General features: G+C 55.3%; 47 protein-coding genes, 5 tRNA genes and 3 rRNA genes (1 of these 55 running past the window's edge). 13 read left to right on the top strand and 42 right to left on the bottom strand.

Annotated features, from left to right (window positions below; translation table 11 throughout):
* The 5 genes from tuf to KGP16_RS01525 form a co-directional block, all read right to left on the bottom strand.
* Positions 1-919, bottom strand: partial view of an elongation factor Tu gene (tuf, locus tag KGP16_RS01545; RefSeq protein WP_046808053.1) — the 5' portion only. The gene continues 266 nt to the left of window position 1, outside the view; 919 of the gene's 1185 nt are visible here — the first part of the coding sequence; the start codon lies at positions 917-919; the stop codon falls past the left edge of the window.
* A gap of 111 nt (positions 920-1030) precedes the next feature.
* Positions 1031-1106 (bottom strand) — tRNA-Thr (locus tag KGP16_RS01540).
* 6 nt (positions 1107-1112) lie between these two features.
* A tRNA-Gly gene (locus tag KGP16_RS01535) sits at positions 1113-1187 on the bottom strand.
* Positions 1188-1382: 195 nt separating this feature from the next.
* Positions 1383-1467: transfer RNA gene (locus KGP16_RS01530), tRNA-Tyr, on the bottom strand.
* A gap of 38 nt (positions 1468-1505) precedes the next feature.
* A tRNA-Thr gene (locus KGP16_RS01525) sits at positions 1506-1581 on the bottom strand.
* A 393-nt stretch (positions 1582-1974) separates the two neighbouring features.
* Between KGP16_RS01525 and KGP16_RS01520 the strand changes: the two genes are divergently transcribed.
* Together KGP16_RS01520 and coaA are read left to right on the top strand one after the other, a co-directional pair.
* Positions 1975-2523 (top strand): N-acetyltransferase, encoded by a 549-nt coding sequence (locus tag KGP16_RS01520; RefSeq protein ID WP_021182235.1) that lies wholly within the window; start codon positions 1975-1977, stop codon positions 2521-2523.
* A gap of 220 nt (positions 2524-2743) precedes the next feature.
* Positions 2744-3694 (top strand): type I pantothenate kinase, encoded by a 951-nt coding sequence (gene coaA, locus KGP16_RS01515; protein WP_021808140.1) that lies wholly within the window; start codon positions 2744-2746, stop codon positions 3692-3694.
* 41 nt (positions 3695-3735) lie between these two features.
* Here the strand turns inward: coaA and birA are convergent, their stop codons facing one another.
* The 10 genes from birA to pepQ all read right to left on the bottom strand — a co-directional run bounded on the left by birA (position 3736) and on the right by pepQ (position 15928).
* Entirely contained in the window at positions 3736-4698 is a 963-nt protein-coding gene (gene birA / locus KGP16_RS01510) for a bifunctional biotin--[acetyl-CoA-carboxylase] ligase/biotin operon repressor BirA (RefSeq protein ID WP_037376753.1), read from the bottom strand.
* Positions 4695-5732, bottom strand: a complete 1038-nt coding sequence (murB, locus tag KGP16_RS01505) for a UDP-N-acetylmuramate dehydrogenase (protein WP_094983248.1) — start codon at positions 5730-5732, stop codon at positions 4695-4697. The genes birA and murB overlap by 4 nt, the downstream gene beginning before the upstream one ends.
* Positions 5733-6372: 640 nt before the next feature.
* Positions 6373-6488, bottom strand: a 5S ribosomal RNA gene (gene rrf, locus KGP16_RS01500).
* 104 nt (positions 6489-6592) lie between these two features.
* A 23S ribosomal RNA gene (locus KGP16_RS01495) occupies positions 6593-9500 on the bottom strand.
* A gap of 243 nt (positions 9501-9743) precedes the next feature.
* A tRNA-Glu gene (locus KGP16_RS01490) sits at positions 9744-9819 on the bottom strand.
* A 145-nt stretch (positions 9820-9964) separates the two neighbouring features.
* Positions 9965-11505, bottom strand: a 16S ribosomal RNA gene (locus KGP16_RS01485).
* The 16S, 23S and 5S rRNA genes sit together here with 1 tRNA gene alongside, the layout of an rRNA operon.
* A 433-nt stretch (positions 11506-11938) precedes the next feature.
* Positions 11939-12472: a menaquinone-dependent protoporphyrinogen IX dehydrogenase gene (hemG, locus tag KGP16_RS01480; protein ID WP_021181453.1), complete on the bottom strand. Its 534-nt coding sequence runs from the start codon at positions 12470-12472 to the stop codon at positions 11939-11941.
* 23 nt (positions 12473-12495) lie between these two features.
* Positions 12496-13947, bottom strand: coding sequence for a Trk system potassium transporter TrkH (trkH, locus tag KGP16_RS01475; protein ID WP_021181454.1), 1452 nt, complete (start codon positions 13945-13947; stop codon positions 12496-12498).
* Between the two features lie 35 nt (positions 13948-13982).
* On the bottom strand, positions 13983-14597 hold the full coding sequence (locus KGP16_RS01470) for an IMPACT family protein (RefSeq protein ID WP_021807951.1): 615 nt from the start codon (positions 14595-14597) through the stop codon (positions 13983-13985).
* Positions 14597-15928 carry a Xaa-Pro dipeptidase gene (gene pepQ / locus KGP16_RS01465; protein WP_071681849.1) on the bottom strand — a complete coding sequence of 444 codons (1332 nt, stop codon included), beginning with the start codon at positions 15926-15928 and terminating at the stop codon, positions 14597-14599. The genes KGP16_RS01470 and pepQ overlap by 1 nt, the downstream gene beginning before the upstream one ends.
* Positions 15929-16248: 320 nt before the next feature.
* Between pepQ and fadB the strand changes: the two genes are divergently transcribed.
* Positions 16249-18441, top strand: coding sequence for a fatty acid oxidation complex subunit alpha FadB (gene fadB, locus KGP16_RS01460; protein ID WP_059199062.1), 2193 nt, complete (start codon positions 16249-16251; stop codon positions 18439-18441).
* Between the two features lie 10 nt (positions 18442-18451).
* On the top strand, positions 18452-19615 hold the full coding sequence (gene fadA / locus KGP16_RS01455; protein WP_021807954.1) for an acetyl-CoA C-acyltransferase FadA: 1164 nt from the start codon (positions 18452-18454) through the stop codon (positions 19613-19615).
* Between the two features lie 152 nt (positions 19616-19767).
* On the opposite strand, the gene fre is transcribed toward fadA, so the two are convergent.
* The 3 genes from fre to pepE all read right to left on the bottom strand — a co-directional run bounded on the left by fre (position 19768) and on the right by pepE (position 22955).
* On the bottom strand, positions 19768-20469 hold the full coding sequence (gene fre, locus KGP16_RS01450; protein WP_021807955.1) for an NAD(P)H-flavin reductase: 702 nt from the start codon (positions 20467-20469) through the stop codon (positions 19768-19770).
* Between the two features lie 51 nt (positions 20470-20520).
* Positions 20521-22017, bottom strand: coding sequence for a 4-hydroxy-3-polyprenylbenzoate decarboxylase (gene ubiD / locus KGP16_RS01445; protein WP_059199063.1), 1497 nt, complete (start codon positions 22015-22017; stop codon positions 20521-20523).
* A gap of 212 nt (positions 22018-22229) precedes the next feature.
* Positions 22230-22955: a dipeptidase PepE gene (gene pepE / locus KGP16_RS01440; RefSeq protein ID WP_021807957.1), complete on the bottom strand. Its 726-nt coding sequence runs from the start codon at positions 22953-22955 to the stop codon at positions 22230-22232.
* 242 nt (positions 22956-23197) lie between these two features.
* Here pepE and rfaH point away from each other — a divergent pair, with 242 nt between their 5' ends.
* Positions 23198-23686: a transcription/translation regulatory transformer protein RfaH gene (rfaH, locus tag KGP16_RS01435; protein ID WP_021181462.1), complete on the top strand. Its 489-nt coding sequence runs from the start codon at positions 23198-23200 to the stop codon at positions 23684-23686.
* 42 nt (positions 23687-23728) lie between these two features.
* Here rfaH and hemB read toward each other — a convergent pair whose 3' ends face one another.
* The 14 genes from hemB to udp form a co-directional block, all read right to left on the bottom strand.
* Entirely contained in the window at positions 23729-24751 is a 1023-nt protein-coding gene (hemB, locus tag KGP16_RS01430) for a porphobilinogen synthase (protein WP_021181463.1), read from the bottom strand.
* A gap of 14 nt (positions 24752-24765) precedes the next feature.
* Entirely contained in the window at positions 24766-25548 is a 783-nt protein-coding gene (gene tatD, locus KGP16_RS01425) for a 3'-5' ssDNA/RNA exonuclease TatD (RefSeq protein ID WP_059201910.1), read from the bottom strand.
* A gap of 52 nt (positions 25549-25600) precedes the next feature.
* Positions 25601-26371: a Sec-independent protein translocase subunit TatC gene (gene tatC, locus KGP16_RS01420; RefSeq protein WP_021181465.1), complete on the bottom strand. Its 771-nt coding sequence runs from the start codon at positions 26369-26371 to the stop codon at positions 25601-25603.
* Positions 26372-26374: 3 nt separating this feature from the next.
* Positions 26375-26947 (bottom strand): Sec-independent protein translocase protein TatB, encoded by a 573-nt coding sequence (tatB, locus tag KGP16_RS01415; protein WP_059199066.1) that lies wholly within the window; start codon positions 26945-26947, stop codon positions 26375-26377.
* A gap of 3 nt (positions 26948-26950) precedes the next feature.
* Complete coding sequence (tatA, locus tag KGP16_RS01410; protein WP_021181467.1) at positions 26951-27217, bottom strand: Sec-independent protein translocase subunit TatA; 267 nt, start codon at positions 27215-27217, stop codon at positions 26951-26953.
* A 140-nt stretch (positions 27218-27357) separates the two neighbouring features.
* Complete coding sequence (ubiB, locus tag KGP16_RS01405; RefSeq protein ID WP_021181468.1) at positions 27358-28989, bottom strand: ubiquinone biosynthesis regulatory protein kinase UbiB; 1632 nt, start codon at positions 28987-28989, stop codon at positions 27358-27360.
* Positions 28986-29594, bottom strand: a complete 609-nt coding sequence (locus KGP16_RS01400) for an SCP2 domain-containing protein (RefSeq protein WP_094983281.1) — start codon at positions 29592-29594, stop codon at positions 28986-28988. The genes ubiB and KGP16_RS01400 overlap by 4 nt, the downstream gene beginning before the upstream one ends.
* 13 nt (positions 29595-29607) lie before the next feature.
* On the bottom strand, positions 29608-30363 hold the full coding sequence (ubiE, locus tag KGP16_RS01395; protein ID WP_021181470.1) for a bifunctional demethylmenaquinone methyltransferase/2-methoxy-6-polyprenyl-1,4-benzoquinol methylase UbiE: 756 nt from the start codon (positions 30361-30363) through the stop codon (positions 29608-29610).
* A gap of 78 nt (positions 30364-30441) precedes the next feature.
* Positions 30442-31989 (bottom strand): DNA recombination protein RmuC, encoded by a 1548-nt coding sequence (gene rmuC / locus KGP16_RS01390; RefSeq protein WP_059199068.1) that lies wholly within the window; start codon positions 31987-31989, stop codon positions 30442-30444.
* A gap of 142 nt (positions 31990-32131) precedes the next feature.
* Positions 32132-33445, bottom strand: coding sequence for an OprD family outer membrane porin (locus KGP16_RS01385; protein WP_179251087.1), 1314 nt, complete (start codon positions 33443-33445; stop codon positions 32132-32134).
* A gap of 108 nt (positions 33446-33553) precedes the next feature.
* Positions 33554-34342, bottom strand: coding sequence for a histidine phosphatase family protein (locus KGP16_RS01380; RefSeq protein WP_371822655.1), 789 nt, complete (start codon positions 34340-34342; stop codon positions 33554-33556).
* Between the two features lie 285 nt (positions 34343-34627).
* Positions 34628-35158: a DedA family protein gene (locus KGP16_RS01375; protein ID WP_024485458.1), complete on the bottom strand. Its 531-nt coding sequence runs from the start codon at positions 35156-35158 to the stop codon at positions 34628-34630.
* An 86-nt stretch (positions 35159-35244) separates the two neighbouring features.
* The gene (locus KGP16_RS01370) at positions 35245-36027 is read right to left on the bottom strand and encodes a tyrosine-protein phosphatase (RefSeq protein ID WP_179251089.1); all 783 of its coding nucleotides are present in this window, start codon (positions 36025-36027) and stop codon (positions 35245-35247) included.
* A 152-nt stretch (positions 36028-36179) separates the two neighbouring features.
* Positions 36180-36941, bottom strand: a complete 762-nt coding sequence (gene udp, locus KGP16_RS01365) for a uridine phosphorylase (protein WP_021807966.1) — start codon at positions 36939-36941, stop codon at positions 36180-36182.
* A 302-nt stretch (positions 36942-37243) separates the two neighbouring features.
* Here udp and KGP16_RS01360 point away from each other — a divergent pair, with 302 nt between their 5' ends.
* On the top strand, positions 37244-38071 hold the full coding sequence (locus KGP16_RS01360) for a dienelactone hydrolase family protein (RefSeq protein WP_223500678.1): 828 nt from the start codon (positions 37244-37246) through the stop codon (positions 38069-38071).
* Positions 38072-38159: 88 nt separating this feature from the next.
* On the opposite strand, the gene fsa is transcribed toward KGP16_RS01360, so the two are convergent.
* Both fsa and ptsP read right to left on the bottom strand, forming a co-directional pair.
* Entirely contained in the window at positions 38160-38825 is a 666-nt protein-coding gene (gene fsa / locus KGP16_RS01355; RefSeq protein ID WP_021807968.1) for a fructose-6-phosphate aldolase, read from the bottom strand.
* A 51-nt stretch (positions 38826-38876) separates the two neighbouring features.
* Positions 38877-41378 (bottom strand): phosphoenolpyruvate--protein phosphotransferase, encoded by a 2502-nt coding sequence (gene ptsP / locus KGP16_RS01350; protein ID WP_223500677.1) that lies wholly within the window; start codon positions 41376-41378, stop codon positions 38877-38879.
* Between the two features lie 361 nt (positions 41379-41739).
* Between ptsP and KGP16_RS01345 the strand changes: the two genes are divergently transcribed.
* The 5 genes from KGP16_RS01345 to KGP16_RS01325 all read left to right on the top strand — a co-directional run bounded on the left by KGP16_RS01345 (position 41740) and on the right by KGP16_RS01325 (position 46787).
* Positions 41740-42816, top strand: coding sequence for a PTS fructose transporter subunit EIIC (locus KGP16_RS01345; protein WP_094983286.1), 1077 nt, complete (start codon positions 41740-41742; stop codon positions 42814-42816).
* Positions 42817-42874: 58 nt separating this feature from the next.
* Positions 42875-43195: a PTS fructose-like transporter subunit IIB gene (locus tag KGP16_RS01340; protein ID WP_021181481.1), complete on the top strand. Its 321-nt coding sequence runs from the start codon at positions 42875-42877 to the stop codon at positions 43193-43195.
* 66 nt (positions 43196-43261) lie between these two features.
* Positions 43262-45559: a formate C-acetyltransferase gene (locus tag KGP16_RS01335; protein WP_223500676.1), complete on the top strand. Its 2298-nt coding sequence runs from the start codon at positions 43262-43264 to the stop codon at positions 45557-45559.
* A complete protein-coding gene (locus tag KGP16_RS01330; protein WP_223500675.1) occupies positions 45525-46421 on the top strand; it encodes a [formate-C-acetyltransferase]-activating enzyme in 897 nt (298 codons plus the stop codon). Before KGP16_RS01335 ends, KGP16_RS01330 begins: the two co-directional genes overlap by 35 nt.
* A 21-nt stretch (positions 46422-46442) precedes the next feature.
* Complete coding sequence (locus KGP16_RS01325) at positions 46443-46787, top strand: PTS fructose-like transporter subunit IIB (RefSeq protein ID WP_021807973.1); 345 nt, start codon at positions 46443-46445, stop codon at positions 46785-46787.
* Positions 46788-47098: 311 nt separating this feature from the next.
* Here KGP16_RS01325 and KGP16_RS01320 read toward each other — a convergent pair whose 3' ends face one another.
* Positions 47099-47986 (bottom strand): AraC family transcriptional regulator, encoded by an 888-nt coding sequence (locus KGP16_RS01320; protein WP_223500674.1) that lies wholly within the window; start codon positions 47984-47986, stop codon positions 47099-47101.
* Between the two features lie 125 nt (positions 47987-48111).
* Entirely contained in the window at positions 48112-50388 is a 2277-nt protein-coding gene (metE, locus tag KGP16_RS01315; protein WP_223500673.1) for a 5-methyltetrahydropteroyltriglutamate--homocysteine S-methyltransferase, read from the bottom strand.
* Between the two features lie 105 nt (positions 50389-50493).
* On the opposite strand from metE, the gene metR reads away from it, so the two are divergent.
* A complete protein-coding gene (gene metR / locus KGP16_RS01310) occupies positions 50494-51444 on the top strand; it encodes an HTH-type transcriptional regulator MetR (protein WP_021807976.1) in 951 nt (316 codons plus the stop codon).
* Here metR and KGP16_RS01305 read toward each other — a convergent pair.
* Positions 51441-52304 carry a carboxylate/amino acid/amine transporter gene (locus tag KGP16_RS01305; protein WP_223500672.1) on the bottom strand — a complete coding sequence of 288 codons (864 nt, stop codon included), beginning with the start codon at positions 52302-52304 and terminating at the stop codon, positions 51441-51443. The genes metR and KGP16_RS01305 overlap by 4 nt on opposite strands.
* A 156-nt stretch (positions 52305-52460) precedes the next feature.
* Here KGP16_RS01305 and KGP16_RS01300 point away from each other — a divergent pair, with 156 nt between their 5' ends.
* Positions 52461-52814 (top strand): hypothetical protein, encoded by a 354-nt coding sequence (locus KGP16_RS01300; RefSeq protein WP_094983292.1) that lies wholly within the window; start codon positions 52461-52463, stop codon positions 52812-52814.
* Here the strand turns inward: KGP16_RS01300 and KGP16_RS01295 are convergent.
* The 5 genes from KGP16_RS01295 to ugpA form a co-directional block, all read right to left on the bottom strand.
* Positions 52795-53751, bottom strand: coding sequence for an AEC family transporter (locus KGP16_RS01295; RefSeq protein ID WP_223500670.1), 957 nt, complete (start codon positions 53749-53751; stop codon positions 52795-52797). The genes KGP16_RS01300 and KGP16_RS01295 overlap by 20 nt on opposite strands.
* A gap of 291 nt (positions 53752-54042) precedes the next feature.
* Positions 54043-54780, bottom strand: a complete 738-nt coding sequence (gene ugpQ / locus KGP16_RS01290) for a glycerophosphodiester phosphodiesterase (protein ID WP_218519985.1) — start codon at positions 54778-54780, stop codon at positions 54043-54045.
* On the bottom strand, positions 54780-55853 hold the full coding sequence (locus KGP16_RS01285; RefSeq protein WP_024484627.1) for a sn-glycerol-3-phosphate import ATP-binding protein UgpC: 1074 nt from the start codon (positions 55851-55853) through the stop codon (positions 54780-54782). Before KGP16_RS01285 ends, ugpQ begins: the two co-directional genes overlap by 1 nt.
* 5 nt (positions 55854-55858) lie before the next feature.
* Positions 55859-56704, bottom strand: a complete 846-nt coding sequence (gene ugpE / locus KGP16_RS01280; RefSeq protein ID WP_021181492.1) for a sn-glycerol-3-phosphate ABC transporter permease UgpE — start codon at positions 56702-56704, stop codon at positions 55859-55861.
* On the bottom strand, positions 56701-57588 hold the full coding sequence (ugpA, locus tag KGP16_RS01275) for a sn-glycerol-3-phosphate ABC transporter permease UgpA (protein WP_021181493.1): 888 nt from the start codon (positions 57586-57588) through the stop codon (positions 56701-56703). Before ugpA ends, ugpE begins: the two co-directional genes overlap by 4 nt.
* Positions 57589-57671: the final 83 nt, after the last annotated feature.

Genomic DNA, 57671 nt, shown 5'->3' with positions numbered 1-57671 from the left:
AATCGAACTGAGTGTGTGGCTTGATGGAACCTGGTTTAGCCAGTACCTGACCACGTTCGATGTCTTCACGCTTGATACCACGCAGCAGAACACCAACGTTCTCACCAGCACGGCCTTCGTCCAGCAGTTTGCGGAACATTTCAACGCCGGTACAGGTAGACTTAACGGTGTCTTTGATACCAACGATTTCAACTTCTTCGCCAACTTTAACGATACCGCGCTCAACACGACCGGTAACTACGGTACCACGACCGGAGATGGAGAAGACGTCTTCGATTGGCAGCAGGAACGGCTGGTCGATAGCACGCTCTGGTTCTGGGATGTAAGAATCCAGGTGACCGGCCAGCTCGATGATTTTAGCTTCCCACTCAGCTTCGCCTTCCAGTGCTTTCAGCGCTGAACCACGAACAACCGGCAGGTCATCACCAGGGAAGTCATAAGCAGACAGAAGTTCACGAACTTCCATTTCTACCAGTTCCAGCAGCTCTTCATCATCAACCATGTCGCATTTGTTCATGAATACGATGATGTAAGGAACGCCAACCTGACGACCCAGCAGGATGTGCTCACGAGTCTGAGGCATAGGGCCGTCAGTCGCAGCTACAACCAGGATAGCGCCGTCCATCTGAGCAGCACCGGTGATCATGTTTTTCACGTAGTCGGCGTGCCCTGGGCAGTCAACGTGCGCGTAGTGACGAGTCGGGGTGTCATATTCAACGTGAGAAGTGTTGATGGTGATACCACGAGCTTTTTCTTCAGGCGCGTTATCGATCTGGTCGAAAGCACGTGCAGAACCACCGTAGGTTTTAGCCAGAACGGTAGTGATTGCAGCAGTCAGGGTAGTTTTGCCGTGGTCAACGTGGCCGATAGTACCGACGTTAACGTGCGGTTTTGAACGTTCAAATTTTTCTTTAGACATCGATTGTCCCTCTAAGACACGGATAAATCGGTGGTATCACCACATCAACCAAGCATTTGCTTGTTGAATTCAGGAAACAGAAAGAAAATCAGGGGGCGAGAAATTAAGAAGTGGTGCTGATAGGCAGATTCGAACTGCCGACCTCACCCTTACCAAGGGTGCGCTCTACCAACTGAGCTATATCAGCACATCTTGGAGCGGGCAGTGGGAATCGAACCCACATCATCAGCTTGGAAGGCTGAGGTAATAGCCATTATACGATGCCCGCATCCTGGAACTCGGCTACCTGACTTTTCTGTAGACTTTAAAGGTGGAGAGAAGGATTGTTCGTCGCTTAACTCTTCACCCTTCGTGCCAGCAACTTCCGTTACGCGGCGCGAACTGTTTGAAGGTTTTCACCTTCCCCGCTCGGCGCTTGATTCAGCATTACCGCTCGGTGTGACCCAGTGCCTCGGGTCTAATATGGTGGTGGGGGAAGGATTCGAACCTTCGAAGTCTGTGACGGCAGATTTACAGTCTGCTCCCTTTGGCCGCTCGGGAACCCCACCAGATTTTAACTACTTTTACTGACCACTTCATACTTGAATGGTGCCGGCTACCGGAATCGAACTGGTGACCTACTGATTACAAGTCAGTTGCTCTACCTACTGAGCTAAGCCGGCATCAAGTGCAGCGCATTCTAGGTAGAGCTGACGGGCTATGCAACAAAAAAATTGCGATCTAAGCCCTATCGCTCATAAATCAGCCGATTTCTGCATCCGGCTCGCAGTTTTTCACCGTTGAGGCGCAAAATTTCATCAAATATGGGCATTAATCTAAACTATTTTAGACCTACCCTGCTGATGCTTTCCCTGCACTTTTGCATATCGCTCAATCAAAGATAGTCTATCGGTTTAAAGCCGCGATCGGGATGGTGCACCACAAAGAGGACGGTGCTCTCTGATGGTGCTGATATACCGCTTTCGTCCCTGGGTTGGCGGCTCCCCCACAGGTTAGCCGCGTTGGCGCGCTTATTGCTTATCATCATTATCCCTAATAGCCAGGAGGAATGACCGATGAAAATTGTCCTGATCAATGCGGCAACGCTTCCCATATACCGCGCCGAGCTGGCGCAGTTGCTCACCGATGCGGTCACTCACGGGGCTTCAGTAGGTTACGACACACAAATTCCCCACGAGGATGCTGAGAGCTACTTCCATAGCCTGCGCCCAGCGTTGGCCAAAGGAGAGTTGCTATTGTGGATTGCCAGAGACGAAAGCGGCGTCATTGGCACCGTCCAACTCGCCCTGTGTCAAAAGCCTAACGGCCGCAACCGGGCCGAAGTACAAAAACTGCTGGTGCACAGCCGCGCCCGTCGCAATGGCGTTGGACAGGCGTTGATGAAAACGCTGGAAAAAATGGCGCTTGAGATCCGCCGTGGGCTGCTTTATCTGGACACCCAGGCCGGTTCTGCAGCCGAAGGGCTGTATCGCTCGTTGGGCTATCGTTGCCTCGGGGAGATACCCGATTACGCCGCGGCTCCCGACGGGTATTACCACCCTACAGCGATTTACTACAAGCGGCTGTTTGCCGTTCAGCAACCCTCCCGCGCCGCCGCCAGCTGACCTGAAAACGGTATCATTGCCCAGTGATACCGCCTTGCAACAGGCCCTTTCTCAATTGCGTGCCTGTTCGCACTATTGGTAAAAACTGCCGCTAATCGACCACATTTGCGAAAAAAGTCTACGCCTAAAAGCCCGCTGTCTATAATATGCAGTTTGATTATTATCTGGAGTTGGCGTCCAGCGCCTTTCCCAACCTGCGTTAACAGGCAGAATTTGGCTTATGATAAAAAGAGATCAATCTTTAGCGACGCCTTACCTTCAGTTCGATCGCAGCCAGTGGGCCGCGTTACGGGATTCGGTGCCGCTGACGCTGTCGGAAGAAGAGATTGTTAAACTCAAAGGGATTAACGAAGATCTCTCCCTGGAGGAAGTCGCGCAGATCTACTTGCCGCTCTCACGGTTGCTGAACTTCTATATCAGTTCAAACCTGCGTCGCCAGGCAGTTCTGGAGCAATTCCTTGGTACAGATGGCCAACGCATTCCTTATGTGATCGGCATTGCTGGCAGCGTAGCCGTGGGTAAAAGTACCACGGCGCGTTTGTTGCAGGCGTTGTTGAGCCGCTGGCCGGAACATCGTAGCGTCGAGCTGATCACCACAGACGGCTTTCTGCACCCGAACAAGGTGCTGAACGAGCGCGGCCTGATGAAGAAAAAAGGGTTCCCGCAATCCTACGACATGCATAGCCTGGTGAAATTCGTTTCGGAAGTTAAATCCGGTGCCAAACGTGTTACTGCCCCGGTTTACTCTCACCTGATCTATGACGTGGTGCCTGAAGGCAATAAAGTTATCGAACAGCCTGATATTCTGATCCTGGAAGGATTGAATGTTTTGCAAAGCGGTATGGACTATCCACACGATCCTCACCGGGTATTTGTTTCCGACTTTGTTGATTTCTCAATCTATGTCGATGCCCCTGGCGATCTATTGCAAAGTTGGTATATCAACCGCTTCCTGAAATTCCGTCAGGGTGCGTTCTCTAACCCAGACTCCTATTTCCATAGCTATGCTCAGTTGCCGGAAACGGAGGCGATAAATATCGCCACCCAGCTGTGGAATGAGATTAATGGATTGAATTTACAGCAGAATATCTTACCGACTCGCGAGAGAGCCAGCTTAATCATGACTAAGAGTGCCAATCACGCTGTGGAAAGTGTACGGTTGCGGAAATAATCGATAGCGTAAGAGAGGCCAATGGCCTCTCTTATTTTAGCTTATTCAGCGCTCCGCAAAGATATTTCACCACCAATAAAGGGTTTAATGACTCCTTCCTGTTCAAGCAGCAATGCACCCTGCTGATCAATACCGCGGGCAATACCGAAAATCTGTTGTTCACCAATTAATAGTTTAACTGGACGATCGATAAAATTATCTAATTGACGCCAACGTGAAATAAAAGGTGCTAGCCCATCTATTTCAAATTGCCGTAATGAATTTCGTAGTTCATTAAGCAATTTGGCGGCCAATTCATTTCGATCGATAGTGATCCCGGCTTCCTGCAGGTTGATCCAGCGCTGATCAATCTGACTGGCGTTGGTTTCACGCATCGCCATGTTGATACCCGCTCCGAGCACCAACTGGGCTGCATCCCCGGTTTTACCGGTCAGCTCAACCAAAATACCGGCCAACTTGCGATCGTTAAGGTATAAATCATTGGGCCACTTCACACGGACCTGTTCTGCACCGAGATGCTGCAACACTTCTGCCATCACGATGCCAATAACCAGGCTCAACCCCATCGCGGCCGCTGGCCCTTGTTCAAGACGCCAGAACATGGATAAATATAGGTTTGCCCCGAAAGGCGAAACCCACTGCCGACCACGTCGCCCACGCCCTGCCTGCTGATACTCGGCTATACAGGCATCACCGGATGTCAGTTCTGCAAGCCTGTCCAACAGATACTGGTTGGTTGAATCAACCACGGGCAATACCGTGACCCGCTTGTCTTCCAGTAAGCCAAGTATACGCTCAGCATCCAGCAAGTTGATCGCCGCAGGTAGGCTATAGCCTTTCCCCGGAACCGTGAACACATCCAAGCCCCACTCCCGGATAGTCTGAATATGCTTGTTAATCGCTGCGCGGCTCATTCCCAATGACTCACCCAAATGTTCGCCAGAGTGGAACTCGCCGTCCGCCAGTAGGGAGATGATCTTCAGTGGTACTGTGGTATCTCTCATGAAATGACCTCTACGGCATCCAGCTCACCAGTGGCCCCGATAAAACGTACCTCTGGTTCTAACCAGACATCGAATTTCTGCGCGACCGTATTGCGCACATGCCTGGCCAGTGCCACCACATCCTGGCTGCTGGCATTATCGGCATTTACCAATACCAAGGCCTGCTGACGGTGCACCGCTGCGCCACCGATCTGATGCCCCTTGAGTGAACACTGATCGATCAGCCAACCGGCAGCCAGTTTTTCTTGCCCGTCCGGCTGCGGATAATGTGGCATTGCAGGATATTGGGCTAATAATGCTTTAGCGGCTTCCCCGCTCACCAGTGGGTTTTTAAAGAAGCTGCCTGCATTGCCACTAATACGTGGGTCTGGCAGCTTGCTGCGCCGCATGGCGCATACCGCGTCAAATACCTGCTGCGGCGTTACCGTCTTGGGATCCAGCTTGGCAAGGTCGCCGTAGTTCAGCAACGGATTCCACTGTTTGCTAAGCCGTAAACCAACGCCCACAATCACGAATCCTTGCTTAAGCTCATGCTTAAAAACGCTTTCCCGGTAACCAAACTGGCAGCGTTCAGGATCCATACGATCGATTTCACCCGTAGTCAGGTTCAGCAGGTCGACATACTCACAGACCTGTTTGAGCTCGATGCCGTACGCCCCGATATTCTGGATAGGGGCCGAACCGACCAAACCCGGGATCAATGCCAGATTCTCCAGCCCGGGGATGCCACGTTCGAGCATCTGGCTAACCAGATGGTGCCAATTCTCTCCGGCGCTGACATGCAAATGCCAGGCGTCCTGCTCTTCCCTGACCGTGATACCTTTTAACTGGTTAATCATGACCGTACCGGCAAAATCCTCCAGGAACAGGACGTTGCTCCCTTCACCGAGTACCAGCAGTGGCTGTTGGCGCTTTTGCGCTTGCTGCCAGGCTTTAATCATCATTTCAATTTCTTCGGCAATGACTAAATGCGCTGCGTTGACCGGGAGCGCAAAAGTATTGTGATTTTTTAAAGACGCGCTTTCAGTAGACATGATTTAAATACTCTGACGGAACAAATTATCATCTAGTCTACTCGATCCACCGCGCATGGCTATTATTTGTTTTTATTCACTGGTAATTTCTTGTGAGCTAATAACCTCTGACCTCATGGAATATTAAAAATATCCTTTTAAATCATGATAATATGAAAATTCTATTATCTTGATTCAAGCACAAGTCTGAGTTATATAAAATCTATCAGCATTAATGATATGTATGAATTAGCCTGGCGGGTTTGGAACTAAAAATTTCATGAATATTTCCAGGTGGGAACTCGGTTATATTTAATCGTTTACCTATGCGGAGATAATTCGGGATAGCCGAGTGATACCATCCCCTCACCCTAACCCTCTCCCACAGGGAGAGGGAACCGATCGAGTCCGCTGGTATTCCTCTGAACTTCTTATCTTTCTGATTACTCATCACTGCCGAAACGGCATGGGTTCATCACAGGTTCCGACTTGCCGAAGCTGCACTCGCTTATCCACAACGCCGGACGGCTCCCTCTCCCTCACACGGGGGTTCAGTTGTTCTCGGCTGGTACTCTGGGAGAGGGCGGGGGTGAGGGGTATTTCTGTTTTCTGCGCATAGCAAAAAGGCCATCCTTGCGGATGGCCTCTTGGCTTAATTGATGCCTGGCAGTGTCCTACTCTCGCATGGGGAGACCCCACACTACCATCGGCGCTACGGCGTTTCACTTCTGAGTTCGGCATGGGGTCAGGTGGGACCACCGCGCTATTGCCGCCAGGCAAATTCGTTTCATTTCAACCGCTTCACTCTCGTGTCGCCATCGAAACCAATCTCGGAACGTCGCTGAAAATTGTCGTCTACTCTAAAACACCTTTGGTGTTGTAAGGTTAAGCCTCACGGATCATTAGTACTGGTTAGCTCAATGCATCGCTGCACTTACACACCCAACCTATCAACGTCTTAGTCTTAAACGTTCCTTCAGGGACCTTAAAGGCCCAGGGAAGACTCATCTCGAGGCAAGTTTCGCGCTTAGATGCTTTCAGCGCTTATCTTTTCCGCACTTAGCTACCGGGCAGTGCCATTGGCATGACAACCCGAACACCAGTGGTGCGTTCACTCCGGTCCTCTCGTACTAGGAGCAACCCCTCTCAATCTTCCAACGCCCACGGCAGATAGGGACCGAACTGTCTCACGACGTTCTAAACCCAGCTCGCGTACCACTTTAAATGGCGAACAGCCATACCCTTGGGACCTACTTCAGCCCCAGGATGTGATGAGCCGACATCGAGGTGCCAAACACCGCCGTCGATATGAACTCTTGGGCGGTATCAGCCTGTTATCCCCGGAGTACCTTTTATCCGTTGAGCGATGGCCCTTCCATTCAGAACCACCGGATCACTAAGACCTACTTTCGTACCTGCTCGAGCCGTCACTCTCGCAGTCAAGCTAGCTTATGCCTTTGCACTAACCTCACGATGTCCGACCGTGATTAGCTAACCTTCGTGCTCCTCCGTTACTCTTTGGGAGGAGACCGCCCCAGTCAAACTACCCACCAGACACTGTCCTCACCCCGGATTACGGGGCCGAGTTAGAACATCAAACATTAAAGGGTGGTATTTCAAGGTTGGCTCCATGCAGACTGGCGTCCACACTTCAAAGCCTCCCACCTATCCTACACATCAAGGCTCAATGTTCAGTGTCAAGCTATAGTAAAGGTTCACGGGGTCTTTCCGTCTTGCCGCGGGTACACTGCATCTTCACAGCGAGTTCAATTTCACTGAGTCTCGGGTGGAGACAGCCTGGCCATCATTACGCCATTCGTGCAGGTCGGAACTTACCCGACAAGGAATTTCGCTACCTTAGGACCGTTATAGTTACGGCCGCCGTTTACTGGGGCTTCGATCAAGAGCTTCGCCTTGCGGCTGACCCCATCAATTAACCTTCCAGCACCGGGCAGGCGTCACACCGTATACGTCCACTTTCGTGTTTGCACAGTGCTGTGTTTTTATTAAACAGTTGCAGCCAGCTGGTATCTGCGACTGGCTTCAGCTCCGAGAGCAAGTCTCTTCACCTACGCGCCAGCGTGCCTTCTCCCGAAGTTACGGCACCATTTTGCCTAGTTCCTTCACCCGAGTTCTCTCAAGCGCCTTGGTATTCTCTACCTGACCACCTGTGTCGGTTTGGGGTACGATTTGATGTTACCTGATGCTTAGAGGCTTTTCCTGGAAGCAGGGCATCAACTACTTCTGCACCGTAGTGCATCGTCATCACGCCTCAGGGTTGGTAGCGTTCCGGATTTACCAGGAACACCCCCCTACACGCTTAAACCGGGACAACCGTCGCCCGGCTAGCCTAGCCTTCTCCGTCCCCCCTTCGCAGTAACACCGAGTACAGGAATATTAACCTGTTTCCCATCGACTACGCCTTTCGGCCTCGCCTTAGGGGTCGACTCACCCTGCCCCGATTAACGTTGGACAGGAACCCTTGGTCTTCCGGCGAGCGGGTTTTTCACCCGCTTTATCGTTACTTATGTCAGCATTCGCACTTCTGATACCTCCAGCAAACCTCACAGTTCACCTTCAACGGCTTACAGAACGCTCCCCTACCCAACAACGCCTGAGCGTCGCTGCCGCAGCTTCGGTGCATGGTTTAGCCCCGTTACATCTTCCGCGCAGGCCGACTCGACCAGTGAGCTATTACGCTTTCTTTAAATGATGGCTGCTTCTAAGCCAACATCCTGGCTGTCTATGCCTTCCCACATCGTTTCCCACTTAACCATGACTTTGGGACCTTAGCTGGCGGTCTGGGTTGTTTCCCTCTTCACGACGGACGTTAGCACCCGCCGTGTGTCTCCCGTGATAACATTCTTCGGTATTCGGAGTTTGCATCGGTTTGGTAAGCCGGGATGGCCCCCTAGCCGAAACAGTGCTCTACCCCCGAAGATGAGTTCACGAGGCGCTACCTAAATAGCTTTCGGGGAGAACCAGCTATCTCCCGGTTTGATTGGCCTTTCACCCCCAGCCACAAGTCATCCGCTAATTTTTCAACATTAGTCGGTTCGGTCCTCCAGTTAGTGTTACCCAACCTTCAACCTGCCCATGGCTAGATCACCGGGTTTCGGGTCTATACCTTGCAACTATTCGCCCAGTTAAGACTCGGTTTCCCTACGGCTCCCCTATACGGTTAACCTTGCTACAAAATATAAGTCGCTGACCCATTATACAAAAGGTACGCAGTCACACCACGAAGGTGCTCCCACTGCTTGTACGTACACGGTTTCAGGTTCTATTTCACTCCCCTCGCCGGGGTTCTTTTCGCCTTTCCCTCACGGTACTGGTTCACTATCGGTCAGTCAGGAGTATTTAGCCTTGGAGGATGGTCCCCCCATATTCAGACAGGATGTCACGTGTCCCGCCCTACTCATCGAACTCACAGTTAATGCATTTTAGTGTACGGGGCTATCACCCTTTGCTGCGCGACTTTCCAGACGCTTCCACTAACACAAGAACTGATTCAGGTTCTGGGCTGTTCCCCGTTCGCTCGCCGCTACTAGGGGAATCTCGGTTGATTTCTTTTCCTCGGGGTACTTAGATGTTTCAGTTCCCCCGGTTCGCCTCGTATGGCTATGTATTCACCATACGATAGTGTGTCGAAACACACTGGGTTTCCCCATTCGGGTATTGCCGGTTATAACGGTTCATATCACCTTACCGACACTTTTCGCAGATTAGCACGCCCTTCATCGCCTCTGACTGCCTAGGCATCCACCGTGTACGCTTAGTCACTTAACCTCACAACCCGAAGGTGTTTCTGTAAACAGAGAACACTGTCGTGCTGTTTATTTGAGAGACTCTATGACAGGTTAATCCTTACCCCAGTACATCTACGGAGGGATAAGTTTCAGCTGTCATGTTTCAATTTTCAGCTTGTTCCAGATTGTTAAAGAGCAATATCTTAAACACGACTCGCAAGAGTCATCTTTAAGATAATCAGTCACGAATGACCGGTGATAATGTCTTTCACTCATTATCGGATGGCGTCCCCAAGGGGATTCGAACCCCTGTTACAGCCGTGAAAGGGCAGTGTCCTAGGCCTCTAGACGATGGGGACACAAAATCCGATTAAACCCAGGGTTTAACCGTTTCTCGTATCAGCATGAGTCCAGAAGACTCATTACATCAACAGGTAGCGCTTTGCTCATTACTTTTCATCAGACAATCTGTGTGGACACTGCACTCAACTGCATATCTTTAGGTAAGGAGGTGATCCAACCGCAGGTTCCCCTACGGTTACCTTGTTACGACTTCACCCCAGTCATGAATCACAAAGTGGTAAGCGCCCTCCCGAAGGTTAAGCTACCTACTTCTTTTGCAACCCACTCCCATGGTGTGACGGGCGGTGTGTACAAGGCCCGGGAACGTATTCACCGTAGCATTCTGATCTACGATTACTAGCGATTCCGACTTCACGGAGTCGAGTTGCAGACTCCGATCCGGACTACGACATACTTTATGAGGTCCGCTTGCTCTCGCGAGTTCGCTTCTCTTTGTATATGCCATTGTAGCACGTGTGTAGCCCTACTCGTAAGGGCCATGATGACTTGACGTCATCCCCACCTTCCTCCGGTTTATCACCGGCAGTCTCCTTTGAGTTCCCGCCATGACGCGCTGGCAACAAAGGATAAGGGTTGCGCTCGTTGCGGGACTTAACCCAACATTTCACAACACGAGCTGACGACAGCCATGCAGCACCTGTCTCACAGTTCCCGAAGGCACCAATCCATCTCTGGAAAGTTCTGTGGATGTCAAGAGTAGGTAAGGTTCTTCGCGTTGCATCGAATTAAACCACATGCTCCACCGCTTGTGCGGGCCCCCGTCAATTCATTTGAGTTTTAACCTTGCGGCCGTACTCCCCAGGCGGTCGACTTAACGCGTTAGCTCCGGAAGCCACGCCTCAAGGGCACAACCTCCAAGTCGACATCGTTTACAGCGTGGACTACCAGGGTATCTAATCCTGTTTGCTCCCCACGCTTTCGCACCTGAGCGTCAGTCTTTGTCCAGGGGGCCGCCTTCGCCACCGGTATTCCTCCAGATCTCTACGCATTTCACCGCTACACCTGGAATTCTACCCCCCTCTACAAGACTCTAGCTTGCCAGTTTCAAATGCAGTTCCCAAGTTAAGCTCGGGGATTTCACATCTGACTTAACAAACCGCCTGCGTGCGCTTTACGCCCAGTAATTCCGATTAACGCTTGCACCCTCCGTATTACCGCGGCTGCTGGCACGGAGTTAGCCGGTGCTTCTTCTGCGAGTAACGTCAATGAACAGTGCTATTAACACTGAACCCTTCCTCCTCGCTGAAAGTGCTTTACAACCCGAAGGCCTTCTTCACACACGCGGCATGGCTGCATCAGGCTTGCGCCCATTGTGCAATATTCCCCACTGCTGCCTCCCGTAGGAGTCTGGACCGTGTCTCAGTTCCAGTGTGGCTGGTCATCCTCTCAGACCAGCTAGGGATCGTCGCCTAGGTGAGCCATTACCTCACCTACTAGCTAATCCCATCTGGGCACATCCGATGGTGTGAGGCCCGAAGGTCCCCCACTTTGGTCCGAAGACGTTATGCGGTATTAGCTACCGTTTCCAGTAGTTATCCCCCTCCATCGGGCAGTTTCCCAGACATTACTCACCCGTCCGCCGCTCGTCACCCAGGAGCAAGCTCCCTGTGCTACCGCTCGACTTGCATGTGTTAGGCCTGCCGCCAGCGTTCAATCTGAGCCATGATCAAACTCTTCAATTAAAAGCTTGATTTGCTTCAACTCGTGAAGCGATGCTCGAAAATTAACTTTCGTAATCATTCATTCGCATGAATGACTGCTTGGTCACTCTTCAAGACTTGATATTTTTTTGCTACCGAAGTAGCTGGATATCGTCTTGTGAGTGCCCACACAGATTGTCTGATAAATTGTTAAAGAGCGTTCGTTACCGTGAAGTTTCTCGGTAACGCGGGAGGTGCATATTACGCTTTCCCGCTGAAGAGTCAACCTTTTTCTCTTACGAGACGCGGTGTTTTCACCGGGTTGCTTCTTCCTGGCTGGGCGACTTGTTCGTCGTTGTTCCCGGTCAGTGGAGGCGCATTATAGGGAGTTCTCAGAAGGGCGCAACCCCTAAATTCAAAAAACTTTTCAAGCGCGGCTTTTTTCGGCAAAACGCTGCACAAGGCAGCATTTCTATCACTTTTCGTACTGGATGCGGCTGAATTCCTGGGAAAAACGGTCCACCTGCTGCCAATCTGTATATTCCACTTCTTTACTGGTATCCGTCTCTCCCCCGGTCATTTTCATAATAAAGCGGATCATGACGCGATCGAACCAGCGATAACGCGGATAACGCAGCGCACCGGCAAACACGGCGCACTGCTTCGGCTGCCAAGGTGATGACAATAAGAACTTGCGGGTGTAGGCGTTGGTTTGGGGCGAACGCTTTTCCGGTTTGCGTGCCGTCAGGTTAACCGCGAAGAACGCGCTAGGCATCTGATTCAACTGATCAGCGTGACGCTTCACAAATCGGTGTAATGCCGTATTGAAATGCCCGTAGCGTATCGAAGCCCCTATAAGTACCTGTTGGTACTGCCCAAGCTCGATATGCTCTGCCTGCTGCAGATCGATAACGTCGCAGTTCAGGGTATCCTGCAATTGGTTAGCTATATAAGCAGCAATAGAGTGCGTTTGTCCGTCACGGCTCGAATAGAGAATCAGTGCCTTCATGGCGTTACCCCTCGTAGATACATTTACTCACGCCAGAAAGTCGGTGTGAAGAGAACCAACAGCGTAAACACTTCCAAACGGCCAAACAGCATGGTCAAGACCAGTACCCACTTTGCCGGTGGCGGCATGGTGGTAAAGTTATCGGCGACAACGCCGAGGCCAGGCCCCAGATTGTTAAGCGTAGCCGTTACCGCGGCAAAGGCCGAGAACTCGTCCACACCTGTGGCGATAATGGCCAGCATGCTGACGATAAATACCAATGCATAGGCGGAGAAGAAGCCCCACACCGCTTCAAGAATACGCTCTGGCAACGCGCGGTTGCCTAATTTGATGGTGTAAACCGCATTTGGATGCACCAACCGCTTCAACTCACGCGACCCTTGGAGGTACAGCAGCAGGATGCGGATCACTTTCAAGCCACCGCCGGTTGAACCCGCGCAGCCACCGATAAACGCTGAACAGAGCAGGAGCATTGGCAAGAACAGTGGCCATTTGGCGATGCTGTCGGTGGTAAACCCTGCAGTGGTTGCCATCGACACCACCTGGAAGAAAGCCTGATTAAGCGTTTCCATGCCGCTTCTATATATACCGTGCCACCACAGCACCACGGTACACACCGCCACCAGCGTGAACTGCACGGCGATAAACATGCGAAATTCCGGATCGCGCCAGTACACTTTCAAGCTGCGCCCGCTGAGCAAGGCAAAGTGCAAGCCATAGTTACAACCGGAGATCAATAGGAATACAGCGATGATGGTGTTGATGGCCGGGCTGGCAAAGTAACCCACGCTGGCATCATGCGTGGAAAAGCCCCCGATGGCGATAGTTGCAAAGCTATGGCCGATAGCATCGAATACCGACATTCCGGCGCCCCATAACGCCAGCGCGCAGGCAATGGTCAGCAGTACGTAAATCAGCCACAAGGTCTTGGCCGTTTCGGCAATACGCGGGCGCATTTTATTGTCTTTCAATGGGCCGGGCATTTCCGCACGGTATAGCTGCATGCCCCCGACGCCGAGGATAGGCAGTATGGCGACGGCCAGCACGATGATCCCCATCCCCCCCATCCATTGCAGCATCTGGCGGTAGAATAAGATGGCTTTAGGCAAGGAGTCTAGCCCGACCAGGGTGGTAGCTCCGGTAGTGGTTAAACCCGAGAAGGATTCGAAAAAGGCGTCTGTCAGGGAGAGATTGGGCCGTTCGGAAAACAGGAAAGGTAATGCCCCCACGCTGCCCAGCACGGTCCAGAACAACACCACAATCAGGAAGCCTTCGCGTGGCTTTAATTCATGCTTCTGCTTGCGGTTTGGCCACCACAGCATCAAGCCAATGGTCACGGCTACAAAGAAGGTCTGGCTGAATGCCCGCCCCGCTCCGTCGCGGTATATCAATGCCACCAGGCCAGGAATAAACATTGTCCCGGAAAACAGGATAACCAGCAGGCCCACAATACGGGTTATGGCGCGAAAATGCATTTCAGCACGATCCTTAACAATTCAGTTGGTGGGAATTATTGCGATATAGGGACTAATTGCAAACTTCCGCGGCTGAGATCGCGTAATTTATTCCCGAATGCCTCGGTACCGGTGGCCGGTAGCGCCAAATGTAACACCACGGCAGCACCGTAATCCCCATGCACAATCCGCCCTTCACTAAGCTGTAGCAAATTCTCTACCATTGCCAGCTGAGCATAGTCGCACTGCAAAGTATATTCGAGCTGCGGCACTTTATAGCTGACAACCAACTGCTTAAGCGCCTGTTGTACGCCGCTGCCGTATGCCCGCACCAGGCCACCGGTACCCAGCTTGATCCCACCATAGTAGCGAACTACCACCGCGGTTATTTCACCGATCCCACTGCCCATGAGCTGGCTCAGGATGGGCTTGCCCGCCGTGCCGGAGGGTTCACCGTCATCGGAGAACCCCAACTGCTGCGAATCATTCGGTGCCCCGGCAACAAAAGCCCAGCAATGGTGCCGGGCCGTTGGATGCTCGTCACGCACCTGCTGGATAAAGGCTTTGGCCGCCTCGACCCCGCAGGTGGGGGCCAGCAGGGTGATGAAACGGCTTTTCTTTATCTCTTCACTGACGCTGATGACAGCGCCAGGAATGGGGTAAGGCTGCATCAGGCCAGGTTCAGATCGCGCGTCATATTCTCAATACGCTTTTCGTGGATCACGATATTGTCCTCAATGCGGATACCGCCGTAAGGTTTCAACGCGTCGATACGATCCCAGGCAAAGTGTTTACTGAACTCGCCGCTACGCCAAGGTGCCAACAGGGACTCAATGAAATACAGGCCCGGCTCAATGGTCAGCACCATGCCTGGTTGCATGACACGAGTGCAGCGCAGGAAGGGATATTTTGCGGGTGCTGCCAGATGAGTACCATTTTCATCCTGCATAAACCCGGCGGCATCATGCACCTGCAAACCAAGCGGGTGGCCTAAGCCGTGCGGCAGGAACGGACAGGTGATGCCTTGTTCGACCATCGCTTCTTCGCTGATGCCCGTTACCAGCTTATGATTTTTCAACAGTTTGGCGATACGTTGATGCATCTGTACATGGTAATCCGTGTAGCGCACCCCGGCTTTGATGGTATCTATCAGCGCAAGCTGTTCACTGTTGAGATCTTTCACCAGATGGGCGAATGCATTGTCGCTCTGAGCCGCATAGGTGCGAGTCAGGTCGGCAGCGTAGCCGTTGTATTCCGCCCCTGCATCGATCAGGAAGCTACGGGATTCGGCAGGAGGTTGATGATCCAGCTTGGTGTAATGCAGCACCGCCGCATGCTCATTCAGGGCCACGATATTATCGTAAGGCACGTCCGTATCACGATGGCCAGTGGCGGTCAGATAGGCCAGGTTGATATCGAACTCGCTCATACCGGACTGGAAGGCTTCATGAGCGGCACGGTGCCCCATCACGGCCGTTTTCTGCGCTTCGCGCATGCAGGCCAGTTCATAACCGGTTTTGATCGAGCGACGGAAATCGAGGAAATTCAGCACCGCTTGCGGATTGATGTGCTCGGCCGCAATGCCAAGAGAGAGGGCCCGCTGTTGTGCATAGCCGATATAGCCTACACGCTCGCGCTGCTGCGGCAGTTGGCTGGCGATATCATCTGCATTGGTCAGCGGCAACAGTTCAATGGATTTGGTCCAGAAGCTGTTGGGTAGCGGTTCAACGCTATGCCAGTAATCCACCGGGGAATAGAACCACAGCTTGGGTTTGTTAACGCCGTCCACCCACAACCAGCAGTTCGGCACCGACGTTACCGGCACCCACGCCTTGAAGTTGGCGTTCACTTTAAACGGGTAGCTGTGGTCGTCCAGAAAGACCCGTTGCAGCTCGCCTGAATGGATCAGCAATGCATCCAGATTGTTGCGCTCTAATACTTCACGAGCTCGTTGTTGCAGTGTTGCCAAGTGGTCGTTATACAAAGAAGCCAGCGTTTCCATCACAGTACCCTTATGCCCTCAGAACGGAATGAGCCATCTTAACACACAGATCCCACGCTCCAACCCCATCACCTCCTGCATGAGGTGTGCTTCGCAAACCTCTGCAAACAGATTGCATCCCCAGGTGATATGGCCGCTACGCACCAAAGTTTCTCGCTCAGGGGTAAAAAATAACTTGATTGGGTATCAAGCAATTAGCCATTCCCCCTGTGATCAGGTTTGCAAATATGCAATCTATTATTTGCAATTTATTAACATAAAAACCACACTCGTCATCATCTGGTCATACCAGATCATCTGCGCTGATTCAGGAGATCGACATGCTCTACCAAGGCGAAACATTACAAGTACACTGGCTCGACAACGGCATCGCCGAGTTGGTGTTCAACGCACCAGGCCCGATCAACAAGCTGGATACCAGCACCGTTGCCAGCCTGGGTGCCGCACTCGAGGTGCTGGAACAGCAAACCGAGTTGAAAGGGCTGCTGCTGCGCTCTGCCAAATCCGCATTCATCGTGGGTGCCGACATCACCGAGTTCCTCTCGCTGTTTGCCGCACCGGCTGAAAAGTTGCATGAATGGCTGGTGTTTGCCAATACCATCTTTAACCGGCTGGAAGATTTGCCGGTGCCAACCATTTCCGCCATTAACGGTTACGCGTTAGGCGGTGGCTGCGAATGCATCCTGGCGACCGATTTCCGTATCGCCTCTCCAGACGCACGCATCGGTCTGCCGGAAACCAAACTGGGCATCATGCCAGGATTCGGGGGTTCCGTACGTCTGCCACGCCTGCTGGGTAACGACAGCGCGCTGGAAATCATTGCCGCCGGGAAAGATATCGGCGCGAAAGACGCGCTGAAAGTCGGCCTGGTCGATGCCGTGGTCGCACCGGAGAAACTGGTGGAAGCCGCGCTGAAAGTACTGCAACAGGCGATCGACGGCCAACTCGACTGGCGCGCCTACCGTCAGCCGAAGCTGGAGCCGCTGAAACTGAGCCCAATCGAAGCGGCCATGAGTTTCACCACGGCCAAAGGCATGGTGATGCAAACTGCCGGGAAACATTATCCTGCGCCAATGACCGCGGTAAAAACTATCGAAGCCGCCGCCAAGTTTGGCCGTGAAGAAGCGTTGAAACTGGAAACCGCCAGCTTTGTGCCTTTGGCCCGCTCTAACGAAGCGCGCGCCCTGGTGGGCATTTTCCTCAACGATCAGTTCGTGAAAGGCCAGGCGAAAAAATTGGCCAAGAACGTTGAAGCTCCGAAACAGGCTGCCGTTCTGGGTGCCGGGATTATGGGGGGCGGCATCGCCTACCAATCCGCGCTGAAAGGCGTGCCGGTGATCATGAAGGACATCAGCGACAAATCCCTGACTCTCGGCATGAATGAAGCGGCCAAACTGCTGAATAAACAGCTGGAGCGCGGCAAACTGGATGGCCTGAAGATGGCACAGGTGCTGTCAACCATCCAGCCAACGCTGGACTATGCCGGAATCGAACGCGCCCAACTGATTGTTGAGGCCGTAGTTGAAAATCCTAAGGTAAAAGCGGCGGTGTTGTCTGAAGTGGAAGCCCTGATCGGCGAAGATACCGTACTGGCCTCCAATACCTCAACCATCCCGATCAATCACCTGGCAAAATCGTTGAAGCGCCCACAAAACTTCTGCGGTATGCATTTCTTCAACCCGGTGCACCGCATGCCGTTGGTTGAGATAATCCGCGGTGAACACACCAGCGACAGCACTATCGCCGCCGTGGTGGCCTACGCCACCCGCATGGGCAAAACGCCGATCGTGGTCAATGATTGCCCTGGGTTCTTCGTTAACCGCGTGCTGTTCCCGTATTTTGCCGGGTTCAGTCAGCTGCTGCGCGACGGCGCCGACTTCCGTCAGATCGACAAAGTGATGGAAAAACAGTTCGGCTGGCCGATGGGCCCGGCGTATCTGTTGGATGTGGTCGGTATTGATACCGCGCACCATGCCCAGGCGGTGATGGCCAACGGTTTCCCTGAGCGCATGAGTAAAAATTACCGCGATGCGATCGACGTGATGTTCGATAACCAACGCTTCGGCCAGAAAAACCAGTTGGGCTTCTACCGCTACAGCCAGGATAGCAAAGGCAAGCCGCGTAAAGATAACGACGAGCAAACCGACACTCTGCTGGCAACCGTGAGCGCATCGGCACAGACCTTCAGCAGTGAAGAGATCATTGCCCGCATGATGATCCCGATGATCAACGAAGTGGTACGCTGTCTGGAAGAAGGCATTGTGGCCAGCCCGGCAGAAGCGGATATGGCATTGGTTTACGGCATCGGCTTCCCGCCGTTCCACGGTGGCGCATTCCGCTATCTGGATACGCTCGGCACCGCCAATTACGTCGAAATGGCCCAGCGTTACGCTAACCTGGGGGCGCTGTATCAAGTGCCAGCCGGCCTGCGTGCCAAGGCGGAACGTAATGAAAGCTACTACCCGGTGGTGACAGCGGCGCTGTCTGATATCTCCACTGGCCAACCGGCATGAGGTTATAAAGATGGAAAACGTAGTTATTGTTGATGCCGTACGTACGCCAATGGGCCGCTCAAAAGGCGGCGCTTTCCGCCAGGTACGCGCGGAAGATCTTTCTGCTCATCTGATGCGTGCCGTGCTGAGCCGTAACCCGGCGCTGAATGCCGCCGAGATTGATGATATTTACTGGGGCTGCGTGCAGCAAACGCTGGAACAAGGCTTCAATATCGCCCGTAACGCCGCGCTGCTGGCCGAGATCCCACATAGCGTGCCAGCGGTAACGGTGAACCGCCTGTGTGGTTCTTCGATGCAGGCCTTGCACGACGCAGCCCGCGCAATCATGGTTGGTGACGCGCAGGTCAGCCTGATTGGCGGAGTGGAACATATGGGCCACGTCCCAATGAACCACGGTGTAGACTTCCATCCAGGCCTGAGCCGCACCGTGGCAAAAGCGGCAGGGATGATGGGCCTGACCGCAGAAATGCTGGCCAAAATGCATAATATCAGCCGCGAAATGCAGGATGAATTTGCAGCCCGCTCCCACCAACGTGCCCATGCCGCTACGTTGGCCGGCTATTTCAAAAACGAAATTATCCCCACCACCGGCCATGACGCCGACGGCGTACTGACTCGTTACGATTATGACGAAGTGATCCGCCCGGAAACCACCGTTGCCAGCCTGGCGGCATTGCGCCCGGCGTTTGACCCGGTCAACGGCACCGTCACCGCAGGCACCTCTTCCGCACTGTCTGACGGCGCTTCCGCCATGCTTATCATGAGCGAATCCCGTGCCAAGTCACTCGGACTGAAGGCTCGTGCCCGCATCCGCTCAATGGCGGTCGTGGGATGCGATCCTTCGATCATGGGCTATGGTCCGGTGCCTGCCAGCAAACTCGCGCTTAAACGCGCCGGCCTGAGCGTGCAGGATATAGACCTGTTTGAATTGAATGAGGCCTTTGCCGCCCAGTCGCTGCCCTGTATTAAAGATCTGGGGCTGCTGGAAAGCATGGACGATAAGATCAACCTTAACGGCGGTGCGATTGCCCTGGGCCACCCATTAGGCTGCTCCGGCTCCCGTATCTCCACCACCTTGCTGAACAATATGGAACGCCGTGACGTGCAGTTTGGTCTGGCCACCATGTGTATCGGCCTGGGTCAGGGGATCGCCACGGTATTTGAACGCGTTTAGCTGTGTCTGATTGGATGCTCCAAAAGGGCATCCCAAAGGTTTTGTTGCCGTACTTCCCGCCTGTCAGGGGCGGGTTTTTTTATGCCTGAAATTCGATGTCAAAAAAAACGGGGCAGCATTTGGCCACCCCGTCTTTAACGCTGCGCATACAATCAGATAAACGCGAAAGCATCGCCAAACATGTGCGCTTCCAGTGCACCACGCTCGGCACAGAAACGCTCACGGGCAATTTTCGCCATCTCGAAACGACCTGCGATATAGATATCATGCTCCGCCAGCGAGCCAAAATCCTGTAACACAGCGCTCAGCACCGTGCCACTGCGGCCACGCCAGTCCTCTTCCGGCTGTTCAACTACCGGGATAACCTTCAGATTTGGGTATTGCAGTGAAATCGCTTCCAGTTCGCTGAGATCATAAAGATGCTTCAGCTCACGCCCACCCCAGTAGATAGAGATATCACGGTCTGGCTGGCGCTCCAGCGCCGTCAGCAAAATCGAGCGCGCGTAAGAGAACCCGGTACCACCGGCAATCAACACCAGCGGGCGCTCGCCCTCTTCACGCAGCCAGGCTTCACCATGCGGAATATCCACGGTGATGGCCTGCTCTTTCAGCACACGATCCATCACCGCCATCGCATACAGGTTCAGTTCAGAAGCACCAATATGCAGCTCGATATAATCTTGCTGTGCTGGCGTCGAAGCCACAGAGAACGGGCGTTTATCACGTTCATCCATCACTACCATCAGGTATTGCCCTGCTTTGAACGAAAACGGTGCCTCTGGCACCAAACGTACCCGATAAACGGTATCGGTAATGGCCTCTACGGAGGTCACTTTACAGCTCAAGATTGTCATGCGTTCCCTCTGTCGGGTCATCAATGCAAGACCGAGAACAAAGACTGGCGCTTAAAGCGTCGGTTCTCTGTCACTGAATATGGCGAGCTCATCCCAGATGTCATCGATACGCGCACGCACCTTCTCATCCATTTGAATCGGACGGCCCCACTCTCTCTGGGTTTCTCCCGGCCATTTATTGGTGGCATCCAGGCCCATCTTCGATCCCAACCCGGAAACCGGTGAGGCGAAGTCCAGATAATCAATCGGCGTATTCTCCACTAAAACGGTATCCCTTGCCGGATCCATTCTGGTGGTGATCGCCCAAATTACGTCATTCCAGTCACGCGCATTCACATCGTCATCGCAGACGATGACAAACTTGGTATACATAAATTGGCGTAGGAAAGACCAGACCCCCATCATTACGCGTTTGGCGTGCCCTGCGTACTGTTTTTTGATGGTCACCACCGCCAGGCGATAGGAACACCCTTCCGGCGGCAGGTAGAAATCGACGATTTCCGGGAACTGTTTTTGCAGGATCGGCACGAACACTTCGTTCAGCGCCACTCCCATCACCGCTGGTTCATCCGGCGGGCGACCGGTATAGGTAGAGTGATAAATCGCGTTGCGCCGTTGGGTAATATGGGTCACGGTAAAGACGGGGAAGTGGTCGATCTCGTTATAGTAACCGGTGTGATCGCCATACGGGCCTTCCGGCGCCAGCTCCCCTTGCTCGATATAACCTTCCAACACAATTTCTGCGCTGGCGGGAACTTCGAGATCGCAGGACAGACATTTGACCACTTCGGTCTTGTTGCCGCGCAACAACCCGGCAAAGGCATATTCGGACAGGTTATCCGGCACCGGCGTCACCGCGCCCAAAATGGTGGCAGGATCGGCCCCCAGCGCAACGGCAACCGGGAAACGTTCACCAGGATGTTCCTGACACCACTCCTGATAATCCAGCGCGCCGCCACGGTGCGAGAGCCAGCGCATAATCAGCTTGTTCTTGCCCAATACCTGCTGGCGATAGATCCCCAGATTCTGGCGCTCTTTATGCGGGCCACGGGTAACCGTCAGCCCCCAGGTGACCAGCGGGGCGGCATCTTCCGGCCAGCAGTGCATCACCGGAATACGGCCAAGATCGACATCTTCCCCTTGCCACACCTGTTCCTGGCACGGGGCAGAGCCCAGCACCTTAGTCGGCATATTCAGCACTTGCTTGAATTTGGGGACCTTGTCGAACAGATCGCGAAAGCCCTTCGGTGGCTCCGGCTCTTTGAGGAACGCCAACAGCTTGCCCACTTCGCGCAGCGCACTGACGTCTTCCTGCCCCATCCCCATCGCCACCCGCTTGGGCGTGCCGAACAGGTTACAGAGCACCGGCATATCGTAGCCTTTCGGGTTTTCGAACAGCAACGCCGGGCCGCCTGCTCGCAGCGTACGATCGGCAATTTCTGTCATTTCCAGATAGGGATCAATCGGCTGGCTGATGCGTTTTAGTTCCCCTCTCTTTTCCAGCAACGAGAGGAAATCGCGTAGGTCACGGTATTTCATGCAAGCCATTACACCATTGATTTATAGAAGATTTAAACGACGATCCCTGAAAATCTCAAGGGGGTTCGACGTTTAATTAACTGGCTGATTTTAAGGCGTTTCACAGCAACGGATAGATTAACAAATTCTAGCCAATCTGCCCACATTAGCGCTACTAGTTTGGGTTGTCATCACAATGCTGAATCTGTAGGGGCGCCGCATGCTGCGCCCCCTTCGGTTTATCAATGGCAGATGAACGGCACCAACGAGCGCAGCGCCAAAGTATCATGATATTCCTGTATCTCTACCCCGTGGCGGAACACTTTAAAGCCCTGCTCCCTGGCGCTGAAGTAGCGCAGATCGTTGCCGCAGACGTGCAGCAGGCTGCCTTCACGCAGTGCAACAACCGACTCGCTTGGGTTCACCGCACAGAACTCTGCCAGGCGCTCATCACGGGTTTCACCCATGTGGCCGCTGATGTGGGCATCGATGTAATGTGGGTTGATCTGGACCGGGAACAACCCCAGCGCAGGCAACACGACGCTGCTGCGTACCGGCATATCATTGGTGGTACGGATGCTCGGCGTCGCCACGTTACAGCCAGCGCTCCAACCTACATAAGGCACTTCGCGCTCACGCACCGCACGCTGGATTGGCACAATCAGGCCATTTTCATGCAGCATCTGGTTCAGCATCCAGGTATTGCCGCCGCTGACCAAAATACACTCGGCCTGTGCGATCGCCTCTGCCGGAGACTCGGCATGGTGGATGCTGGTAACCTTGATACCCAACGTCTGCGACAGTTCCCCCGCACGCTGGTCGTAATCACCGCGGATCATGGCATAAGGAATAAATACGGCCGACGTGATGTTACGGCGTTCAATCATGGCCAACAGCTGACTCTTGGCATAACCGAGCAGTTCGGCCTCGCCGGAAAGCTTGCCGTTACTCAGTAAAAATAGCTCCATGTCTCTCCCTCAGTGCAAGAATGATAAAGGCGTCACATTGAGCATCAGGCTTGCCCACCATACTGTGACAGTCGTAAATTTGAGGCCTATTGTTATACCTGAATCAGGTAAACAAATATGTGACTTTATGCTGGCTACCGTGGATTGCCGCAACTCATGGCAACAAGATGGACGCTTGCGTCACTAGGTATCCGTAGTGGCTTTTGGTATGCTTAACGGCTGACAGAAAGGCATGTGAAACTATGGAATCTTGGTATTTACTTTATTGTAAGCGCGGCCAGCTGTTGCGGGCCCAGGAACACCTGGTAAGGCAAGCCGTCAACTGCCTGAGCCCAATGATTACGTTGGAGAAAATCGTGCGTGGCAAGCGTACCGCCGTTAGCGAACCGCTGTTTCCCAACTACCTGTTTGTTGAATTCGATCCGGAACGTATTCACACCACCACGATCAGCGCTACCCGTGGTGTCAGCCACTTTGTACGATTTGGAGCCTTACCGACCCAGATACCGTTACAGGTTATCGAAGAGCTCCAGACACATAGCGAAGAATACTATGTGGACCCAGAGACCCCACAGCCGGGCGATACGGTGTTGATCACCGATGGCGTGTTCGAGGGCCTACATGCGATCTACACCGAACCCGACGGTGAAGCCCGCTCGATGCTGCTGCTGAATTTGATCAACAAGCAGATTAATCAGAGCATCGATAACCGGCAGTTCCAGAAGCTGTAATGCAAACAGGCACCCAAGGGTGCCTGTTTTGTCTGCTACCGATTAACGGCGCATCGCATCATCATGCAGCCACTGGGCGACACGCTTGGCGAAGTAGGTCAGCACACCATCAGCCCCGGCACGCTTAAAGCACAGCAAGGATTCCATCACCGCCGGTTGCTCCTGCAGCCAGCCGTTCTGGATCGCCGCCATATGCATCGCATATTCGCCCGACACCTGATAGGCGAAGGTCGGCACCCCGAAGGTATCTTTGACACGCCGCACCACGTCCAGATACGGCATCCCCGGCTTCACCATCACCATATCCGCGCCTTCCTGCAGATCCTGAGCAATCTCTTGCAGGGCTTCGTCGCCGTTGGCCGGATCCATCTGATAGGTTTTCTTGTTGCCGCCTTTCAGGTTACCGGTGGAGCCGAGCGCATCACGGAAAGGGCCGTAATAGCATGAGGCATATTTGGCGGAATACGCCATGATCTGGGTATTCACCAAGCCTTGCAGCTCGAGTTGATCGCGGATCGCGCCGATGCGGCCATCCATCATATCGCTGGGAGCCACGATTTCGGCACCGGCTTCAGCGTGAGATAGCGCCTGGCGAACCAGAATCTCTTTGCTGATGTCGTTGATCACGTAGCCATGTTCGTCGATCACCCCGTCCTGCCCATGGGTCGTATACGGGTCGAGCGCCACATCGGTCAGGATCCCCAGCTCCGGCACGGCATCTTTCAACGCACGCACGGTGCGCTGCACCAAACCATCCGGGTTGTAGGCTTCCTCGGCATGCAGCGACTTCAGGCCAGGCTCAATCACCGGGAACAGGGAGATCACCGGCACGCCGAGCTTGGCAATGGCTTCTGCCTCTTTGATCAGCAGATCGATGCTCATGCGCGATACGCCAGGCATCGAGGAAACGGCTTCCTGACGGTTGCTGCCTTCCATGACAAACACCGGGTAGATCAGGTCATTGACCGTCACCTGATTCTCGGCGACCAAACGGCGGCTGAAGTCATGACGGCGCACACGGCGCATACGGCGACCAGGGAAGGTGCCCGGAAATGCATAGCTCATAATTTTCTCCTAACTCAGACCAGCCGGAATAACCGGCGGGCGTTCTCATCAGTTTTCTGGCCCAGCCACGCGGGATCTTCTTCGCGCCAGGTCGCAACCTGCCGAATGATATGGGGCAGAAAACAGGGTTCGTTGCGGCGAGATGCAGGTTTCGGGTGTAAATCCCGGGGCAACAAATAGGGGGCATCGGTTTCCAGCAGCAGACGATCGGCCGGGATTTGGGGTAACAAGGCACGCAGTTCCAGACCCCTGCGCTCATCACAAACCCAACCGGTGATACCGATCGACAGCCCCAGCGCCAGACAGTCCTGTAACTCTTCGGCGCTGCCGGTGAAGCAATGCACGACTGCGGCGGGCAGTTTATCCAACCAAGGGGTCAGCAGTGCAACAAAACGTGCGTGTGCGTCGCGACAATGCAGGAAGACCGGCATATTGAGCTCGGCGGCCAATGCCAACTGGGCGTTGAAAGCCACTTCCTGCTGTTCCGGGGTAGAAAAGTTGCGGTTAAAGTCCAGCCCACATTCACCAATGGCTGCAACGAAGGGCTGCGATGCCAACCGGTGAATGTGCTGCGCAACCTCATCGTTCCAACTGCTGGCATCATGCGGATGCACGCCAGCCGTAGACCAGCAATAGCCACTATGCGCACGGGCCAGGTGACTGGCCGCCTCGCTTTGCTGCGCGTTGGTGCCGGTGATCAGCATCCCCGTCACGCCTGCGGTTTTGGCTCGCTCAACCACCTGTGTGGCATCTTTGGCAAATTGGGAGCTGGTAAGGTTGACGCCAATATCAAACATGGTTTTTCCAAAGCAAAAGCCGCCCGATGGGCGGCTTAGAGACAGACGAGTATCAGGAGGCTGGTGGCTCTTCGCCTTCCTCTTCTTCCTCTACCGGCTTGCGCCGCTTCCCGACATAGAAGCGGGCGAAGAATACCCCGACCTCAAACAACAGGTACATCGGGATCGCCAACAGGGTTTGCGAGAACACGTCCGGCGGCGTCAACAGCATGCCGACCACGAAAGCACCAACCAGCACATACGGGCGTTTCTTACGCAGGTCTTCTGGCGTAGTAACACCGCTCCAGCACAGCAGAATAATGGCAACCGGCACTTCAAAAGCCACGCCGAACGCCATAAACAGCGCCATGACGAAACTCAGGTAGTTGCTGATATCGGTCGCAATCGTGACGCCGATGGGTGCAGTTTTGGCAAAAAAGCCAAAGGCCAACGGGAACACGACAAAGTAGGCAAACGCCATCCCCAGATAGAATAGCAGGCTGCTGGAGACCAGCAACGGCATCATCAGGCGGCGTTCATGCTGGTACAGCGCAGGAGCGATAAAGGCCCAGACCTGATAGAGAATGAAAGGCGCGGCAACGATCACCGAAACCATCATCGTCAACTTGATCGGAGCAAAGAACGGTGAAGCCACATCGGTGGCGATCATGCTCGCCCCGGCAGGCAACTGATCGATCAGCGGTGCAGACACGATCTGATAAATATCGTTAGCGAAAAACACCAACACGATAAAGATCGCCAGCACGCTGATGATCGAATTTAACAGCCGCTTACGCAGTTCAATCAGATGACTGATAAGCGGTTGGGTATCTTCAACGGCCATGTTTTAACGTTCGCCACTAGGTTGTTGAGACGCAGGGGATTTATCCGCCACAGGCTCTGGGATGGCCTGCTTTGCAGGGATTTGCTGATCCACGACCGTTGCCTGAGCCACGGTTGGCACCACCGGCTCACTATGCTCGACTGGCGCAGGTTCAGTGGGCTGCGGTGTGGCAACAGGTGCCGAAGCGGTAGTCGCCGCTTCCGCCGGCGTCACGCCATCGTGAATGGCTTCAGGATCGGTGACCACTGGATTGTGGATGGTATGCGGCGGCTCGTCCTTATCGACGTGATAAGAGCGTTTCAGCGACTCAGCCGCCTCTTTCAGCTCATCCATTGAAGCTTTGAGTTCCGGCGTTAAATTCTGCAAACCCGCTTTCTCCGCCTTCTTAAGGCTTTCCTGCAGTTCTTGCAGCTTCAATTCCTGCGTCAGCTCATTCTGCACCGAAGCTGCCAGAGAGCGCAGCGCTCGGATCCAGCCCGCAACGGTTCTGACCGCCACCGGTAACCGTTCTGGCCCGAGTACCACCAGGCCAATCACCAGTACCAGCAGCAGTTCACCAAACCCAATGTCAAACACGGTTTATACCTGCTCTTTGTTCTTCGACTCTTCCGCTGCTTTCACTTCCGGCTGCTTATCGGTGATAGGCTTGGCCGCAAAGTCTGCATCGTGGTTGGTTTTTTCAGTCGTGTTGGTTGGCGCGGTGCTGTTGTCGTCGCCAATCGCTTTTTTGAAGCCCTTGATTGATGCACCGAGATCGGAACCTAGGGTACGCAGTTTGTTGGTGCCAAACAGCAGTACCACGATCACCGCGATGATCAACAATTGCCAAATACTAATACCGCCCATTGTACTTACCTCTGGTTTAAAAAAGGGTCTATACCCGTTGTCTTTCAAGTTGCCGCATTATATACCCTTCATCTTTGTGTTGGATATGCCCCGTTTTTGCAGGGCTACAGCGACAACGCTTAACCTGATGGTTAATTTATTCAGACGGTGCGTTTCCAACCAACGACCCAGGCTACTACGCCTGCGGCCATCATCCAGGCAGGGAACACCTCTACGCCTCCCAGCAGTAAAATCGTACCACTGACTAACAGTGTAGCGCCAACCCCGAACAAATACCGTGATTGACCTTGCCGAACGCGTTGCGCCTGCATCTGACCGGTCAATTTATCGACGCTTTGTTGCAACAGTTTATGCTGTTGCAGGCTGTCATAAAATAGCTCTGGTAACTCCGGCAATTTCTCGGCCCAGAACGGCGCTTTTTCTTTCAGCGCGCGGATCACCGCCGGAATGCCCACCTGATCCCGCAGCCAGCTTTCCAGGAACGGCTTCGCCGTGGTCCACAGATCCAGTTGCGGATAGAGCTGGCGGCCAAGGCCCTCAACGTACAGCAGCGTCTTTTGCAGTAATACCAGTTGCGGCTGCACTTCCATATTGAAACGGCGTGCGGTATTGAACAGGTTCAACAGCACGTTACCGAACGAAATTTCCGCCAGCGGTTTTTCAAAGATCGGCTCGCAGACGGTACGGATGGCAAACTCAAAATCTTCCACGTTGGTATCACGCGGTACCCAACCAGAATCAACGTGCAGTTCCGCCACCTTACGGTAGTCGCGGTTGAAGAAGGCGATAAAGTTTTCCGCCAGATAGCGCTTGTCGTCTTTGTTCAGGGAACCCACGATACCGCAGTCGATGCCGATATAACACGGATCTTCCGGGTGTTCATAGCTGACGAAAATATTGCCTGGGTGCATGTCGGCATGGAAGAAGCTGTCACGGAATACCTGGGTAAAGAACACCTGGACGCCACGCTCGGCCAGCAGTTTCATATTGGTGTTCTGCTGTTCCAGAGCCGCAATATCCGACACCGGGATACCGTAAATCCGCTCCATCACCAACACGCTTTCACGGCAGTAATCGGAGTAAACCTCTGGCACGTAGAGCATCGGGCTACCGTCAAAATTACGGCGCAGCTGGATGGCGTTGGCCGCTTCACGCAGCAGGTTCAGCTCATCGAGCAGGGTTTTCTCATATTCACGCACCACTTCGCGCGGGCGCAGACGGCGACCGTCCGGCATCAGCTTAGGTACCCAACCTGCCAGGCGATACATCAGGCGCACATCGGCTTTGATAATCGGCCCAATGTCCGGGCGGATCACCTTCAGCACCACCTCTTGGCCGGTCGTTTTCAGCCGGGCGGTATGCACCTGGGCAATCGAAGCCGATGCCAGCGCCTGCTGGTCAAAGTCATCGAACCAGGTTTCCAGCGGGCCGCCCATTGCCAACTCGATATGCTTACGCGCGAGCGCGCCATCGAACGGTGCTACTCGGTCCTGCAACAGCGTCAGTTGGTCGGCAATATGGGGTGGGAACAGATCGCGGCGGGTCGACATCATCTGGCCGAACTTGATCCACACCGGGCCCAGCTCTTGCAGCGCCAGGCGCAGGCGTTCACCCAACGGCTGGTCTTTATGGCGGTTAGGCATCCAGAACAGCAGGCGACGGCCAATGCGCAGCGGCAGCGTCAAGCGCATCTTGGGGATCAGTTCATCCAGTCCATAGCTCAGGAAAACGCGCACGATCAAATACAGGCGGCAAATTTCGCCAGGGGTCATCGGTTACCCTCCAACTTGTCCAGACGGGCAATCAGTGCGTCCACACTGCGAACGGTGGCATCAACCTCTTCGTTAAACCACACCACTTCAAGCGGGCCGGGAGCCATACGCCACTCTTCGGTCAGCGTTTCGGCGACGTAGCGTTGCTGGCTCTGCAAACCGGATTTCAGCAGGCCCAAACCTTTGCCAACGATCTGGCTAACCCCTTGCGCGGCGATGTCGCCTACATAAGGCGCCAGCCATTCCGCCGGATCCCACTCTGCCAGATCGAGCAAGCCGACCAGCTGTTGCACCACCTGAATATCGCCTTCGACAATCAGCTCGCCGCTGCGCATCAGCGGGGAAAGTTGCTGACGATCGCGCAATTTCAGCAGCACCGGTACGCGGGTTTGCACCGTACAGTCGGCTCTATCTTCTGATTGGCCAAGCACATCCACGCGCTGTTCGCTGAACAGCAGAACCAACGGCGAAGAGAGTTCCTGTAGCTCGATACGTAACACTTTACCCGCCAGCCGTTGGCGGGCAGCTTTCATGCTGCGATCGCGAAACAGCAGGCTATTGAGCGAGGTTTCCAGCACGCCGGTCAGTAACGGGGTTAGCAGCATCGGCATTTCCATATCAGAACTTGAAGCCCCGGTGCAGCGCCACGATGCCGCCGGTCAGGTTGAAGTAGTTGACGTTCTCGAAACCGGCCGCAGCCATCATCCCCTTCAGGGTTTCCTGATCGGGGTGCATGCGGATCGATTCTGCCAGATAGCGGTAGCTGTCCGGATCTTTCACCACCAGCTCACCAATTTTTGGCAGCACGTGGAAGGAATAGGCGTCGTAAGCCTTGCTCAGCGGCTCCAGCAGCGGCTTGGAAAATTCCAGCACCAGCAGGCGGCCACCCGGTTTCAGCACGCGGAACATCGAGCGCAGCGCTTTGTCTTTATCGGTGACGTTGCGCAGGCCAAAGGAGATGGTGATGCAGTCAAAATAGTTATCCGGGAACGGCAGCGCTTCGGCGTTGGCCTGCACGTAGCTGATATTGCCAACGATGCCGTGGTCGCGCAGCTTTTCGCGCCCCATCTTGAGCATGGAATCGTTGATATCCGCCAGCACCACCTGCCCCTGCTCACCCACCATGCGGGAGAACTTGGCGGCCAGATCGCCAGTACCACCGGCCAGATCCAGCACGCGCTGGCCGCGGCGCACGCCGCTGCAATCGATGGTAAAGCGCTTCCAGATACGATGGATACCAAACGACATCAGGTCGTTCATCACGTCATATTTTGCCGCTACCGAGTGAAAAACGTTGGCCACCATGGCCTGCTTCTCGTCTCTTGCTACGGTACGAAAGCCAAAATCGGTGGTTTCCTGCGCTTGATCTGCCATTGTCCTGCCTGCCATTCAGTCAATTTAGTGTCGTGGAGTGTACCAGAAAGCCGCGTAATACCCCACCTTGCAACGGTATCATCCGTGCGATGTGCGATGCGGTTCTTCGTTGCTATCGTCGTTATCTTCCTCCGGGAGCGAGGCGATATCCTCGTCTGGCTCAGAGAGCAGCTCATCATCCTGTTGTTCCGATGCCTGCTGCGCCAAAAGCGGGTTGATGGGACGTTTAATCTCAACCCCAAGCGCGCGGAAGCCCTCGATGCGGCCGATAAGATTACCACGGCCTTCGCTCAGTTTATTCATCGCCTGGTGATAACTGCCCTGCGCCCTATCCAGGCTCTGCCCCAGGGCCGACATATCGTCAACGAACAGGCGCATCTTGTCATACAGGCGGGCGGCGCGATCGGCGATCCGCTGGGCGTTCTGGCTCTGGTGTTCATAGCGCCACAGGTTGGTGATGGTACGCAGAGCCACCAGCAAAGTGGTTGGGCTGACCAGCATGATGTTATGTTGCAATGCCTCGCTAATCAGCTCCGGCTCACGATCGATGGCCAGCAGGAAGGCGGGTTCCACCGGGATAAACATCAGCACATAATCCAGCGAACGCAGGCCAGGTAACTGTTGATAATCTTTACGGCCCAGCACACGGATGTGCCCACGCAGCGAAGTGATATGCTCGGTCAACGCTGCTTCGCGTTCAAAATCATCTTCACTGTTGAAGTAACGCTCATAGGCCACCAGCGACATTTTGGCGTCGATCACCACGTCCTTGCCCTGTGGCAAACGCACGATCACGTCCGGCTGCATGCGGCTTTGGCTATCCAGCCGCACATTGACCTGCGTCTCATACTCATGTCCTTCACGCAGGCCGGAGGCTTCCAACACGCGGCTCAGCACCACCTCGCCCCAGTTGCCCTGGGTTTTGTTATCGCCTTTTAGCGCCTTGGTGAGGTTGAGCGCCTCGCGAGCCATTTGCGCATTCAACTGTTGCAGATTACGGATTTCGTGCGTCAGTGTATGGCGTTCGCGTGCTTCCTGGCCAAAACTGTCCTGCACCTGGCGGCGGAAACCGTCCAACTGCTCGCGTAACGGCAGCAACAGGCGATCCAGGCTTTGCTTATTTTGCTCATCTACCTTGCGGCCGCTGTTTTCGAAAATGCGGTTGGCCAGATTCTCAAACTGGGTGGTCAAACGCTGTTCACTGCTGATCAACAGCCGCTGTTTCTCTTCTGCGGCCATCCGGGTCTCTTCCAGGCGGATCGTCACCTCACGCAGTTCGGCTTCCTGAGCGCTGTTGACTTCACGCTGCGCCCGTAGCTCCTGGTTCAGCAATTCACATTCATTGCGCCAATGGTTGAGCTGTTGCAGTCTCTCCTGCCCGGCGGCCAGTTGGCTGTGCAGGGTGCGCAGTTCCAGATCGTTTTGCCGTAGCAGCTGTTCGTGGCGTTGCAGCGTCTCTTGGCGGGAGGCAGTTTCAAGCTGTGCCTGCTGTAAAGACTGTTCCAGCAGACGCATGTCGGTTTCATGTTGCGCGCCGTGCTGTTGCGCACGCAGGCTGGCGATCAGCCACCCCAGCAGTAAACCTATCGCTACGCCACCAATACCGTAAACCAAACTGGTATCCACCCTGCCTCCTGTCATGCATGCACTTGCGGCGCGTTTTACGCCTGTTGCCTGCCACGTTAAAGGGAGCCTGTATGGATGTCCAGTCTGTTTTTATGTGGAAGTGAGCACGGTAACCAAGGCATTACCGTGCAGATAAGGCGGATTAAAACAGTTTGAAGCGATATTCGGCGATAAACTCGCCGGACAGCGAGTGGGAGGTCTGGGAATGGCCATCCACCAGTATCGGCGTTTTATTGCTGTTCTTATAAGACCAACCCGGCCCAGCCATGGCGAATACCGTCAGGTTTTTCAGCTTGGGATGGGAAGGTGCCCAGCGGCCAAAGACGTTAATCTCACCGGTACGCACCGCGGCACCTTGATAGCTGAATTGGCCAACGTTGCCCGCCAGCCCGGCGGTAAACTCAGGCGTGATGCGATATTCCGCTATGGTGGCCAGCATGGTTTCGCCATCGCGCATATAGTCTTCACCGGCATAGGCCATGGAGGTAAAGGTCCCGCGTGAGTTTTTTGACATATGGCGCGGGTAGAAGCCCAACTGACCCTCTCCCTTCGGTGCCCGCGTGTGGGAAATACCGAGCTTGACGCTCCACAGCGGCTCCTGCCATTTGGCATCCAGCGCATAGTGGTTGGCGTTATGATCGAAGTTGCGCTTGCTCAGCGCCATCTGTTTATAGTCATCCAGCGCCTGAGTAGTGTAAATCTGGCTGCCCAGGCTGAGTTTCTCATCGACCTTGTAGCTCATACGCAAGATCTGACGGCGCAGATAGTCCTGAGACTCCCCGTAGGCCAGTTGACCGTTAAATGCTTTATTCTCATAGCCCAGCTCGGCACTGGCAAGATGGTTGATATAGCGGCCATCGTTGGTTTGCAAGCGCAGGCTGTCGGGTGAGCTACGATCCATCGAACGTTCAACATACGCGCCGCGCAAAGAGAGCCCGGCACCGGCTACGCCACCGGACCAACCCAGGTAAGTCGTAGGCGACAGGCGAGTGGAGGTGGAGATCACGCCGTAGTTACGCAACACCTGCCAGCCAGCCTGCGCATTCAGCGCTGCGCCACCCACGTCGCCTTTCAGCTTGATATAGCGCTGGCCCACCTTGCTGTAGCCAGCAGCATTCTCTTTGCTGTTGCCGGGGCCGTTGTTGTACAGCACCCCACGAGTATTGAAGTAATCACTGGCACCCAGCTTTACCGCGCTGTAGTAATCGAGATTAACGCCGATAAAGTCCGCCAGATAGCCGGACTGATAGCCCAGCGCCAACCCTTGCCCCCAGGCGTTATGCACCTCTTTTGGATTGGCGGCATCTTCCTTGAGGTACTTCCAGTAGTTTTTCAGCGACAGTTCAGCATGGCTGTCGCTGAAAAAGGGCGAATTCAGGACGTCATCAACGCTGGCCTGGGCCGCGGTGGAGAATAGCGAAATAGCGACCAGACAGCTTAAAGCAGAACGTTTCATTATTGTTATCCCCGAAAAAGGTATAGAAAATCCCTGCCGAGGCGATATGCTATCGCCCCAGATAATATCCCCGAGCCAAAAGGGTGGGTTATTTTTATTAGGTAATAATCAAGGTGCTTTATTGAGTAACGCTTTCCCTTTAGCGACATAAGTCATATCGCCAATATCGGTTACGGTATATTTTCCGTCTTTATAAGTCATCTTGACGACGGCCGCATTAGTCAGTGGCTTATTTTTGTTCGGATTATCGGTCATATCGGAAATCATCATCTGCATCGAGAGCCCGGAAGAGACCGCCAGGATGTTTTTATCCCCGTTCTTCACCGCATTCTGCACCATGGTATGCAAGGCTCGTTGCATACGGGTTTTGACCTGCTGCGCGCTTTCCGCCTCTTGCTTATCATCGCTTTGCGTGATGGCATCCACCATCGGGATCAGGCTGATCTTGCCTTCGCCCATTTGCTTGAACATCTCGGCACCAGAGGCCAGGCCCAGCTTCTTGGCAGCAGCGTCGGCCATCTCTGCGTTAGCGCGTCCTTCAAAACCGCCGAAGAACATTTCGCGCAGGTCGGTCAATTCCGTGACCTTGGCGTCCGGCTTCCCCATTTCCTTGAGGATCACCTGCATCGTTTCACGCTGGCGGCCAGCATCGCTGGTGTAGAAGCTATCGAAAGGGATCCCCTTCAACCCGGCACCCAGATAGCGCGCGGTTTCGATCCCGGCCGGTGTCAGCGGTGAGTCAGCCCAGCCCTGCACGCGATCGTAGGTATTGAGCAGTGTTTTACCGTGGCGGGCAAAATAGATATCGACGCTGTCGCTTTGCGCGGCGGTTACGTTGAAGGCTGCAGCAGAGGAAACGGCAAGTACGGAGGCCAGTAGCCAGGTTTTAATTTTCATAAATCTTTCCTTAGTGAACAAAATAACGTCTATAGGTTAATTTTTTTAATCATCGGCAGATCATTTGCCAAAATAAGGGCGAAAAAAAACCCAAACCCATGACATTGGTTCGTCAACGGGTTTGGGTTTTGCCTGTTTATTCACAGTAACAATCCACTTATTGGGAAAGTAACACCGTTAAAAAAATAAGGGAATTAAAAAACGCCGGTTAAGGATAAATTCGTGATCGAATTCTCACTGTGCGCTGAATAATTAAAATATGAGGTTATTTGGCAAGGCGCCGGTTCATGCCATCCACTGGGTAAACCATTTGATACCAAAGGCGCCTGGCGCCAGGATGCCGAAGGCCCAGACCATTGCCGAGGCCACATTGGCGATCTGGAACGCGGTTTGCGGCATGGCACAAATGCCCCCCACCAGCGGTACTACGGCGCGCAACGGCCCGAAGAAGCGCCCAAAGAAGATGCCCAGCACGCCCCAGCGCTCAAAAAACGCATGGCCACGCACCAACAGCTGCGGATTGCGTGACAGCGGCCACATATGGGCTACACGCCCCTGATAGTGATAACCGACCCAATAGGAGAGCCAGTCACCAAAGAAGGCACCGGCGGCCGCCGCCGCCCAGATCGGCCAGAAGGCAATGCCGCTCTCGCCAATCAACGCCCCCAACCCCAGCAGAATAACCGTGGCAGGCAACAACAACGAGAGGAAGGCCAGCGACTCACCAAACGCCAGGAAGAAGACGATCGGGATCGCCCAGGCTTCATGCTGGCGCACTGTTTCGCTAACCCAGTTAATCACGTCATTGAGGTTCATAACCTGCTCCTTTTGAGAACGGATCCGACCTCAAGGATACGCAGCCTCCTTCCTCACTAGTTAAACCCTGGTTAAACATGGTGCCGTTATTCCAGATAGAGCGCCTGCAACGTCTCGAGCTGGCTTTGCCCCAACCCATATTCGGCCTCCAACCAACGGTTGGTGGAACCGTATTGCTCATGAATGCAGCCCAACGCGGTCGCCAGGAACTCTTCACGTGCACTGAGCACATAGGCAAACTGCGCCACCGAGGCGTCGTTCAGGCGGCTGGAGATCTGATCCAGCATATGTTCACGGTAGCTCGCCAGCGTGGTTTCCGTCAGCAGATAATCTTCCATTACCGTAGCCTCATCCGCACCCAGCGCCAGCAGTACCATCGCCGAACCAACTCCGGTACGGTCTTTGCCTACCGCACAGTGCTGCACAATCGCACCGCCTTCAGGCTGAGCCAGCAGCTGCGCCAGTTGGCGATAGGCGGCGTTATTGAACGGCAGGCGGCGGTACAGCTCCAGCATAAAGGCCCGGGCATCAAACTTGGCCAGCGTTTCGTCGGTGAGTTTTTCAAGGTTGGCATTCACTTCGCTGCTGAGCGGGTTGGCCGGCACATGGTAATAATCGGCTCCCGACCATAGCACGTCAGGTTTTGCCTGCACTTCGTCGAAGTCGCGGTAATCCAGCACCGAGCGCATTGGCATCTGAGCCAGGTAGCTACAGTCGTTTTCGCTCAAGCGATCCAGAGCGCCGGAACGAAACAGCAGCCCGCGTTTGATGCGGCGGCCATCGGCCACGCTGTTGCCGCCTAAATCGCGGAAGTTGATGCCACCGTCTAGCGGCGCAAGTGAAGGATGGAGCAGGATCTGAGCGGTCATAGACGTCCTTTATGTTGATTGTCTTGAGATTAGCTGCCATACGGCCAGCAATGGCAAGACCCCAGCAGCAGCAGGCCAGCAGCATGACACAGAGGGGGGTAACCGTAACAGAAGGAGAAACGGGCCGTCAAACGGCCCGCTTTTAACGGGGATTACAGCAGACGGCGAGCAGCCTCAACGACGATTTGCACCGCCTGGCTTTCAGTCTTCTTCATGGTTTCCGCATTCGGGATCTCTTGCTGGGTGCGGTTAACGATCACACCGGCAACCATCCCCGCACGCAGGCCCTGACTGGCGCACATGGTCAGCAGAGTGGCGGATTCCATTTCATAGTTCATCACGCCCATCGCCTGCCACTCTTCCATTGAGCCTTTAAAGCGGCTGACCACACGGCCGGAATAGGTGTCGTAACGTTCCTGGCCTGGGTAGAAGGTATCGGAAGAGGCGGTCACGCCGATATGCGTGGTAGCACCGCTAGCCTTGGCGGCTTCAACCAGCGCAGTGGTACAGGCAAAGTCTGCCACTGCCGGGAATTCCATTGGGGCAAAGTGCAAGCTGGCACCGTCGAGGCGCACAGCAGCGGTTGTCACCAGCACGTCGCCCACGTTGATATTGGCCTGAATGGCACCGGTCGTGCCGATACGCAGGAAGGTACGGATACCCAGCTGTGCCAACTCTTCAACGGCGATCGAGGTAGACGGGCCACCGATACCGGTTGAGCATACGATCACTGCCTTGCCATCCAGTTCTGCACGCCAAGAGGTAAATTCGCGGTGGGAAGCCAGATGAACCGGGTTTTCCATCAGCTTGGCAATTTTCTCAACACGCTGCGGATCGCCAGGGACGATGGCCAATGTAGCGCCTTGCAGATCATTTTTAGTGAGACCGAGGTGGAAAACGTCAGACTGAGACATGGGGGACTCCTCATGGATACGGTTTTTGGGAGGAACAAACAGAGATTCTACTGACAATCGCTGTTAAATTTCGTGATGATCATCACCTTGAATAAAGAAACAGAAATTCATCTACATTATTTTTGTGATTAATATCACATAAAAAACCCTGACACGCTTAATCTCCATTCAGTTTATACCAACTTGCTGCCTGAGCGGCCATTGCTATCCTGCGCGAAAATTCGCCATGCGATGCTAATAAGCGCTAATCTGCCTATAGTTAACTGCCGCGCTTTTTCTCTAACGCATGGAGCCTGCAATCAATGAAAACAGAACAACAAATGACGTTAAAACAGGCCAACGGGGGATTTACCCCGGCCGTAGCACCGTTGGCCACCTCAACCATTCTGACCGATGTGCAGGATATACACGTGGGGGAAACCACCATCCCTTCGCAGGGGGACGATCTGCCAGCCTATATCGCCAAACCGGCCCATCATCAAGGGCCGTTCCCCATTGTGCTGGTCGTGCAGGAAATCTTTGGCGTGCATGAGCACATTCAGGATCTGTGCCGCCGCCTGGCCAAGCAGGGTTATCTGGCTATCGCTCCAGAACTCTATTTCCGCCAAGGCGATGCCAGAGAGTACAGCGAAATCAGCGAGCTGATGCAAAAGCTGGTCAGCAAGGTGCCAGACAGCCAGGTATTGGCCGATCTGGATCACGCTGCGCATTGGGCAACGCGCCACGGCGGCGATGCCGGCAAGTTGGCGATCACCGGTTTCTGCTGGGGCGGTCGCATCACCTGGCTGTATGCCGCGCATAATCCGCAGCTGAAAGCGGCAGTGGCCTGGTACGGCAAGCTGGTGGGGGAGAAAACCTTGAATTCGCCGAAGCATCCGGTTGATATAGCGATCGATCTTTCGACGCCGGTACTTGGGCTATACGGTGGCCAGGATGGCAGCATTCCGCAGGAAACGGTGGAAACCATGCGCAAGGCGATCCGAGCAGCCAATGCCGATGCGGAAATCGTGGTTTATCCAGAAGCGGGTCATGCTTTCCACGCCGATTACCGGCCAAGCTATAACGCGGAGGCTTCCGCCGACGGTTGGCAGCGCATGTTGGCCTGGTTCAGCCAGCATGGGGTGAAATAGACGGGCGCAATATGTCGAGTTAGGAGGGAAATATCAGCAGTTTCAGGGGCAGCAAGTGCCCCTGATGCTTGTCAGTTAAGCAACTAACTTAGCTCAGTGACAAAGTGCCGAACGCACCGTGCCAATCGTGCTCGAACTTCTCAACCGCCGCCTGCACCGCCGGGGCGCTGATAAACTGCTCTGCGACATCGACCGGTAAGGTAATAGCTTCACAACCTGCCAACAGGCACTCCAGTGCCTGACGTGGAGTCTTGAAGCTGGCGGCCAGCACCTTGGCCTGCGGGGCGTGCAGTTCTAACAAGTGCTGTAACTCCTGCACGGTAGCAATGCCATTGCCACCCTGGGCATCCACGCGGTTGACGTAAGGTGCCACATACTTCGCACCTGCCAAGGCAGAAAGCAGCCCCTGTGCTGCCCCATACACTGCCGTCCCCAGCGTTGGAACAGCCAAGCCTTGCAGGATTTTGATCGCGGCCAGCCCTTCACTCGTCACAGGTACTTTCACCACCACGCCAGGAACGCGCTGGTGAAGCATGACCGCCTCTTCAACCATCTGCTCGGCCGTGGTCGCCATCACCTGGGCAAACAGCTTCCCTTCACCACCGATGATATCGCGTAAAGCGGGCAGCACTTCCCATAGCGACGTGCGTGACGCTGCCACAATGCTCGGGTTAGTTGTCACCCCTTGCAACGGCAACACACGTGCCAGACGTTTCACCGCATTGATGTCGGCAGTATCCAGATAGAGTTCCATAGTTGCTCCTCAAGGCTAAAAATGAAGGGCGCCGCAGCGCCCAAAAATGGATTACAGTTCAAGCTCTTGTTTCAGCAACGCTTCTACCTGTTGGGCAGACACTGCGTTTACCAGTGCGTCACGGAAACCTTCATGCATGATGCGCCGCGCCAGCTTGGAGAAAATACGCATATGCTGGTCGCCGGCGGCATGTTTATTAAGGGTCAGCATGATCACGAACTGCGCCTCTTCATCGCCCCAAACAACCGGCTGCGCCAGCTTGGCCACGCTGATGGTGGACTGTTCAATATGTTCAGATTTGGTATGCGGAATGGCAAAGCCAAAGCCCAGGCCGGTGGAGAATACCGCCTCACGCGCCCACAAATCGGCGGCAAGGTTACGGGGGTAACGGCAACGCCCGGCCAGCAGCAGGTTATCCGCCATCCCTTTGATCACCTCTTCTTTGCTGCGCCAATCTGCCCCCAGGGCAATGCATTCCGGCGTGATCAGCGGCGCATCGCTTTGCTCCATACGGAACTGGGCCAGCAGGTGTTCCACTTCCAGCGAAGTACGGCAGGCCATGGCCCGGTTGAGCAGCAAACGGCATTCGCGGCTGTCCAGCTTGGCCAGGCGGGTTTTGGTGGCGGCAATGGAAGGCGCGCTCATGCTGATCTCATCCAGCCCCATACCCACCAGCAGTGGCAACACCGAACCTTTCGCCCCCAGCTCGCCACACAGGCCGATCCATTTGCCATGTCGGTGCACTTCACGCACCGCATGATCCAACCCACGCAGGAACGCCGGGTTCAGGCTGTTGTAGTGCTTGATGACCTTGGCATTATCACGATCCACCGCCAGCAGGTACTGCGTCAGATCGTTGCTGCCGATACTGAAGAAGTCGATCTCCTCACAGCACTGGTCGATGATAAACAGCACCGAAGGCACTTCCAGCATGATGCCGAGCGGAATTTTTTCGTCGAACGGGATCTGCCCGGCACGCAGCGATTGCTTCACTTCGGCCAGTTGATCCTTCACCCACAGGATCTCTTCCATTGAGGAGATCATCGGGATCATGATCTTCAGCGGACCATGTGCCGAAGCACGCAGGATCGAGCGTAGCTGGGTGCGGAACAGCGGCAGGAATTCCTGATAGATACGCACCGCCCGGTAACCGAGGAACGGGTTGTTTTCGGCCGGGATGTTCAGATAATCCACCGGCTTGTCGCCGCCGATATCCATGGTACGCACGATGATCGTCTTGCCTGCTGCGGCTTCCACTGCCTGGCAGTAAATGTTGTAAAGCTCATCTTCGGAAGGCGCTGTCAGGCGATCCATATACAGCATTTCGGTACGGAACAGGCCTACTGCCTCTGCACCGTTGCTGAAGGCCGCCTCCGCTTCTACCGCATGGGCGATATTGGCGGCAACTTCCATCCGCACACCGTCGGCCGTACGCCCCGGTTGATCGAGATAGGCGCTTTGCTGGCTGCGGATCTGCTCGCTCAGCCACTGTTCCTGCTGATAATAGCGACGAACCGGTTCGCTGAGATCGCAGGCCACCAGCCCAAGATCGCCGTCGATCTGCACCGATTGATTCAAATATGGCAGCATTGCAGCGGCATCAACGCCAACCAGGGTTGGAATGTTAAAGGAGCGCGCCAGGATCACCGTATGTGAGGTGCTGCCACCGCTGCCCAGCAACAGGCCTTTCAAATAACGCTTGTCCAGCTCCAGGAATTGGCTCGGGGTCAGTTCATCGGTGATGCAAATGCTGTCTACACTCAGTGCCTGCTGCGCCGGGAAGCGCTGCTCGCCATAAATTTGCTGTAACAGCTGGAAGCTGACATCACGAATATCCAGTTCGCGCTCGCGCAGATAGGCACTGGCAGACTGTGCCAGTTGCTGGCTGAAGTGGGCTGCAGTGGCCACAATGGCAGCGGCACAACTTTCCCCTGCCAACACGCCATCAAGCAGGTGCTGGCGGAATGCGCCGTCACGTAGCAAGGAGCGATGCGCTTCCAGCACCGCCGTGGTGGTGCCGTTACCGCCCATCAGTTGCAGATCCAACGCCTTGCCGAAGCGCGTCAACCCTTCGGCCAACTGCTGCTGCTCCTGTTCAACAGATTGCGTAGGCGGCAACATCAGGGCGTTTAAATCTACCCGCGCCAGATGCACCAGTTTGCCATTGGCGGTGCCTTGGTTGACGGAGCGAGCGCGTACCAGCGTTGGGTTCAGGTTAGCCAAAGACTGCGGGATAGGCTCCTGCTCTGCCTGGTCATTCACCTGTGGCAACGCTTCGTCGCAGTGCGGGAATTCATGTTGGATAAACTGGCTCAGGCGCTCAAACGCCGCCTGTTCATCTTCCCCTTCGATGGTGATGCGGCATTCATCACCCAGCAAAGTATCGGTACCGATCAGTGACAACACGCTTTTGCCGTCGCCACGCAGGCCGCTACGCGAGTTGTGCCATTCAAAGCGGGAACGGAAACCGTTGCACAGGGTTTCGATATGGCTGGCTGGGCGGGCATGTACCCCGTTGGGCAGCGCGCAGGTAAACGTCACAATTTTCGCCATCACTCTTTCCTCATACCAAAAGCAGCGGTGAACAACACCGGTTTGCCACAAGGATAAAAGCGCAGCGCGGCCCAGGGCTATCGGATAAAAATGTCAAACACTGGACAAATGTATCCTGACGGCATAAATGCGATGCCGCTCACAAAGCCCGTTGCCACAAGCCCGGTTTATTCTGTCGCACACTTTGAGTTAGATCGCACTTTTCTCCTGACAATACAAAAATCCAGTAAATGGCAATTTTATCCACTGTTGATAGTTCCGCCAGATGCCTATTGTGATAGCCAACAACCTTTATCCATCAGGGGTCATTCCCCGGTGGTTTTATCTCAGAAGCACGCTGGTTGCGGCCAGGGAGTGAACGATGAAAGAGCTACTCAATATTCTAAGAAACACACGCCAGCACTTGATGACCGGCGTCTCCCATATGATCCCGTTTGTGGTCGCCGGCGGCATTTTGCTGGCTATCTCCGTGATGCTGTATGGCAAAGGGGCTGTCCCCGATGCGGCGACGGACCCTAACCTGAAAAAACTGTTTGATATCGGCGTGGCCGGATTGACGTTGATGGTGCCTTTCCTGGCGGCCTATATCGGCTACTCCATCTCGGATCGCTCCGCGCTGGCTCCCTCGGCGATTGGGGCCTGGGTAGGCGCATCCTTCGGGGCTGGTTTCTTCGGGGCGATCATCGCTGGCCTGCTGGGCGGGATTATTGTGTTCTATCTCAAGAAGATCCCGGTGCCGAAGATCCTGCGCTCGGTGATGCCGATCTTCGTGATCCCAATCATCGGCACCCTGCTTACCGCAGGCATCATGATGTGGGGCCTGGGTGAACCGGTTGGCGCGCTGACCAACGGCCTGACCCACTGGCTGCAAGGTATGCAGCAGGGCAGCATCGTCGTGCTGGCCATCATCATGGGCCTGATGTTGGCGTTTGACATGGGCGGCCCGGTTAACAAGGTGGCCTACGCCTTTATGCTGATCTGCGTCGCTCAGGGAGTGTATTCGGTGGTCGCCATCGCGGCCGTTGCCATCGCCACCCCACCGCTCGGCCTGGGATTCGCCACGCTGATTGGCCGCAAATACTACACCCCAGAAGAGCGCGAAGCGGGTAAAGCTGCACTGCTGATGGGCTGCGTCGGCGTTACCGAAGGGGCTATCCCGTTCGCCGCTGCCGATCCGCTGCGCGTGATCCCCTCCATCATGATTGGTTCTGCCTGCGCCGCCGTGACGGCCGCGTTGGTGGGTGCACAGTGCTACGCCGGTTGGGGTGGTCTGATTGTGCTGCCAGTCGTTGAAGGCAAGCTGGGCTTCGTAGCCGCGCTGCTGGTGGGCATGGTGGTCACCGCCCTGCTGGTTAACCTGCTGAAAAGCTTTGCTGCCAAGAAACAGGCTACTAAAGTCGCCCAGGATGATCTGGACTTGGATTTCGAAATTAACTGAATAAATACGCTCTCAAGCTACGTCTTGAGAGACGACGGGTATCGTTGAGGAACTAAATATGACCATGATTATCGCTGTAACCGCTTGTCCATCTGGCGTTGCCCATACCTACATGGCTGCCGAGGCCATCGAGCGTTCCGCCAAAGCGCAAGGCTGGCAGTGCAAAGTTGAAACCCAAGGCTCCATCGGCCTGGAAAACGAACTGACGGCCGAAGACGTGGCAGCCGCCGACGTGGTGATCCTGACCAAGGATATCGGCATCAAGTTTGAAGAACGTTTTAAAGGGAAAACCGTGGTACGCGTGGCCATCAGCGACGCGGTAAAACGAGCCGATGCCATCATGGAGAAGATTGCCGCCCATTTAGCGCAAAAGGCTTAACCGCTCAGCCAGCCCGGCACACGTGCCGGGTTTTCCCGCCCCATTACCGCACAAAAGGAAAATGTGATGATCTCCCGGATCGAACGTCTAAAAGCCGCCCTGTTCTCCGCCCCGCGTGAAATTTCACTCGAACGCGCACTGCTCTATACCGCCAGCCACCGGCAGACCGAGGGAGAACCCACCATCATCCGCCGTGCCAAGGCAACCGCCTATATTCTCGATCACGTGGCAATCACCCTGCGGGAAGACGAACTGATTGCCGGTAACCGTACGGTGAAGCCGCGGGCCGGGATCGTGTCGCCAGAGATGGACCCTTACTGGCTGCTGAAAGAACTGGATGCTTTCCCAACCCGTCCGCAGGATCGCTTTGCCATTTCCGAAGCAGACAAGCAGGTGTATCGCGAGCAGCTTTACCCCTACTGGGAAAAACGTTCGATGAAGGATTTCATCAATGGCCAGATGTCAGAGGAGGTTAAAACCGCTACCCAGACCCAGATTTTCAGCGTCAACCAGACAGACAAGGGCCAGGGGCATATCATCATCGATTATCCGCGCCTGCTGAATAACGGCCTGGATAGCCTGCTAGCCGAACTGCAAAGCCATGCGGATCAGCAGCCAGACAACGCATTCTATGCCGCAGCATTGTTGTCGTTACAAGCATCGCAGCGCCATATTCTGCGCTATGCCAGCCTGGCACGCCAAATGGCTGAGCAATGCAGCGATGAGGCTCGCCGCGCCGAGCTGCTGCGCATCGCTGAGATCTCCAGCCACAACGCCCACCACAAGCCGCAGGATTTCTACCAGGCGTGCCAGCTGTTCTGGTATATGAACATCATTTTGCAGTATGAATCCAACGCCAGCTCACTGTCGCTGGGCCGCTTCGATCAATATATGCTGCCGTTTTATCAAGCCTCTCTCAATCAGGGGCAGGATCCGGCGTTCCTGAAGGAGCTGCTGGAAAGCCTGTGGGTGAAATGCAACGATATCGTGCTGCTGCGTTCTACTTCCAGCGCTCGTTATTTTGCAGGGTTCCCTACCGGCTACACCATCTTGCTGGGCGGCCTGACGGAAACCGGCCGCAGCGCGGTCAACGTGCTGTCTTTCCTGTGCCTGGATGCCTACCAGAATATCCGCCTGCCACAGCCGAACCTGGGCGTGCGGGTCAATGAGTTCATCGATCGGCCATTCCTGCTGAAAACCGCCGAAACCATCCGCCTCGGCACCGGTATTCCGCAAATCTTTAACGATGAGGTGGTGGTGCCAGCGTTCCTGAACCGTGGCGTCTCACTGGAAGATGCGCGTGATTATGCGGTAGTGGGCTGTGTTGAGCTGTCGATCCCAGGGCGCACCTACGGCCTGCACGACATTGCCATGTTCAACCTGCTGAAAGTGATGGAGTTGACGCTGCTGGATAACGAAGGCAACGCCAGCCTCACCTATCCGCAGTTGCTGGATCACATTCGCGAAAAGATCCGCCATTACGTCCGGCTGATGGCCGAAGGCAGCAACATCTGCGATATCGGCCACCGCGACTGGGCACCGGTGCCGCTGCTGTCTTCCTTTATCGATGACTGCCTGCAAAACGGCAAAGACATCACCGAAGGCGGCGCACGCTACAACTTCTCCGGGGTACAAGGTATCGGCATCGCCAACCTGAGCGATTCGCTGTTTGCCCTGAAAGGCCTGGTGTTCGATCAACAGCGCCTGAGCTTTGATGAGCTACTGGCCACGCTGAAGGCCAACTTCGCTACGCCGGAAGGGGAAAAGATCCGCGCACGGTTGATCAACCGCTTCGACAAATACGGCAATGATATCGACGAAGTTGACCTGATCAGTGCCGATCTGCTGCGATTTTACTGCAAAGAGGTAGAACAGTACCGTAACCCGCGCGGCGGTCAATTTACCCCCGGCTCTTATACCGTTTCTGCCCACGTGCCATTGGGGGCGGTGGTGGGAGCCACACCAGACGGGCGCTATGCCGGGGAACAATTGGCGGACGGAGGTCTTTCGCCAATGCTCGGCCAGGATGGCCAGGGGCCGACGGCGGTGCTGAAATCGGTGAGCAAGCTGGATAACTACCTGCTCTCCAACGGTACGCTGCTAAACGTAAAATTCACTCCAAGTACGCTGGAAGGCCAGCAAGGGCTGAATAAACTGGCTGATTTCCTCGGGGCCTTTACCAAGCTCAAGCTACAACACGTGCAGTTCAACGTGGTGAATGCCGAAACGCTGAAGGAAGCGCAGGCCAGACCACAGGACTTCGCCGGGCTGGTGGTGCGTGTTGCCGGCTATAGCGCATTCTTCGTGGAGCTGTCGAAGGAGATCCAGGATGACATCATCCGCCGTACAGCGCATCAACTGTAACCTGATCACGCCCGGGTTTTCCCGGGCGACACCCGCGGAGCCAATGGCCCGGATCTTCAATATTCAGCGTTATTCGCTGAACGACGGCCACGGTATCCGCACCGTGGTGTTTTTCAAAGGCTGCCCACATAGCTGCCCTTGGTGTGCCAACCCGGAGTCGATGTCCGGCAAGATCCATCGCGTACGCCGCGAGGCCAAATGCCTGCGCTGCCAGCCCTGCCTGAACGACGCACAGGAATGCCCAAGCGGAGCGATGGAACTGATCGGGCAAAACATCACGCTCGATGCGCTGCTGCAGCAAATCCTGAAAGATGAGGTGTTTTATCGCACCTCCGGCGGCGGGGTGACGCTTTCCGGTGGCGAAGTGCTGATGCAGGCCGAGTTTGCCACCCAACTGTTGCAGCGCTTGCAGGCGTTGGGCATCAATACCGCCGTCGAAACCGCCGGAGATGCCTCGCAGGCCCAGGTGCTGGCCCTGGCAGAACACTGTGACCAAGTCCTGTTCGACCTGAAAATCATGGATGCCGGGGCCGCCAAAAATCAGTTGAACATCAATCTGCCACGGGTGCTGGCAAACTTTACCGCGCTGGTGCAGCGCGGAGTTAACCTGATCCCGCGCCTGCCGTTAATACCCGGCTACACTTTGAGCACGGAGAATATGGCGCAGGTGCTGGCATTCCTGGCGCCTTTTGGGCTACAAGAGATCCATCTGCTGCCTTTTCATCAGTACGGCGAGGCGAAATATAGCCTGCTGGGGCGCGAATATGCCATGCGCGGCGTAGCGGCCCCAACGGAACTACAGATCGCTCCCTTAAAGGCGATGGCGCAACAGGCGGGTTACCGGGTGATCATTGGCGGTTGAACAGCAGAAAAAGGGGCTGACATGACGATAAAACTCGTAGCGGTAACGGCCTGTATCAGCGGGGTCGCCCATACCTACATGGCTGCCGAGCGGCTGGAAAAACTGTGCGCGCAGGAGAAATGGCCGGTCAAAGTAGAAACCCAGGGTGCATTGGGGATTGAAAATTCGCTGACGGCGGACGATCTTGCCCAGGCCGACGTGGTGCTGTTGATCAGCGATATTCTGCTGGCGGAAAGTGAGCGTTTTGAGCACCACCGCTGCGTGCAGATCGGCATCAACACCTTTCTGCGCACGCCGGAGAAGGCGCTCAGTGCGGTACGCAAGGCAGCCGCTTCGCCCCAGGAAACGCATATCCGCGTAGTTTAACTACGGTGTTAGCCCCCCTCACCCTAACCCTCTCCCCAAGGAGAGGGAACCGATCGAGTGTGCTTGAAATTGCAGTGACTCATCTTGGATGGGGGGTAAATAAGGGACCCAAACGGCACATCCCTGCGAAAATAACTGCTTTGTTACTGATTAACTCACACACCTGATCACGACGCCGATCAGCTCCCTCACACTCTCCACAAGGAGAGGGAACCGATCGAGTATCTCTGAAATTATAGTTTTTCACCTTGGATGACGGGACGATCGCGTTCGCTGATATGGCCTCTTTACTTGCAAAAGAGCAAGGGCTATCAGCTCCCTCTCCCTGTGGGAGAGGGTTGGGGTGAGGGGCCCAGTTCACTGTGGTATTGACCGCGATACTCCGTCGGGGAACGTTCGGTGTTCTTGCGAAACAGGCGGCAGAAATAGTTGCTGTCGACAAACCCGCAGGCGTGCGCCACCTCTTTCACCTTCATGTCATAACGTTTGAGCAGGTGCTTCGCCTGCTCCAGCCGCACGTGATTGAGATATTCGTTAAACCCGATGCCACCGGCCTTCTGGAACAGATGAGAAAGGTAATTCGGTGAGATATAAAACGCCTGGGCCACCGACTCGCGGGTGAGCGGCTCACGATAATGCTCCTCCAGGTGACCCCGCACTGCATCAAACAGCGCCTGGCTGCGCGAGGCGGTTCTCACCGAGGTGCCAAACAGATCGAGTGCATGGCTCAGCAAGCCCTTTACCAGGAAACGTGCGGTAGGCTGATCGCTCTGATGCCAGGAGAGTTCGTTAAGCGCCTGCAACATGAACGACCCCACGCGCGGGCCACGGCGCGCCACGTTATCCTTACCCAGCGGCAGAGTGTTTTCCCCATCCCAGCCTAACAGGCTATAGCCCAGTTGCTGCTTGCCAAACAACAGGCTGAGCGTGGTTGTAGGTTGCTGCCAGCGCGGGCTGTTCCAGCCTTGCGCCGGGACAAACAGCACATCCCCCGGCAGCAGTATCTGTTGTTGCCGCACTCCCTGGCTGCCCTCCCACTCCATTTCCTGCTCCCCGTCCACCACCAGCTCAAGGCGTGGAAAGCCTACCTGATAAGCCAGCTCCGGGGCCGGATGTTGGTTACCGGCAAAATAAACCTGCCGGATCCCCTGCCCTTCATCGAGCAGCGGAGCCAACACGGCCACCAGCGGGTGTTTCATCGGGAATAATCCTTCAAACCAAGTGAACAACGAGACTTGATAATAACCAATAGCGGCGAGGAAAACGCGGGAGTAGAACAAGAAAAGGGCGCCAAAGCGCCCTTGAGTAAAATATCGTTTTTGGATCAGACAACCTGGTCGCGCAGACGCTGAGCCGCTAACACCATGTTGGCCAGCGACTGGCGGGTTTCTGGCCAGCCACGGGTTTTCAGGCCGCAGTCCGGGTTCACCCACAGGCGTTCCGCCGGGATATTCTGTGCCGCTTTACGCAGCAGCGCTTCGATCCATTCCACGCTTGGCACGTTCGGCGAGTGGATGTCGTAAACGCCCGGCCCGATTTCATTTGGATAGTCGAACTCTTTGAACGCTTCCAGCAGATCCATATCGGAACGAGAGGTTTCGATGGTGATCACATCGGCATCCAGCGCCGCGATAGAATCCATGATGTCGTTGAACTCGCAATAACACATGTGGGTGTGGATCTGGGTATCATCCTGCGCCACGGCGGCGTTCAGTTTGAAGGCATCCACCGCCCAGTCGAGGTACGCGGCCCAATCGGACTGGCGCAACGGCAGGCCTTCGCGCAGAGCAGGCTCGTCGATCTGGATAATACCGATACCGGCCTTCTCCAAGTCTTCCACTTCATCACGCAGCGCCAACGCAATCTGTTTGGCGATCACTTCACGGCTCACATCTTCACGCGGGAAGGACCAGCAAAGAATGGTCACCGGGCCGGTCAACATGCCTTTTACCGGCTTGTCGGTCAGTGACTGGGCAAACTTGGCCCATTCCACGGTGATGGCCTCTGGGCGGCTGATATCGCCAATAATCACCGGTGGTTTCACGCAGCGGGAACCGTAGCTCTGTACCCAACCGTTTTGGGTGAACACGAAGCCGTCCAGGTTCTCGCCGAAGTATTCCACCATGTCGTTACGCTCGGCTTCGCCGTGCACCAGCACATCCAGCCCCAGGCGTTCCTGCTCGGCGATGGCCTGCTTGATATGTTCGCCGATGCTGGTGCGGTAGTTGCTACCATCCAGGCGGCCCTGCTTGAAGTCCAGACGCAGGCCGCGGATTTCGGTGGTCTGCGGGAAGGAGCCGATGGTGGTGGTTGGCCAGGCTGGCAGGTTGAAGCGATCGCGCTGAGCCTGAGCACGTTGTTCATAAGGGCGCTGACGTTCGCTGTCTTTGGCAGTGATGGCCGCCAGGCGTTGCTCAACCTGCGCATTATGCACACGGCTGGATTGGCGGCGGGCGCGGATTGGTGCGCTGTAGGCATCCAGTTTGGCTTGTTTATCTGCCCCTGGTGCATTCAGAGCTGAGCTCAACAGCGCCAGTTCGGCGCATTTTTGCAGCGCAAAGGCGAACCAGCTTTTCACTTCTTCGTCCAGGCGGCTTTCCACGCTCAGATCGATCGGGCTATGCAGCAGCGAGCACGAGGTGCCAATCCACAGCGGGCGGCTCCCTATCAGAGGTTGCAAGCGTTCAAACCAGCTGCTCACATCGGCACGCCAGACGTTACGGCCATTGATCACCCCAAGCGACAGCACCCACTCTTTCGGCAATGCGTTGTTCAGGGCAGCAGCATCATCTTTGCCTGCGACCAGATCCACATGCAGCCCCTGCACCGGCAGTTCGCGGATGATGTCGAGGTTATGACCAATGCTGTCGAAATAGGTGGTCAGCAGCAGTTTGACCTCGCCTTGCAGCGCGGTATAAGCCGGTTTGAAGGCCTCCAACCAGGCTTTAGGCAGTTCCAGCACCAGCGCAGGTTCGTCGATCTGTACCCACTCGATGCCGCGTTTGGCCAGCTCCGCCAGCACTTGCTGGTAGACCGGCAGGATATCGTTCAGCAGTGACAGGCGGTCGAACTGCTCGCCCTTCACCTTGCCCAGCCACAGATAGGTTACCGGGCCCAACAGCACCGGCTTGATTTTGTGGCCCAGCGCCAACGCTTCGTCAACTTCATCCAGCAGTTGAGTCCAGCCCAGTTTGAACTGCTGGCCTTGAGTAAACTCAGGCACCATGTAGTGATAGTTGGTGTTAAACCATTTGGTCATTTCCGCCGCTGCCGCAGGTTCACCGGTGGGTGCGCGGCCACGGCCAATACGGAACAGGGTATCGAGATCGATCGAGCCATCTTTATTTTGGTGACGTGCCGGGACGTTGCCCAGCAGCAGGCTGGTGGCCAGCACGTGATCGTACCAGGCAAAATCGCCAACCGGCACCAAATCCACCCCGGCCTGCTGTTGTTGTTGCCAGTGACGAGCGCGCAGCTCGCGGCCAACCGCCAACAGCTCTTCCTGTGTTGAATTACCTGCCCAGTAACTTTCCTGCGCTTTTTTCAGTTCACGACGCAGACCAACGCGTGGAAAACCCAGTGTGTGATTTAGAATTGTCATCGTCATATTTCCCATTTAGCCGTCCAGATGTTTACACATCCATAATCCGCAGGTACTGTATGATCCACAAGCGCAATATTTTCACTGTCACTGTGAAGGACTCTCATGATCGAACTGAAACACTTACGGACCCTACAGGCTCTGCGTAATACCGGCTCCCTGGCCGCCGCCGCCGCACAGCTTCATCAGACACAGTCTGCTCTCTCGCATCAGTTCAGCGATCTGGAGCAGCGTCTGGGCTTTAAGCTGTTTGTTCGTAAAAGCCAGCCGCTGCGCTTTACCGCTCAGGGGGAGATCCTGCTACAGCTGGCAGAGCAGGTATTGCCGCAGATCCAACAGGCGCTGCAGGCCTGCCACGAACCGCATCAAACCACGCTGCGCATCGCCATCGAATGCCACAGCTGTATTCAGTGGCTGACGCCGGCGTTGGACAACTTCCGCTCCTATTTCCCGCAGGTGGTGATGGATTTCAAATCCGGCGTGACGTTCGATCCGCAACCAGCCCTGCAACAAGGTGAGCTGGATCTGGTGCTGACCTCTGACATCCTGCCGCGCAGCGGGCTGCACTATTCGCCGATGTTCGACTTTGAAGTCCGGCTGATCCTCGCTCCCGATCACCCGTTGGCCAATAAGCCGCACATTGAACCGGCAGACCTGAGTGATGAAGTGCTGATGATCTACCCGGTGCAGCGCCAACGGCTGGACATCTGGCGTCATTTCCTGCAGCCGGCAGGCGTCAGCCCGGCGCTGAAAAACGTCGATAACACGCTGTTATTGATTCAAATGGTGTCGGCCCGGATGGGGATCGCCGCGTTACCACACTGGGTGGTGGAGAGTTTTGAGCGCCAGGGGCTGGTCGTCACCAAGACGCTCGGGGATGGCCTGTGGAGCCGCTTGTATGCCGCTACCCGCGACGGTGAGCAGCGCCAAACGGTCACCGAAGCCTTTATCCGCTCGGCACGTCAGCACGCCTGCGAGCATCTGCCGTTCGTGCGTGATGCCGCCCGGCCGATGGGCAGCCTGCCAGACACCAAATCCTTAGCGTCTTTAAGCTAGCGACCAGCCGCTTTCGGCGCGACCCAGCGGCGATGTACCCATAGCGAGGCGACAATCACCGAGCCACCGATAATAAAGCTGGCCCAGTGCGGCTGCTGATGCCAAACAGCAAAATTGACCAGCAGGCCCGCGGGCACATGCATATTGTTCATGATGCCCAACGTACCAGCATCCACCTGTGTCGCCCCGTAGTTCCACATAAAGTAGCCCAATCCGGAAGCCACCACGCCCAGCCAAACCAAAATGCCCCATTGCAGGTTGGTGGTTGGCAGTTGGTTCGGATTACCCCACAGGAACCAGGCGACCACCGCTACTGCCGCCGCGCCCAGATAGAACCAGGAAAATGCCGTATGTTGCGGCAGCGGGTGTACTTCCATCAGGCGTTTGTAACCCACCATGCCGATGGCGAAGCTGATATTCGCCGCCTGCACCAGCAGCAGCCCCCACCAGAAGTGATCGCTCAGTTGGTGGTAGCGGATAATCGCCGCCCCCAGCACGGCCAGCAACGCGCTGAACAGATAGCCCCAACGCAGACGGCGGCCGCTGATCAGATCGTAAATCAGCGTGATGTACAGCGGCGTCAGCACCGTAAACAGCAGGAATTCCGACACGGTCAGATAGAGAAAAGCACGGAAGCTAATCAGATACATGATACCAAGCTGGAAGGCACCCACCAGCATATACAGCAGGATCACTTTCAGCTTGATGTTGCGCCAGCGCAGGAACTGCAGAAACACCAGCGCAGCCAGCCCAACGCGCATCAGCACCGAGAACCAGCTGTCGACATTGCCTGCCAGGTATTCGCCGATCAGGCTAAAAGAAAATGCCCATAAAATGGTGGTAATAACCAGAAGCAGCACGACAAGTTCACCCTAAAAGATCCGAAAGGGCGATTGTAGCGGAAGCAGAACAACAATGTGGCGCAAAGGAGGTTTACGTTTGAATGTAAAATAAACTAACGGCAATTTTGCCTGACTACGTTAGGCTTAAGACTATCGGGAGAACCGGAGGTAAACATGAAACGTCACCTTATTATCACCGCCCTGCTGTGGCTACCTTGGCTGGCTGCGGCGGAAAACGGGGTCACTACGCTCAGCCAGCAACAGCACTTTCTCAACCAGCGCGACCAGCAGGCACAGCAGCAGCGCATGCTGAACAACCAGCAGATGGAGCAGCGCCAGCAGCAGGGTTATCCGCTCAAGGCCAACCAGCCGAAAATGCTGCCCTATAACGGCAATAACAACCCGATGCAGCCACAGATGACCACTGGCAAGATGCTGCAAAACGGCAATCAGCCGGTTAATCCCTTTAACCAGACTGCTCCGGTAATACCGCAGGCACCGCTCCCGGCTACACCCTTACCCCCATAACGGTGAGGATTAACGGGGTGGTGATCGCCGCCAGCGCAGTGGACATCACCAGGCTGGTAGCGGCAGGGCCCGTTAGAACGTTAAATTGGCGTGACATCAGGTAGACGTTCACCCCCACCGCCATGGAGCCCAGCAGTACCACAACACGGGTCTCCATTGGGGGTAAATCCATTGACCAAGCCAGCAGCCAGACCACCATCGGCTGGACGATCAGCTTGAGAAAGCAGATGGCGCTGCTCAGTTGCCAGCCTTCGCTGATACGGTATTCCGCCAGCCCCATACCGAGCACCACCAGCGACAGCGGAGCCGCCACCTGGCCCAGCATGCTGACCGGTTGATCGACAAACACCGGCAGTGGCAGGCCGGTCAGGCTGACCAGCGTGCCAGACAGGATGCCGATAATCAGCGGGTTGGTCAGCACGCTGCGCGCCGTTTTGATAAAGCCTTGCAGCGTGGGAGAGCCATTACGTGCCCATTCGATGGAGATGGTCACCAACGTCCACAGAATCAGGCCGTTGAATACCAGCACCAGAGCCACTGATGGGATGGCCTCCTCTCCCAGCATCACCGTGGCGATCGGCAGGCCAAGCATGACGTTATTGGAGAAAATGCCGCCCAGAGCGAATACCGACCCCGAAACGCCGTCCAGCTTGAAGATCCGCCGTGCGGCAATGCGGCCGATTACGAAGACGATCAGGCAACTGCCGAAGAAGGCGATCAGCAGGCGGGCATCCACTGCTGGACGTTGCGAGAAATCGCACATCATGCGAAACAACATGGCAGGCAGGGCGAGGGAAAACACAAAGCGGGTCAGGCCATCGGTGATGGCAGATGGCCACTTTCCCCAGCGGATAAGGCCATATCCCAGCACGATCAGCACAAATAACGGCAAAGACAGCACTATCTGGTGCCACAGCGAAACAATAAAGGCAGGCATCGCATCCCTTCCGATGGCGCGGCGGCAACGGGCTGACGTCGCTATGTTCTGGTTTAGTCAAAGTGAATGGCCCTCACCCTAACCCTCTCCCACAGGGAGAGGGGACCGATCGAGCTCGCTGATACTCCGGAGAAATTCAGGCTAATCCAGTGTACAGACTGCCATCAGAATCCGATCGAACTCTCTGATACCCCGGAAGAAACTCTGGCTAACACAGTGCACTGACTGGCTCCCTCTCCCTGTGGGAGAGGGTCGGGGTGAGGGGGCATCTTTATCTACTAAATTAACCGTTTAAAAATCCGGACCGATCACATCTATCCGGTCGGTGCAAATACAGTCAACGCCCCAATTCAATAACAAACGCGCCCGCTCCGGTTGATTGACGGTATACACCAGAATACGCAGCCCGGCATCTTTCAACGCCGCGACACGTTCAGCGGTCAGTTCTTTATGATTAATATGCAGCGAGACACAGCCCAGGCGCTCGGTCAGCTCCCGCCAATTGTCATCCCACTTGTCCAGCAACAGGCCGCGCGGCAGTTCTGGAGCGGTCTGCTGCGCCGCTGCCAGAGCTTCCACCGAGAATGAAGAAAGCAGCGGATCGGTTTGCCCTTGCCACAACATGCTGGCGGCAAAGGCCACCACCCGCCCAGTTTCCTCGTCGCTGCCGGTGGTTGGCTTGATTTCAATATTGGCCATCATGCCGTGCTGCCTGCAGCGCTCCGCCACGTCAGACAGCAGCGGCAAACGCTCCCCTTTAAAAGCCGAGCTGTACCAGTCACCGGCATCCAGCTCTACCAGCTTTTCCCATGGCAGTTCGCCCGCCACGCCCCAGCCGTTGCTAGTGCGTTCGAGCGTGTCATCATGCAGCAGGAAAATCTGCCCGTCCTGCGCCAGTTTGGCGTCAAATTCGATCATCTTGTGGCCATGACGCGCGCCGACATCTATCGCCGCCAGGGTATTTTCCGGTGCCAGAGAACCGCCGCCGCGATGGGCGACAATATGGGGATAAGGCCAGGCTGTAGTCATCAATCCATCCGTGTTCCGCTGTGGGTAGCAAAAAAGTGCAGCGCCGACGCAGGCAGCTGTAAATACAGGGTACTGCCCGCAGGCGGCAGGGTTTCATGGCTCAGGCGGACGATCACGCCTGAACTCCCCCATTGACCGTGTGCCAGATTATCGGCACCGAGCAGTTCCAGCGTTTGCAGCTCTAGCGGGATCCCGCCCTGCTCGCGCGTACTCAGTTGAATATGCTCCGGTCGGATACCCAACGTCAACTCCTGCCCTCCCCATTGTGGCCGAGGCTCTGGCAGATCCAGTGCCATGCCACCGGCCAGTTGCAGCTGTTTGCCATCCGCGCTCAACGTGCCGGGTAGCAGGTTCATCGCCGGGGAACCGATAAAGCTGGCGACAAACAGCGTCGCCGGACGTTGATAAACCTCGCTCGGCGTACCAATTTGCTCCGCCACACCTTTATTCATCACTATCACCCGCTGCGCCAGCGTCATCGCTTCAACCTGATCGTGGGTGACATACAGGCTGGTGGTTTTCAGGCGGCGATGCAGCTGCTGCAATTCCAGGCGCATCTGGACACGCAATTTGGCGTCCAGGTTGGAGAGCGGTTCATCAAACAGGAACACCGCCGGTTCGCGCACAATCGCGCGCCCCATCGCCACCCGCTGGCGCTGGCCACCGGAAAGCTCACGCGGTTTGCGTTGCAACAGCGGTTCCAACTCGAGAATACGCGCGGCCTCTTCTACCCGCTGACGGATGTGCTGTTTGCCAAAGCCACGGATTTTCAGGCCATAGGCCATGTTGTCGTACACGCTCATATGCGGATACAGCGCGTAGTTCTGGAACACCATAGCGATGCCGCGATCTTTCGGTTCCAGATCGGTCACACGCTGGCTATCAATATAGATATCCCCGCTGGTGGTGCGCTCCAGCCCGGCCACCATCCGCAGCAGCGTCGATTTGCCACAGCCGGAGGGGCCAACCATCACAATAAATTCGCCGTCAGCCACGTCGAGATCGATCTGCTTGATCACCGGCGTTTTGCCGTCGTAAGACTTGGTGACTGCCTGTAGTTTTAAACCTGCCATATTCGTTACTTCTCGCTATCTACCAGACCGCGCACAAACCAGCGCTGCATCAGAAGAACCACCGCCAACGGCGGGATCAAAGTCAACATCATTGCCGCCATCACCTGATTCCACTGGGTCGGCGCGCCGGAGGTGGAAATCATGCTGCGGATCCCCGCCACCGCCGTGCTCATCGAGGCGTCACTGGTGACCAGGATCGGCCAAAGATACTGATTCCAGCCGTAAATAAAGGTGATGACAAACAGCGCCGCCAGATTGGTTTTCGACAGCGGCAGTACGATGTCCCAAAAGAAGCGCATCGGCCCGGCTCCGTCGATACGGGCGGCCTCCAGCAGCTCATCCGGCAGGGTCATAAAGAACTGACGCAGCAGGAAGGTGGCCGTGGCCGATGCCATCAGCGGCAGCGTGAGTCCGGTGTAGCTATCCAGCAGGTTGAGGTTGGAGATCACTTCCACCGTCGGGAAGATACGCACCTCGACCGGCAGCATCAGCGTCATGAAGATCAGCCAGAAGAACAGGCTGCGCAGCGGAAAACGGAAATAGACGATGGCATAGGCGGACAGCACCGAGACCACGATCTTGCCGCAGGTGATCGCCAGCGCCATGATCACACTGTTGAGCAGCAGCATCGAGAACGGCACCTTGAGGGTGCCCACTCCGCCCTGCCAGATATGGCGGATGTTGTCCCAAAGGTGCCCTCCGGGGACCAGCGTCATCGGCACCTGAAACACCTGCTGATCGTCCAGCGTGGCGGCCACAAAGGCCACATACAGCGGGAACAGCACCACCAGCACGCCAACAATCAGCATAGTATGGCTGAAGATATCCAGCCCGCGTCGGTTCTCAATCATTGGTAGCGCACCTTACGTTCGACAAAGCGGAACTGGATCACCGTCAGGCCAATCACCAGCAGCATCAGCACCACCGACTGCGCCGCCGAACTGGACAGATCCAGACCGGCAAAGCCTTCACGATAGATTTTGTACACCAGCGTGGTGGTCGACTGTACCGGCCCACCGCCGGTAGCGGCGTCGATCACCGGGAAGGTGTCGAAGAAGGCATACACCAGGTTGACCACCAGCAGGAAGAAGCTCACCGGCGTGATCAGCGGCAGCACTAGGTTGAAGAAACGCCGCACCGGGCCAGCCCCGTCGATCGCCGCCGCTTCCACCAAAGAACGCGGGATGGATTGCAATGCGGCCAGGAAAAACAGGAAGTTATAGCTGATTTGCTGCCACACCGATGCCAACACCACCAGGAACATCGCCTGTCCGCTGTTTTGCGCATGGTTCCAGTCGTAGCCGAAACCGGCGAGCACATGGGTGATCAGGCCCATGCCGGGGCTGAACAGGAAGATCCACAGCACCGCCGCTACCGCAGGGGCAACCGCATAGGGCAGGATCATCAAGGTCTGATAGAAACGGCTGCCGCGCAGCACATAGTCCACCAGCGCGGCAAAGAACAGCGATACCAGCAGGCCAACACCGGCCACCAGGAAGCTGAACAACAGCGTGGTGTAGAAAGAGTCCAGGTAATACGGGTCCTGAAACAGCTGTGTGAAGTTGTCCAACCCGACAAACTGGCTGGAAAGGCCGAACGGATCGACGCTTTGTACCGAGTACCACAGCGCCTGACCGGCAGGCCACAGGAAGAACACGACGGTGATCAGCAGTTGTGGCAGCACCAACACATAGGGCAGCCAGCTACAGCCGAAGCCGGGACGGGATGATGACATAGGGTTAACCGTTAAATGGGGATGAGGGGGGGTATAAGCCCCTCACCCCAGCCCTCTCCCAAAGGGAGAGGGAGTGGATCGAT

This window comes from Serratia sp. JSRIV006, assembly GCF_019968685.1.
Taxonomy (GTDB): domain Bacteria; phylum Pseudomonadota; class Gammaproteobacteria; order Enterobacterales; family Enterobacteriaceae; genus Chania; species Chania fonticola_B.
This window is presented reverse-complemented; position numbering and strand designations above follow the sequence as displayed.

Excerpts from the sequence above, each read along its gene's own strand:
- KGP16_RS01520 (WP_021182235.1), top strand. The coding sequence starts at position 1,975 with ATGAAAATTGTCCTGATCAATGCGGCAACGCTTCCCATATACCGCGCC.
- KGP16_RS01320 (WP_223500674.1), bottom strand. The coding sequence starts at position 47,986 with ATGAAACACCCGCTGGTGGCCGTGTTGGCTCCGCTGCTCGATGAAGGG.
- KGP16_RS01345 (WP_094983286.1), top strand. The coding sequence starts at position 41,740 with ATGAAAGAGCTACTCAATATTCTAAGAAACACACGCCAGCACTTGATG.
- ugpQ (WP_218519985.1), bottom strand. The coding sequence starts at position 54,780 with ATGACTACAGCCTGGCCTTATCCCCATATTGTCGCCCATCGCGGCGGC.
- ubiE (WP_021181470.1), bottom strand. The coding sequence starts at position 30,363 with ATGGCAGATCAAGCGCAGGAAACCACCGATTTTGGCTTTCGTACCGTA.
- tatD (WP_059201910.1), bottom strand. The coding sequence starts at position 25,548 with ATGTTTGATATTGGCGTCAACCTTACCAGCTCCCAATTTGCCAAAGAT.
- ugpA (WP_021181493.1), bottom strand. The coding sequence starts at position 57,588 with ATGTCATCATCCCGTCCCGGCTTCGGCTGTAGCTGGCTGCCCTATGTG.
- KGP16_RS01470 (WP_021807951.1), bottom strand. The coding sequence starts at position 14,597 with ATGCAGCCTTACCCCATTCCTGGCGCTGTCATCAGCGTCAGTGAAGAG.
- KGP16_RS01325 (WP_021807973.1), top strand. The coding sequence starts at position 46,443 with ATGACGATAAAACTCGTAGCGGTAACGGCCTGTATCAGCGGGGTCGCC.
- metR (WP_021807976.1), top strand. The coding sequence starts at position 50,494 with ATGATCGAACTGAAACACTTACGGACCCTACAGGCTCTGCGTAATACC.
- fsa (WP_021807968.1), bottom strand. The coding sequence starts at position 38,825 with ATGGAACTCTATCTGGATACTGCCGACATCAATGCGGTGAAACGTCTG.
- KGP16_RS01385 (WP_179251087.1), bottom strand. The coding sequence starts at position 33,445 with ATGAAACGTTCTGCTTTAAGCTGTCTGGTCGCTATTTCGCTATTCTCC.
- ubiD (WP_059199063.1), bottom strand. The coding sequence starts at position 22,017 with ATGGCTTGCATGAAATACCGTGACCTACGCGATTTCCTCTCGTTGCTG.
- ugpE (WP_021181492.1), bottom strand. The coding sequence starts at position 56,704 with ATGATTGAGAACCGACGCGGGCTGGATATCTTCAGCCATACTATGCTG.
- trkH (WP_021181454.1), bottom strand. The coding sequence starts at position 13,947 with ATGCATTTTCGCGCCATAACCCGTATTGTGGGCCTGCTGGTTATCCTG.
- pepE (WP_021807957.1), bottom strand. The coding sequence starts at position 22,955 with ATGGAGCTATTTTTACTGAGTAACGGCAAGCTTTCCGGCGAGGCCGAA.
- ptsP (WP_223500677.1), bottom strand. The coding sequence starts at position 41,378 with ATGGCGAAAATTGTGACGTTTACCTGCGCGCTGCCCAACGGGGTACAT.
- KGP16_RS01380 (WP_371822655.1), bottom strand. The coding sequence starts at position 34,342 with ATGAAAATTAAAACCTGGCTACTGGCCTCCGTACTTGCCGTTTCCTCT.
- metE (WP_223500673.1), bottom strand. The coding sequence starts at position 50,388 with ATGACAATTCTAAATCACACACTGGGTTTTCCACGCGTTGGTCTGCGT.
- KGP16_RS01335 (WP_223500676.1), top strand. The coding sequence starts at position 43,262 with ATGATCTCCCGGATCGAACGTCTAAAAGCCGCCCTGTTCTCCGCCCCG.
- KGP16_RS01400 (WP_094983281.1), bottom strand. The coding sequence starts at position 29,594 with ATGCTGCTAACCCCGTTACTGACCGGCGTGCTGGAAACCTCGCTCAAT.
- tatA (WP_021181467.1), bottom strand. The coding sequence starts at position 27,217 with ATGGGCGGTATTAGTATTTGGCAATTGTTGATCATCGCGGTGATCGTG.
- murB (WP_094983248.1), bottom strand. The coding sequence starts at position 5,732 with ATGTCTACTGAAAGCGCGTCTTTAAAAAATCACAATACTTTTGCGCTC.
- udp (WP_021807966.1), bottom strand. The coding sequence starts at position 36,941 with ATGTCTCAGTCTGACGTTTTCCACCTCGGTCTCACTAAAAATGATCTG.
- KGP16_RS01375 (WP_024485458.1), bottom strand. The coding sequence starts at position 35,158 with ATGAACCTCAATGACGTGATTAACTGGGTTAGCGAAACAGTGCGCCAG.
- rfaH (WP_021181462.1), top strand. The coding sequence starts at position 23,198 with ATGGAATCTTGGTATTTACTTTATTGTAAGCGCGGCCAGCTGTTGCGG.
- KGP16_RS01295 (WP_223500670.1), bottom strand. The coding sequence starts at position 53,751 with ATGCCTGCCTTTATTGTTTCGCTGTGGCACCAGATAGTGCTGTCTTTG.
- hemB (WP_021181463.1), bottom strand. The coding sequence starts at position 24,751 with ATGAGCTATGCATTTCCGGGCACCTTCCCTGGTCGCCGTATGCGCCGT.
- KGP16_RS01330 (WP_223500675.1), top strand. The coding sequence starts at position 45,525 with ATGACATCATCCGCCGTACAGCGCATCAACTGTAACCTGATCACGCCC.
- pepQ (WP_071681849.1), bottom strand. The coding sequence starts at position 15,928 with ATGGAAACGCTGGCTTCTTTGTATAACGACCACTTGGCAACACTGCAA.
- ubiB (WP_021181468.1), bottom strand. The coding sequence starts at position 28,989 with ATGACCCCTGGCGAAATTTGCCGCCTGTATTTGATCGTGCGCGTTTTC.
- KGP16_RS01360 (WP_223500678.1), top strand. The coding sequence starts at position 37,244 with ATGAAAACAGAACAACAAATGACGTTAAAACAGGCCAACGGGGGATTT.
- fre (WP_021807955.1), bottom strand. The coding sequence starts at position 20,469 with ATGACAATCTTGAGCTGTAAAGTGACCTCCGTAGAGGCCATTACCGAT.
- fadB (WP_059199062.1), top strand. The coding sequence starts at position 16,249 with ATGCTCTACCAAGGCGAAACATTACAAGTACACTGGCTCGACAACGGC.
- KGP16_RS01340 (WP_021181481.1), top strand. The coding sequence starts at position 42,875 with ATGACCATGATTATCGCTGTAACCGCTTGTCCATCTGGCGTTGCCCAT.
- fadA (WP_021807954.1), top strand. The coding sequence starts at position 18,452 with ATGGAAAACGTAGTTATTGTTGATGCCGTACGTACGCCAATGGGCCGC.
- tatC (WP_021181465.1), bottom strand. The coding sequence starts at position 26,371 with ATGGCCGTTGAAGATACCCAACCGCTTATCAGTCATCTGATTGAACTG.
- KGP16_RS01285 (WP_024484627.1), bottom strand. The coding sequence starts at position 55,853 with ATGGCAGGTTTAAAACTACAGGCAGTCACCAAGTCTTACGACGGCAAA.
- KGP16_RS01370 (WP_179251089.1), bottom strand. The coding sequence starts at position 36,027 with ATGACCGCTCAGATCCTGCTCCATCCTTCACTTGCGCCGCTAGACGGT.
- hemG (WP_021181453.1), bottom strand. The coding sequence starts at position 12,472 with ATGAAGGCACTGATTCTCTATTCGAGCCGTGACGGACAAACGCACTCT.
- birA (WP_037376753.1), bottom strand. The coding sequence starts at position 4,698 with ATGAGAGATACCACAGTACCACTGAAGATCATCTCCCTACTGGCGGAC.
- coaA (WP_021808140.1), top strand. The coding sequence starts at position 2,744 with ATGATAAAAAGAGATCAATCTTTAGCGACGCCTTACCTTCAGTTCGAT.
- KGP16_RS01300 (WP_094983292.1), top strand. The coding sequence starts at position 52,461 with ATGAAACGTCACCTTATTATCACCGCCCTGCTGTGGCTACCTTGGCTG.